This window comes from Pseudomonas sp. CFBP2511, assembly GCF_030209255.1.
Lineage (GTDB): Bacteria > Pseudomonadota > Gammaproteobacteria > Pseudomonadales > Pseudomonadaceae > Aquipseudomonas > Aquipseudomonas avellanae.
Window position 1 is genome coordinate 340887 of record NZ_JARVSI010000028.1, and the last position, 56005, is coordinate 396891.

The 56005-nt window shown below is 59.5% G+C and carries 57 protein-coding genes, 4 tRNA genes and 1 riboswitch (2 of these 62 only partly in view); of the genes, 22 read left to right on the forward strand and 39 right to left on the reverse strand.

What is annotated here, in order from left to right; translation table 11 throughout:
* Window positions 1-28 carry the end of a recombinase family protein gene (locus QRN38_RS24310; protein ID WP_057418627.1) on the forward strand. Its footprint begins 599 nt before the window's first position, so 28 of the gene's 627 nt are visible here — the last part of the coding sequence; its start codon lies beyond the left edge, outside the window; the stop codon is at window positions 26-28.
* Here the strand turns inward: QRN38_RS24310 and QRN38_RS24315 are convergent.
* Together QRN38_RS24315 and QRN38_RS24320 are read right to left on the reverse strand one after the other, a co-directional pair.
* The gene (locus QRN38_RS24315) at window positions 25-876 is read right to left on the reverse strand and encodes a DUF6602 domain-containing protein (RefSeq protein ID WP_057418628.1); all 852 of its coding nucleotides are present in this window, start codon (window positions 874-876) and stop codon (window positions 25-27) included. The two genes, QRN38_RS24310 and QRN38_RS24315, sit on opposite strands and share 4 nt — an antisense overlap.
* A gap of 110 nt (window positions 877-986) precedes the next feature.
* A tRNA-Arg gene (locus tag QRN38_RS24320) sits at window positions 987-1063 on the reverse strand.
* Between the two features lie 316 nt (window positions 1064-1379).
* Here QRN38_RS24320 and QRN38_RS24325 point away from each other — a divergent pair.
* The 3 genes from QRN38_RS24325 (at window position 1380) to QRN38_RS24335 (ending at window position 2602) form a co-directional block, all read left to right on the forward strand.
* Window positions 1380-1619: a hypothetical protein gene (locus QRN38_RS24325; RefSeq protein WP_010204340.1), complete on the forward strand. Its 240-nt coding sequence runs from the start codon at window positions 1380-1382 to the stop codon at window positions 1617-1619.
* Window positions 1620-1661: 42 nt separating this feature from the next.
* Window positions 1662-1847 carry a PA3371 family protein gene (locus tag QRN38_RS24330; RefSeq protein ID WP_044391089.1) on the forward strand — a complete coding sequence of 62 codons (186 nt, stop codon included), beginning with the start codon at window positions 1662-1664 and terminating at the stop codon, window positions 1845-1847.
* 428 nt (window positions 1848-2275) lie between these two features.
* The gene (locus QRN38_RS24335) at window positions 2276-2602 is read left to right on the forward strand and encodes an Arc family DNA-binding protein (RefSeq protein WP_002554423.1); all 327 of its coding nucleotides are present in this window, start codon (window positions 2276-2278) and stop codon (window positions 2600-2602) included.
* 216 nt (window positions 2603-2818) lie between these two features.
* On the opposite strand, the gene mgtE is transcribed toward QRN38_RS24335, so the two are convergent.
* Window positions 2819-4261: a magnesium transporter gene (mgtE, locus tag QRN38_RS24340; protein WP_005767763.1), complete on the reverse strand. Its 1443-nt coding sequence runs from the start codon at window positions 4259-4261 to the stop codon at window positions 2819-2821.
* Window positions 4262-4584: 323 nt separating this feature from the next.
* On the opposite strand from mgtE, the gene bamE reads away from it, so the two are divergent.
* Window positions 4585-5076, forward strand: coding sequence for an outer membrane protein assembly factor BamE domain-containing protein (bamE, locus tag QRN38_RS24345; RefSeq protein ID WP_057418629.1), 492 nt, complete (start codon window positions 4585-4587; stop codon window positions 5074-5076).
* A 43-nt stretch (window positions 5077-5119) separates the two neighbouring features.
* Here bamE and QRN38_RS24350 read toward each other — a convergent pair.
* From QRN38_RS24350 to ltaE, 7 genes are all read right to left on the reverse strand, one after another.
* Window positions 5120-5196: transfer RNA gene (locus QRN38_RS24350), tRNA-Arg, on the reverse strand.
* 87 nt (window positions 5197-5283) lie between these two features.
* Window positions 5284-5360 (reverse strand) — tRNA-Arg (locus QRN38_RS24355).
* Between the two features lie 109 nt (window positions 5361-5469).
* A tRNA-Ser gene (locus QRN38_RS24360) sits at window positions 5470-5560 on the reverse strand.
* Window positions 5561-5622: 62 nt separating this feature from the next.
* Window positions 5623-5811, reverse strand: a complete 189-nt coding sequence (gene csrA / locus QRN38_RS24365; RefSeq protein WP_002554426.1) for a carbon storage regulator CsrA — start codon at window positions 5809-5811, stop codon at window positions 5623-5625.
* 171 nt (window positions 5812-5982) lie between these two features.
* Window positions 5983-7215: an aspartate kinase gene (locus QRN38_RS24370; RefSeq protein WP_057418630.1), complete on the reverse strand. Its 1233-nt coding sequence runs from the start codon at window positions 7213-7215 to the stop codon at window positions 5983-5985.
* A 90-nt stretch (window positions 7216-7305) separates the two neighbouring features.
* A complete protein-coding gene (gene alaS, locus QRN38_RS24375) occupies window positions 7306-9930 on the reverse strand; it encodes an alanine--tRNA ligase (protein WP_054069490.1) in 2625 nt (874 codons plus the stop codon).
* 144 nt (window positions 9931-10074) lie between these two features.
* Complete coding sequence (gene ltaE, locus QRN38_RS24380; protein ID WP_057418643.1) at window positions 10075-11079, reverse strand: low-specificity L-threonine aldolase; 1005 nt, start codon at window positions 11077-11079, stop codon at window positions 10075-10077.
* Window positions 11080-11291: 212 nt separating this feature from the next.
* Window positions 11292-11458, forward strand: a riboswitch (FMN riboswitch).
* A gap of 128 nt (window positions 11459-11586) precedes the next feature.
* Here ltaE and QRN38_RS24385 point away from each other — a divergent pair.
* Window positions 11587-12099 (forward strand): 6,7-dimethyl-8-ribityllumazine synthase, encoded by a 513-nt coding sequence (locus QRN38_RS24385; protein ID WP_005616613.1) that lies wholly within the window; start codon window positions 11587-11589, stop codon window positions 12097-12099.
* 138 nt (window positions 12100-12237) lie between these two features.
* Here the strand turns inward: QRN38_RS24385 and astE are convergent, their stop codons facing one another.
* The 14 genes from astE to acs all read right to left on the reverse strand — a co-directional run bounded on the left by astE (window position 12238) and on the right by acs (window position 27988).
* Entirely contained in the window at window positions 12238-13245 is a 1008-nt protein-coding gene (gene astE / locus QRN38_RS24390; protein WP_057418631.1) for a succinylglutamate desuccinylase, read from the reverse strand.
* A gap of 11 nt (window positions 13246-13256) precedes the next feature.
* Window positions 13257-13544, reverse strand: a complete 288-nt coding sequence (locus QRN38_RS24395; RefSeq protein WP_005767754.1) for a hypothetical protein — start codon at window positions 13542-13544, stop codon at window positions 13257-13259.
* Window positions 13545-13605: 61 nt separating this feature from the next.
* Window positions 13606-14952 carry an N-succinylarginine dihydrolase gene (astB, locus tag QRN38_RS24400; protein WP_057418632.1) on the reverse strand — a complete coding sequence of 449 codons (1347 nt, stop codon included), beginning with the start codon at window positions 14950-14952 and terminating at the stop codon, window positions 13606-13608.
* A gap of 99 nt (window positions 14953-15051) precedes the next feature.
* Entirely contained in the window at window positions 15052-16521 is a 1470-nt protein-coding gene (gene astD, locus QRN38_RS24405) for a succinylglutamate-semialdehyde dehydrogenase (RefSeq protein ID WP_162491800.1), read from the reverse strand.
* Window positions 16518-17543 carry an arginine N-succinyltransferase gene (gene astA, locus QRN38_RS24410; protein ID WP_057418634.1) on the reverse strand — a complete coding sequence of 342 codons (1026 nt, stop codon included), beginning with the start codon at window positions 17541-17543 and terminating at the stop codon, window positions 16518-16520. Before astA ends, astD begins: the two co-directional genes overlap by 4 nt.
* A gap of 63 nt (window positions 17544-17606) precedes the next feature.
* The gene (gene aruF, locus QRN38_RS24415; RefSeq protein ID WP_005616608.1) at window positions 17607-18638 is read right to left on the reverse strand and encodes an arginine/ornithine succinyltransferase subunit alpha; all 1032 of its coding nucleotides are present in this window, start codon (window positions 18636-18638) and stop codon (window positions 17607-17609) included.
* Between the two features lie 133 nt (window positions 18639-18771).
* On the reverse strand, window positions 18772-19989 hold the full coding sequence (locus QRN38_RS24420; RefSeq protein ID WP_007245076.1) for an aspartate aminotransferase family protein: 1218 nt from the start codon (window positions 19987-19989) through the stop codon (window positions 18772-18774).
* A gap of 235 nt (window positions 19990-20224) precedes the next feature.
* Window positions 20225-21217, reverse strand: a complete 993-nt coding sequence (argR, locus tag QRN38_RS24425; protein WP_057418635.1) for a transcriptional regulator ArgR — start codon at window positions 21215-21217, stop codon at window positions 20225-20227.
* A gap of 135 nt (window positions 21218-21352) precedes the next feature.
* The gene (locus QRN38_RS24430; protein ID WP_011103716.1) at window positions 21353-22117 is read right to left on the reverse strand and encodes an ABC transporter ATP-binding protein; all 765 of its coding nucleotides are present in this window, start codon (window positions 22115-22117) and stop codon (window positions 21353-21355) included.
* 22 nt (window positions 22118-22139) lie between these two features.
* On the reverse strand, window positions 22140-23252 hold the full coding sequence (locus tag QRN38_RS24435; protein ID WP_005767739.1) for a succinylglutamate desuccinylase/aspartoacylase family protein: 1113 nt from the start codon (window positions 23250-23252) through the stop codon (window positions 22140-22142).
* Between the two features lies 1 nt (window position 23253).
* Window positions 23254-23952, reverse strand: a complete 699-nt coding sequence (locus tag QRN38_RS24440) for an ABC transporter permease (protein ID WP_007245079.1) — start codon at window positions 23950-23952, stop codon at window positions 23254-23256.
* Window positions 23949-24638: an ABC transporter permease gene (locus QRN38_RS24445; RefSeq protein ID WP_005740602.1), complete on the reverse strand. Its 690-nt coding sequence runs from the start codon at window positions 24636-24638 to the stop codon at window positions 23949-23951. The genes QRN38_RS24440 and QRN38_RS24445 overlap by 4 nt, the downstream gene beginning before the upstream one ends.
* 84 nt (window positions 24639-24722) lie before the next feature.
* Window positions 24723-25499 (reverse strand): L-arginine-binding protein AotJ, encoded by a 777-nt coding sequence (gene aotJ / locus QRN38_RS24450; RefSeq protein ID WP_005767735.1) that lies wholly within the window; start codon window positions 25497-25499, stop codon window positions 24723-24725.
* Window positions 25500-26032: 533 nt separating this feature from the next.
* The gene (gene acs / locus QRN38_RS24455) at window positions 26033-27988 is read right to left on the reverse strand and encodes an acetate--CoA ligase (RefSeq protein WP_007245081.1); all 1956 of its coding nucleotides are present in this window, start codon (window positions 27986-27988) and stop codon (window positions 26033-26035) included.
* Between the two features lie 356 nt (window positions 27989-28344).
* Between acs and QRN38_RS24460 the strand changes: the two genes are divergently transcribed.
* Window positions 28345-28611 carry a DUF2790 domain-containing protein gene (locus QRN38_RS24460; protein ID WP_005740605.1) on the forward strand — a complete coding sequence of 89 codons (267 nt, stop codon included), beginning with the start codon at window positions 28345-28347 and terminating at the stop codon, window positions 28609-28611.
* A 96-nt stretch (window positions 28612-28707) separates the two neighbouring features.
* Here the strand turns inward: QRN38_RS24460 and QRN38_RS24465 are convergent, their stop codons facing one another.
* A complete protein-coding gene (locus QRN38_RS24465; RefSeq protein WP_057418636.1) occupies window positions 28708-30273 on the reverse strand; it encodes a sigma-54-dependent transcriptional regulator in 1566 nt (521 codons plus the stop codon).
* 274 nt (window positions 30274-30547) lie between these two features.
* Here QRN38_RS24465 and phhA point away from each other — a divergent pair, with 274 nt between their 5' ends.
* The 4 genes from phhA (at window position 30548) to QRN38_RS24485 (ending at window position 33704) form a co-directional block, all read left to right on the forward strand.
* Window positions 30548-31345 (forward strand): phenylalanine 4-monooxygenase, encoded by a 798-nt coding sequence (gene phhA, locus QRN38_RS24470; protein WP_057418637.1) that lies wholly within the window; start codon window positions 30548-30550, stop codon window positions 31343-31345.
* Window positions 31346-31379: 34 nt separating this feature from the next.
* Window positions 31380-31736, forward strand: a complete 357-nt coding sequence (locus QRN38_RS24475) for a 4a-hydroxytetrahydrobiopterin dehydratase (RefSeq protein ID WP_005616592.1) — start codon at window positions 31380-31382, stop codon at window positions 31734-31736.
* A gap of 451 nt (window positions 31737-32187) precedes the next feature.
* Window positions 32188-32367: a hypothetical protein gene (locus tag QRN38_RS24480; RefSeq protein ID WP_032607107.1), complete on the forward strand. Its 180-nt coding sequence runs from the start codon at window positions 32188-32190 to the stop codon at window positions 32365-32367.
* A 137-nt stretch (window positions 32368-32504) separates the two neighbouring features.
* A complete protein-coding gene (locus QRN38_RS24485) occupies window positions 32505-33704 on the forward strand; it encodes an MFS transporter (RefSeq protein WP_044391139.1) in 1200 nt (399 codons plus the stop codon).
* Window positions 33705-33892: 188 nt separating this feature from the next.
* Here the strand turns inward: QRN38_RS24485 and arfB are convergent, their stop codons facing one another.
* The 8 genes from arfB to QRN38_RS24525 form a co-directional block, all read right to left on the reverse strand.
* Window positions 33893-34306 carry an alternative ribosome rescue aminoacyl-tRNA hydrolase ArfB gene (arfB, locus tag QRN38_RS24490; protein WP_005767723.1) on the reverse strand — a complete coding sequence of 138 codons (414 nt, stop codon included), beginning with the start codon at window positions 34304-34306 and terminating at the stop codon, window positions 33893-33895.
* 31 nt (window positions 34307-34337) lie between these two features.
* Complete coding sequence (locus QRN38_RS24495) at window positions 34338-35747, reverse strand: amino acid permease (RefSeq protein WP_057418638.1); 1410 nt, start codon at window positions 35745-35747, stop codon at window positions 34338-34340.
* A 271-nt stretch (window positions 35748-36018) separates the two neighbouring features.
* Window positions 36019-37245 carry a 23S rRNA pseudouridine(2605) synthase RluB gene (rluB, locus tag QRN38_RS24500; RefSeq protein WP_005740614.1) on the reverse strand — a complete coding sequence of 409 codons (1227 nt, stop codon included), beginning with the start codon at window positions 37243-37245 and terminating at the stop codon, window positions 36019-36021.
* A 184-nt stretch (window positions 37246-37429) separates the two neighbouring features.
* The gene (locus QRN38_RS24505; RefSeq protein WP_005767716.1) at window positions 37430-37621 is read right to left on the reverse strand and encodes a DUF1289 domain-containing protein; all 192 of its coding nucleotides are present in this window, start codon (window positions 37619-37621) and stop codon (window positions 37430-37432) included.
* Window positions 37622-37793: 172 nt separating this feature from the next.
* A complete protein-coding gene (scpB, locus tag QRN38_RS24510) occupies window positions 37794-38567 on the reverse strand; it encodes an SMC-Scp complex subunit ScpB (protein ID WP_057418640.1) in 774 nt (257 codons plus the stop codon).
* A gap of 15 nt (window positions 38568-38582) precedes the next feature.
* Window positions 38583-39401, reverse strand: a complete 819-nt coding sequence (locus tag QRN38_RS24515; RefSeq protein ID WP_004396554.1) for a segregation and condensation protein A — start codon at window positions 39399-39401, stop codon at window positions 38583-38585.
* The gene (locus QRN38_RS24520; RefSeq protein ID WP_004396553.1) at window positions 39401-40030 is read right to left on the reverse strand and encodes an L-threonylcarbamoyladenylate synthase; all 630 of its coding nucleotides are present in this window, start codon (window positions 40028-40030) and stop codon (window positions 39401-39403) included. The genes QRN38_RS24515 and QRN38_RS24520 overlap by 1 nt, the downstream gene beginning before the upstream one ends.
* A 13-nt stretch (window positions 40031-40043) precedes the next feature.
* Window positions 40044-40907, reverse strand: a complete 864-nt coding sequence (locus tag QRN38_RS24525; protein ID WP_005767709.1) for a PHP domain-containing protein — start codon at window positions 40905-40907, stop codon at window positions 40044-40046.
* 65 nt (window positions 40908-40972) lie between these two features.
* Here QRN38_RS24525 and QRN38_RS24530 point away from each other — a divergent pair, with 65 nt between their 5' ends.
* From QRN38_RS24530 to QRN38_RS24555, 6 genes are all read left to right on the forward strand, one after another.
* A complete protein-coding gene (locus QRN38_RS24530; RefSeq protein ID WP_004396551.1) occupies window positions 40973-41569 on the forward strand; it encodes a septation protein A in 597 nt (198 codons plus the stop codon).
* A gap of 1 nt (window position 41570) precedes the next feature.
* Window positions 41571-41870 carry a YciI family protein gene (locus tag QRN38_RS24535; protein ID WP_285362764.1) on the forward strand — a complete coding sequence of 100 codons (300 nt, stop codon included), beginning with the start codon at window positions 41571-41573 and terminating at the stop codon, window positions 41868-41870.
* A gap of 144 nt (window positions 41871-42014) precedes the next feature.
* Window positions 42015-42428: an SH3 domain-containing protein gene (locus QRN38_RS24540; protein ID WP_057418641.1), complete on the forward strand. Its 414-nt coding sequence runs from the start codon at window positions 42015-42017 to the stop codon at window positions 42426-42428.
* A 7-nt stretch (window positions 42429-42435) separates the two neighbouring features.
* Entirely contained in the window at window positions 42436-43113 is a 678-nt protein-coding gene (locus tag QRN38_RS24545; RefSeq protein ID WP_004396544.1) for a response regulator transcription factor, read from the forward strand.
* Between the two features lie 178 nt (window positions 43114-43291).
* The gene (locus QRN38_RS24550) at window positions 43292-43756 is read left to right on the forward strand and encodes a Spy/CpxP family protein refolding chaperone (RefSeq protein WP_057418642.1); all 465 of its coding nucleotides are present in this window, start codon (window positions 43292-43294) and stop codon (window positions 43754-43756) included.
* A gap of 86 nt (window positions 43757-43842) precedes the next feature.
* The gene (locus tag QRN38_RS24555) at window positions 43843-45195 is read left to right on the forward strand and encodes a sensor histidine kinase (RefSeq protein WP_044391147.1); all 1353 of its coding nucleotides are present in this window, start codon (window positions 43843-43845) and stop codon (window positions 45193-45195) included.
* Between the two features lie 13 nt (window positions 45196-45208).
* Here QRN38_RS24555 and QRN38_RS24560 read toward each other — a convergent pair whose 3' ends face one another.
* Window positions 45209-45769 carry a nitroreductase family protein gene (locus QRN38_RS24560; protein ID WP_005616576.1) on the reverse strand — a complete coding sequence of 187 codons (561 nt, stop codon included), beginning with the start codon at window positions 45767-45769 and terminating at the stop codon, window positions 45209-45211.
* Window positions 45770-45943: 174 nt separating this feature from the next.
* Between QRN38_RS24560 and QRN38_RS24565 the strand changes: the two genes are divergently transcribed.
* Together QRN38_RS24565 and QRN38_RS24570 are read left to right on the forward strand one after the other, a co-directional pair.
* Window positions 45944-47398 (forward strand): TrkH family potassium uptake protein, encoded by a 1455-nt coding sequence (locus QRN38_RS24565; protein ID WP_005767693.1) that lies wholly within the window; start codon window positions 45944-45946, stop codon window positions 47396-47398.
* Window positions 47399-48395: 997 nt separating this feature from the next.
* Entirely contained in the window at window positions 48396-48707 is a 312-nt protein-coding gene (locus tag QRN38_RS24570; RefSeq protein WP_005767692.1) for an Mpo1-like protein, read from the forward strand.
* Window positions 48708-48722: 15 nt separating this feature from the next.
* On the opposite strand, the gene QRN38_RS24575 is transcribed toward QRN38_RS24570, so the two are convergent.
* The 4 genes from QRN38_RS24575 to QRN38_RS24590 form a co-directional block, all read right to left on the reverse strand.
* Entirely contained in the window at window positions 48723-49544 is an 822-nt protein-coding gene (locus QRN38_RS24575) for a UDP-2,3-diacylglucosamine diphosphatase (RefSeq protein WP_057418160.1), read from the reverse strand.
* A gap of 92 nt (window positions 49545-49636) precedes the next feature.
* Window positions 49637-49939 carry an Rdx family protein gene (locus tag QRN38_RS24580; RefSeq protein ID WP_057418161.1) on the reverse strand — a complete coding sequence of 101 codons (303 nt, stop codon included), beginning with the start codon at window positions 49937-49939 and terminating at the stop codon, window positions 49637-49639.
* Between the two features lie 51 nt (window positions 49940-49990).
* Window positions 49991-50803, reverse strand: a complete 813-nt coding sequence (locus QRN38_RS24585) for an ABC transporter ATP-binding protein (protein ID WP_057418162.1) — start codon at window positions 50801-50803, stop codon at window positions 49991-49993.
* A 2-nt stretch (window positions 50804-50805) separates the two neighbouring features.
* The gene (locus QRN38_RS24590; RefSeq protein ID WP_005767688.1) at window positions 50806-51663 is read right to left on the reverse strand and encodes an ABC transporter permease; all 858 of its coding nucleotides are present in this window, start codon (window positions 51661-51663) and stop codon (window positions 50806-50808) included.
* A gap of 258 nt (window positions 51664-51921) precedes the next feature.
* Between QRN38_RS24590 and QRN38_RS24595 the strand changes: the two genes are divergently transcribed.
* Complete coding sequence (locus QRN38_RS24595) at window positions 51922-53010, forward strand: LLM class flavin-dependent oxidoreductase (protein ID WP_007245099.1); 1089 nt, start codon at window positions 51922-51924, stop codon at window positions 53008-53010.
* Between the two features lie 61 nt (window positions 53011-53071).
* Here QRN38_RS24595 and QRN38_RS24600 read toward each other — a convergent pair whose 3' ends face one another.
* Window positions 53072-53977, reverse strand: coding sequence for a LysR family transcriptional regulator (locus QRN38_RS24600; protein WP_005767686.1), 906 nt, complete (start codon window positions 53975-53977; stop codon window positions 53072-53074).
* Between the two features lie 219 nt (window positions 53978-54196).
* Between QRN38_RS24600 and QRN38_RS24605 the strand changes: the two genes are divergently transcribed.
* On the forward strand, window positions 54197-54811 hold the full coding sequence (locus tag QRN38_RS24605; protein ID WP_057418163.1) for a cysteine dioxygenase family protein: 615 nt from the start codon (window positions 54197-54199) through the stop codon (window positions 54809-54811).
* Window positions 54808-56005 carry the 5' portion of a rhodanese homology domain-containing protein gene (locus QRN38_RS24610; protein ID WP_057418164.1) on the forward strand. 386 nt of this gene lie beyond the right edge of the window, so the window shows 1198 of its 1584 coding nt (coding positions 1-1198); the start codon lies at window positions 54808-54810; the stop codon falls past the right edge of the window. Before QRN38_RS24605 ends, QRN38_RS24610 begins: the two co-directional genes overlap by 4 nt.

Here is a 56005-nt window from a genome sequence, read left to right on the forward strand (position 1 = left end):
AACGCAGTTGTTTCCAGAGCGTCTTTAGCTTGAGATCTGAACATATTCTGGATGGGCAAATGCGTTCAGTTGCTCGCCCAGGATGTAAGTTGAGTAAGGCAATACCGCGGTCGTGCGCCCTCGGTGGCAAGCATTTACCAGCTCATTTAACAGAAACTGAAAATCTCCTCCGGGATGGTTGAAAAACGCAACTTGACTGGCTCCCACGGCACTGCGAAGCAATGCACCTTTAGCGTCAGCGAAGAGCATTATCCCCTCCGTAAGCGAGATGACCACATTTGGAGAAAGGTGAGGGGCTGCCTCTGCGCACATAGCAGCATAATTCTTACCGAGGGTTGCGCGACTCACCCCGTATGATTGACAGAGAACGAAGCAGAATGGCTGATCGTAGCGGTTCCGCTCGGGGTCGAAGGCTTCAGAATCAGCACCCTGCATAACCATTGCGCTGCCGAAGTGCCTAAAACACGTCGCGTCTTTCGATGCGCGCTGCAGTGTTTTGACCCGTCTAATTTTGAGGACTGAATCTCGCAACTCCTTGGTTCCCAGCGTGCTCTTGATTTCGCCAACAGCAATCACCCCTTCGCACGGGATATAAGTCGCTTCCGGCGAGCCGCCAAAAGAGAAAACAGGACAATTATCTCTTTCGTGGATCACCACATCTGCTTGATTCGAAGTACCACCAAAAGAATCGATAACGCAGCCTGTTGCCACGCTAGCTGCCGCAGGCAGAAGCGTTTGAAGCTTCATTCGAACGGAATGCTCGCGGGCCCCACCCACCAAGCCGGGCGCAGTTGCGTTGCCAGCCCGAGCGAAGCTATCTACTAGATCTTGAGCAAGATAACCAAGGAACTGAGACACATTAAAAGAATCATCCATGAAGATTGCCTCTCGATCAGCTGCGCGGGGTTGAGAAGACTTGCTGCTGCCACCCTGCTGTCACAAGCATCGAAGCTTTTAACAAGAATGGCTGCAGACCTTGAATTATATGGTGTCCCAGGCGGGGTTCGAACCTGCAACCTTCCCCTTAGGAGGGGGATGCTCTATCCAATTGAGCTACTGAGACACTGCGTGCCAGCACACCGATCGGTGCCAGCGATGACGGCGTGCATCTTAGCGGCATGCACCGCTTTTGTCATGTCGTCATTGCCCTCCAGGGCTGTAGCCGATGTCGCTACGAAACACAGCTGAATAAACCAATCATGCATTTTGCAATCCTCCAAAAAGCCACCATTGCAAAACGCACTGAAGACCACTTTTTTTCGATTTATAAACCATTGATTTTAATAGTTTTTTTATCTATTTCAGCTTGGCATGCAGACTGCATTATCACTATCTGTGAACACATCTCATCCCAAACGGTCGGGCACAGGTACTGGAAAATGAACAAGACTCTCTCAGCGTTGAATGCGGCAGCTCTGGTGGCTCTGGTGGCATTTCATTTCCAGGATTCCGGTGCCAAGGACACGCAGGTCACTGCGCCTGCTCCTGTCCACCACCAGATCAGCCATGCGCCTCAGTTGGCAATCATGACTGACCGTGTTGCCAGTGCAGCGGTGTTGGCAACTGACGATGATGCTTCCGTACAGATGCCTCGCGCCGAGCAGCGTTGGGTTTTCTGAGACCGTTTGAATCACCCACTTACGAGTTACGAGAGTGTAGCCATGTCAAAATCCGCGTTGTCATTTCTGGTCCTGGCGATCATGGCTGTGATCGTCGATCTGTTGCTGCCTGTTCATGCGCAGGCCTTCAGTATCGCTTTCAATATCGCTACGGGCGTGTTCGCCAGCCTTTTCGTCGTCGCGCTATTCCTTGGCCGTCGCTTCAAGTTCGACCCGGTGCTGCGTTAAGCTCCATAGCCTCCCCTTCAAGCAAACCGGCGACAGCGCTCGACTACACCTCTTAACCTCTGAAATCCTGCCTTGCCCCCCTCCCCGCCAACCCTTTGTCGGCTGGCTTCGTCTGCGCTGAATTCCGACCTAATCTCAGAGTCAAATGGCCATGATGGCAAAAAGCAGCTCGGTGGCGATTCCTTTTATCTGCGGGCAAACGCAATGACTTTGCAAATTTGCTCGCATTTCTGATAATTGGTGCTGGCCAAACGCCTTTATCTGAGTCAATATTTGTCACAGAATTGACGCCAAGGACTCGACGTTTTACTGCATTATGTTGGCTCCTTGGATCCCCGGTTGAACATTTGGCCAAAACGATTGTCTGACGAAGACAATCTTGCGGCCACTTGCTAGAACCGCTTCCCCTGAACTAACCGGTTAAATATATGAGCCCTATGAAACAGGCTACTTATTCCAGCCGCACGGCTGACAAGTTCGTCGTTCGCCTACCAGACGGCATGCGTAATCGCGTGCAGGAAGTAGCCAAGAATCATCACCGCAGCATGAACTCGGAAATCATTGCCCGCCTCGAACAAAGCCTGATTCAGGAAGGTGCACTTGGCGATGAGCCAAGCCTGCGTCTGGATAGTCCTGAGCTGTCCTTGCACGAACGCGAGCTGCTGCAACGTTTTCGCCAGCTTTCACATCGTCAACAGAATGCTCTCGTTTCGCTGATCGCCCATGACACGGAACTTGCTTCCGAAGAGTCCTGAGACTCAGCGCAAATGACCAAGGCCAGCGAAAGCTGGCCTTTTTTGTTGTAGTATTTTTCTTAGTTGACCGTCGGCATCACTAACAACGCACCCGCAACACAGCACCTTTTTTCGAGACACTGCGCAAACATAACGCTCCGACATAACGCGTCGACATAAAAAAACCGCCTGGCCATGGCGGTTTTTTATTGCAGCGTCTTTGCTGGAACAGAACTTCTAGAGCAGGAAGATCGTCGCCAGCCCGAGAAAGATGAAGAACCCGCCGCTGTCAGTCATCGCCGTAATCATGACGCTCGCACCCATTGCGGGGTCGCGACCCAGACGCGCAAGCGCCATAGGGATGGATACGCCCATCAAGGCGGCCAGCAGCAGGTTGAGCGTCATGGCTGCCGTCATGACCACGCCAAGTGACCAGCTGCCATACAACAGGTAAGCGACAACCCCGATAACCCCACCCCACAGCAGGCCGTTGATCAGGCCCACAGCCAGCTCCTTGCGCAGCAGCCGGGACGTATTGCCGGTGTTGACCTGATCCAGCGCCATTGCGCGCACGATCATGGTGATGGTCTGGTTACCCGAGTTGCCGCCAATGCCGGCGACGATGGGCATCAGCGCAGCGAGCGCCACCAGCTTCTCGATGGAGCCTTCAAACAGGCCAATTACCCGCGAAGCGAGGAATGCAGTGACCAGGTTGACCGCCAGCCACGCCCAGCGGTTGCGCAGCGAGCGCCATACCGAAGCGAAGATATCTTCCTCTTCTCGCAGACCCGCCATGTTGAGGACTTCGTTTTCGCTCTCTTCACGAATCAGGTCGACGATTTCATCGATGGTCAGACGACCAATCAATTTGCCGTTTTTGTCCACCACCGGCGTGGAGATAAGGTCGTAACGCTCGAAAGCCTGCGCGGCATCGTACGCATCGTCCTCAGGGTGAAAACTGACCGGGTCGTTGGCCATGACTTCGCCAACCTGCTTCTCCGGATCATTGACCAGCAGTCGCTTGATCGGCAACACGCCCTTGAGAACGCCCTCGGAGTCGACCACGAATAATTTGTCGGTATGACCAGGCAGCTCTTTGAGCCTGCGCAGGTAGCGCAATACAACTTCAAGGCTGACATCCTCGCGGATCGTCACCATCTCGAAGTCCATCAACGCACCAACCTGGTCCTCGTCATAGGACAAGGCAGACCGGACACGCTCGCGCTGCTGAGAGTCCAGCGCTTCCATCAGTTCATGAACAACGTCGCGGGGCAATTCGGGAGCAAGGTCGGCCAGTTCGTCGGCGTCCATGTCCCGTGCCGCCGCGAGCAACTCATGATCGTCCATGTCGGCGATCAGGGTTTCACGAACGGAATCGGATACTTCAAGCAGAATGTCGCCGTCGCGATCGGCCTTGACCAACTGCCAGACAGTCAGGCGATCTTCCAGAGGAAGGGCTTCGAGAATATAAGCGACGTCGGCGGAGTGAAGGTCTTCGAGCTTGCGCTGCAGCTCGACAAGGTTCTGCCGGTGAACCAGGTTTTCTACGCGGTCTTGATTCTGACCCTCCTGACGGTGGGTCAGGTCTTCAACAATACGCTGGCGCTGCAGCAGATCGACGACCTGAGCCAGGCGATCCTGCAAGCTTTCCTGCGTTTTTTTTACTTCTCTTTCGGTCATAGGCGAGCTCCACTCCCAGCAGCGGGGCACGCCGGGAGATCAATCAGTTAATTCATGATTGTTGAAAAACATTATTAAGTAACGACTGGGTAAGTCCATGGAGGTGTTCCACAAGCCCCGGCGGAGCTGACGGGCGCAATGATACACCGCTTTGAGCCAAGCGCATGCGAGAAATTCAGCTTATAACAATCGTTTGCAGCGCAAAGCTGCACAGCCACGTGAGCCGCCAGAGACGCTGCGTCACATTCAGCCAATAAAACGCGCTCGCCCCGGCTAAAGACCACCGCTAGGCTCTCACCACACCCGTCACGGAGGACCTGGCCATGCGCGCCGCCATTCATCTAACCCTTTGCAACGCCCTGCTCTGCCTGCCCCTGCACGCAATCGCCAGCAGTGTTCAGCGCTGCGAGGACGCATCAGGAAAGATCATGTTCACGACGCTGGGTTGCCCGGCAGGTCACAGCACTCGCCTGCAGAGCGCCTTCAATGCGCCACCCGGAACCCAAGTCGATTTGCTTCCTTCTGCAAGCAGCCGGGAGCCTGCGCGTCAAAGATCATCAGGCCAGGAACTGGTCGTGGTCGGCACCCGCGATGATGGCTGCGGCAACCGCTTGAGCGCCGAACAGCGCCGAGCGGCCATCATCAACCAGCGGACCCCTCCCGGTATGACGCAACGCGATGTGGAAAGCCTGTTGGGGCGTCCGGACAAAGTCAGCAACCGCAATGGCGAATTGCGTTACGTGTATAACAAGAAGAAAGGCCGCAGCAGTAGCGTGACATTTGATGAGCACGGGTGCGTTAAAGGAAAACGCTAGAAAGCAAAAAGCCCACATCTTTCGATGTGGGCTTTTCGTTGTATGGTGCACTCGACAGGATTCGAACCTGTGACCGCTCGGTTCGTAGCCGAGTACTCTATCCAGCTGAGCTACGAGTGCATTGGTACTTTTAGACCAGATCACCTCTGGTTGAAGCCAGTTATCGGAAATTCTGTAATTGCTTACAGCGCTTCAAACAACTTTAAATGGTGCACTCGACAGGATTCGAACCTGTGACCGCTCGGTTCGTAGCCGAGTACTCTATCCAGCTGAGCTACGAGTGCATGTGTTGGTGCCGCGCATTATAGATCGTCAGATTGTTTTGTCAATCACTTTTTCTAGTAAATTCAACAACTTACCGATCAAGCCCAATCTGACGCGCTACATAAATAATGGCGGAGAACGGGGGATTCGAACCCCCGACACCCTTTTGAGGTGTACTCCCTTAGCAGGGGAGCGCCTTCGGCCACTCGGCCAGCTCTCCGCAACACGGGGCGTATAATAACCACCCTTTTCCCCGTTTGCAAACCAAAAATTCAATAAAAATTAATGGCTTGGTTCTTCGTCCTTCTCTTTCTTGATCCGCAGGTAAATCTCTTCACGGTGAACCGCGACTTCTTTGGGCGCATTGACACCAATACGCACCTGATTACCCTTCACTCCGAGCACGGTTACGGTGATTTCACCATCACCAATGATCAGGCTTTCTGCGCACCGACGAGTCAGAATCAGCATACTTTTCTCCTTACGCCTTTATTAAGGGACCACGGTCTGCAACCGGTAGGCAAAGGTCGCTGGCGAAAAGCCATGACCGTTAACCTGTGTATCGACTAACGCAAAGAAAACAACAGCCTTTCTGCGCAGTACCCGAAAGACGCGGTCAGCCCGCGCCCTTCGAAGACAGAGTCATTCACCCTGCCGAGGAGCATCCAGCTCGAACGCGGTGTGCAATGCGCGCACAGCCAACTCCAGGTACTTCTCTTCGATGACCACAGAGACCTTGATCTCCGATGTGGAGATCATCTGGATATTGATGCTCTCCTTGGCCAGTGCTTCAAACATGCGACTGGCGACACCCGCGTGCGAGCGCATGCCGACGCCGACGATGGACACCTTGGCAATCTTGGTATCGCCGGAAACTTCACGGGCACTGATTTCACGCGCGGTCGTCTCAAGCACCTGCAAGGCCGACTGATAGTCGTTGCGATGGATCGTGAAGGTGAAATCGGTGGTGTTATCGTGCGAAACGTTCTGCACGATCATGTCCACTTCGATATTGGCCGCGCTGATCGGGCCGAGAATCTTGAACGCCACGCCGGGGGTGTCTGGCACACCACGGATGGTCAGCTTGGCTTCATCGCGGTTGAAGGCGATGCCGGAAATGATCGGCTGTTCCATGGATTCCTCTTCATCGATTGTAATAAGGGTGCCCGGCCCCTCTTTGAAGCTGTGCAGGACGCGCAGCGGGACGTTGTATTTGCCGGCGAACTCGACCGCGCGGATCTGCAACACCTTGGAACCGAGGCTGGCCATTTCCAGCATCTCTTCAAAGGTGATCTTGTCCAGACGCTGAGCCTGCGACACCACACGTGGGTCGGTGGTGTACACACCATCGACGTCGGTGTAGATCTGGCACTCGTCAGCCTTCAGCGCAGCCGCCAGGGCCACTCCGGTGGTGTCAGAGCCGCCACGCCCAAGCGTGGTGATATTGCCGTGCTCATCGACACCCTGGAAACCGGCAACCACCACCACCCGACCGGCTTTCAGGTCGGAACGGATCTTCTGGTCATCGATTTGCAGGATGCGCGCCTTGTTGTGCGCGCTGTCAGTGAGAATGCGCACCTGGTTGCCGGTGTAGGACACCGCAGGCACGCCGCGCTTCATCAGCGCCATCGCCAGCAGCGCAATGGTCACTTGCTCGCCCGTGGAGACGATCACGTCCAGTTCACGGGGAACCGGCTGATCACTGATCTGCCTGGCCAGCTCGATCAAACGATTTGTTTCACCGCTCATGGCTGACAGCACGACCACCAGGTCGTCGCCCGCCTCACGGAATTTCTTGACCTTGTCGGCCACCTGCTCGATGCGCTCTACAGAGCCCACGGAGGTGCCGCCAAATTTCTGTACGATCAAAGCCATCTCAAAGCCGCCTCAGAACCCGTTAAGAGCACCTATTAACATTCAAACCTTACATGGCCTGCCGGCAAGCGACAGGCCTGCAGATTCGACTCAGATACCCTGCTCTACAAAAGGAACGGCCAGTGCCAGCGCTGAATCCAGCGCAGTTGCATCGACACCACCGCCTTGAGCCATATCAGGACGACCACCGCCTTTACCGCCTACTGCGGTTGCCGCCTGTTTCATCAAATCACCGGCTTTGAGTTGGCCAGTCAGGTCCTTGGTCACGCCTGCGACCAAGACAACCTTGTCTTCATGAACACTGCCGAGCAGGATCACTGCGCGGCCGAGCTTGTTCTTCAACTGGTCGACAAGCGCCAACAGCGCCTTGCCGTCCTGGCCATCCAGGCGCGTAGCCAGAACCTTGACCCCTTTGACATCCAGCGCGGCCGACGACAGGTCGTCACCGGCGGCGCTGGCTGCCTTGGCTTGCAGTTGTTCCAGTTGTTTTTCCAGCAGACGGTTGCGCTCAAGCACCGCCGTCAGCTTGTCCAGCAGGTTGTCGCGATTGCCTTTGACCAGCGTCGCGGCTTCCTTGAGTTGATCTTCAGCCGAGTTCAGCCAGGCCAGCGCAGCCGCGCCGGTCACCGCTTCGATACGGCGCACGCCTGCGGCAACGCCGCCTTCACTGACAATCTTGAACAGCGAGATGTCGCCGGTGCGGCTGGCGTGAATACCGCCGCACAGTTCGACGGAGAACTCGCCGCCCATGCTCAGGACACGAACGCTGTCACCGTACTTCTCGCCGAACAGCGCCATGGCGCCTTTCTTTTTCGCGGTATCGATGTCGGTTTCTTCGGTGACCACCGGCGTGTTCTTGCGAATTTCGGCGTTGACGATGTCTTCCAGTGCACGCAGTTGCTCAGGCTTGATCGACTCGAAGTGGCTGAAGTCAAAGCGTAGACGCTGACTGTCGACCAGCGAGCCCTTCTGCTGCACGTGCTCGCCCAGCACTTGACGCAATGCGGCGTGCAGCAAGTGAGTGGCCGAATGGTTCAGTTTGGTTGCATCACGAACTTCATCGGCCACCTGTGTTTCAACCTGTACGCCGACGCTCAGGCTGCCGGACGCCACAACACCGTGGTGCAGGAATGCCCCGCCGGTCTTGGTGGTGTCACTGACGTCGAAGCGCGCATCAACAGCCAGCAGGAAGCCGCTGTCGCCGATCTGGCCACCTGATTCGGCATAGAACGGGGTGGTGTCGAGAATCACCACGCCCTCTTCGCCTTCGTTCAGGTGAGTCACCGACTGCCCGTCTTTATAGAGGGCAACGACGCTGGCGCTGCCGGTGGTCGCGGAGTAACCGGTGAATTGGGTGGCCACATCGACCTTGACCAGACTGTTGTAGTCCATGCCGAACGAGCTGGCCGAACGTGCACGCACGCGCTGGGCTTCCATCTCGCGCTCAAAGCCTTCTTCGTCCAGCGTCAGGTTACGCTCACGGGCGATGTCACCTGTCAGGTCCATCGGGAAACCGTAGGTGTCATACAACTTGAACACGATTTCGCCGGGAACCACGGTGCCTTTGAGCTCGGCCAGATCCTGCTCGATGATCTTCAAGCCTTGTTCCAGAGTCTTGGCGAACTGCTCTTCTTCGCCTCTGAGGACGCGTTCGATGTGCGACTGCTGTTGCACCAGTTCAGGGAATGCCGAACCCATCTCGGCGACCAGCGCGGCGACGATCTGGTAGAAGAAGCTGCCCTTGGCACCGAGCTTGTTACCGTGACGGCAGGCGCGACGAATGATGCGGCGCAGCACATAGCCACGGCCTTCGCTGGAAGGCAGTACGCCATCGGCGATCAGGAAGCCGCAAGAACGAATGTGGTCAGCCACGACTTTCAGCGAAGCCTGGTTGTCGTTGCTGCAACCGATGGCATTGGCCGATGCGGTAAGCAGGCTCTGAAACAGGTCGATTTCGTAGTTGGAATGCACGTGCTGCAGAACGGCACTGACCCGCTCAAGGCCCATGCCGGTATCGACCGACGGCGCTGGCAGCGGGTGCAGCACGCCATCAGCGGTACGGTTGAACTGCATGAAAACGTTGTTCCAGATTTCAATGTAACGGTCGCCGTCCTCTTCTGGCGAGCCTGGCGGGCCACCCCAGATGTCCGCGCCGTGGTCGAAGAAAATCTCGCTGCATGGGCCACACGGGCCGGTGTCGCCCATGGTCCAGAAGTTGTCGGAGGCGTAAGGCGCGCCTTTGTTGTCACCGATGCGAACCATGCGTTCGGCCGGGACGCCGATCTCTTTGGTCCAGATATCGTAGGCTTCGTCGTCGGTCGCGTAGACGGTGACCCAGAGTTTTTCCTTGGGCAGGTTCAGCCACTTCTCGGAAGTCAGGAAGGTCCAGGCGTAGGTAATGGCATCACGCTTGAAATAGTCACCAAAGCTGAAGTTACCCAGCATTTCGAAAAAAGTGTGGTGACGAGCGGTATAGCCGACGTTTTCCAGGTCGTTGTGCTTGCCACCGGCACGCACGCATTTCTGACTGGTCACGGCGCGGGTGTAGGCGCGTTTTTCCTGGCCCAGGAAGCAATCCTTGAACTGGTTCATGCCTGCGTTGGTGAACAGCAGGGTTGGGTCATTGCCCGGAATCAAGGAGCTTGAAGGGACACGGGTGTGGCCTTGCTCTTCGAAGAAGCCAAGGAAGGCTTCACGGATTTCTGCGCTTTTCATAGGTTCTTCCACGGAGACTGCGGCCAGAGGCAAGTGCAAAACGTCAAATGACGTAGCGACGGCAAAGGGCCGCATTATATAGGCGTTGCGCCCTCGGTACAGTGTGTTTGTGCGATAGAGACAAGTAACTGGATTATCGGCATGTCATGGATGTTCAAAGGCTGCGAATGCCGCGATCACTTGCTCTGCCTGAGCACGCGAAACATTCAGGTGAGTGACCATGCGCAGCCGCGACGCGGCGGTGAGCACGATGCCACGCTCGGCGCAGAATGCCTTGAGCGCTGCGGCGCGATCACCGATCTGCACATAGACCATGTTGGTCTGCACAGGCTCGACACTGTAACCCAGCCCGCTCAAGCCCTCGGCCAGAAACGCCGCATTGGCGTGATCGTCGGCCAGCCGCTGGACCTGATGATCCAGCGCATAGAGCCCGGCAGCGGCCAGCCCGCCTGCCTGACGCATGCCCCCGCCGAGCATCTTGCGCAGACGCCGCGCCTTGACCATCAGCGGCTGCGAGCCGCACAGCACCGAGCCAATGGGGGCGCCCAGGCCTTTGGACAGGCAGATGGAGACTGAATCGAAGTGCCGGGTGATCTCCCGGGCATCAACGCCCAGCTTGACCGCCGCGTTGTACAGCCGCGCGCCGTCGAGGTGCAGCGCGAGGCCTTTTTCCAGGGTCAGCTTGCGCGCGGCGGCCAGGTACTCAAGCGGCAGCACCTTGCCCTGCATAGTGTTTTCCAGGGCCAGCAGGCGTGTGCGGGCAAAGTGGAAGTCGTCCGGCTTGATGGTGTCGAGCACCTGTTGCAGGCTCAGCGAACCGTCCGCCTGCACGTCCAGCGGCTGAGGCTGAATCGAGCCCAGTACCGCCGCTCCACCCCCTTCGTATTTATAGGTGTGGGCCTGCTGACCGACGATGTATTCATCGCCCCGCTCACAGTGCGCCATCAACGCCAGCAGATTGCTCATGGTGCCGGAGGGCACGAACAAGGCGGCGTCGAACCCGAGGCGCTCGGCGAGCGTGGCCTCGAGCAGATTGACCGCAGGGTCTTCACCGTAGACATCATCGCCCACCGGCGCATGTGCCATGGCGTCAAGCATGCCTGCGGTGGGCAGAGTCACTGTGTCGCTGCGCAGATCGATGACCGTCACGAAAAAGCTCCCTGAAATTGAAGATCGATAATGCATGCAACCTTTGGCTTGCAACAAGGCATTACTGAGGCTGCGGTACATGATAATCAAGCGCTGTCGCTCTCGATACTCCGCGTCCTTATAAGAAAAAGGCAGGTGCACTGTACGAAAGTGTCCATGCATGATCGAACAAACTGTGATAAAAATCCCGCACTGGACACGTAATGTGCCGGTAACGTTCTCAGGGCGGGGTGCAACTCCCCACCGGCGGTAATGGCGCGCAATGCGTCTAGCCCGCGAGCGCTTGGGGGTTTCAGCTTTGGCTGACGACCTGCAAGGTCAGCAGACCCGGTGTGATTCCGGGGCCGACGGTCATAGTCCGGATGAAGAGAGAGCGGGATTGGTGTCTGCAAGAACGTCTGCAAAACCTCATCATGAACGACATCGTTCAGGAGGCTTTCCTACGCGACTTGAATCCCTTTCGATCCAAAATGCCCTGTTTTTTTCATTAAACAGGAGTCAGAACACGTGCAACCTACTGCAATCGACAGCAAAAGCAAAAGCCATCCGAACGAACGCGTCGCTTTCATCCAGGCCTGCTGGCATAAGGATATCGTCGATCAGAGCCGTAAAGGTTTTGTCGCCGAAATGGCCAAACAGGGTTATGCCGAAAGTGACATCGACATCTTTGAAGTCGGCGGCGCCTTCGAAATCCCGCTGCATGCAAAACTGCTCGCCAATACCGGCCGCTACGCCGGCATCGTCGGCGCTGCACTGGTGGTGGACGGTGGTATCTATCGCCACGAATTCGTTGCGCAGTCAGTGGTCAGCGCATTGATGCAGGTCCAGCTGGAAACCGAAGTACCGGTTTTCTCCGTGGTCCTGACGCCGCATCACTTCCATGCGGGTGAAGAGCACCAGAAGTTCTTCTTCGATCACTTCTCGCACAAAGGCGAAGAAGCGGCCAAGACCTGCGCGGATACCTTGAACAAGGTGCGCAGCCTGCGTCGTCTGGATGCGCAGCAGAAAGCTGCCTGCTGAAACGCGAAACATCGGCACGAGAGGCGTTCGTCAGTACGACTCTCGTTGCGCAGTCTCTGCGTCGCAAATGCAAAGAGGACGCGCAGCGTCCTTAACGGCATGCCGACGCGGAGCGTCGCACGATAGTTGAGATTATCGTCAACCAAGCCCATCCGCATCAGCCGGCACAATCACAATGCCCGCCCGCAGGCCATTTTTGACCTTGGGGTTGGGGAAGATGATTCTTGCGCCCTCTTCTTTCACCACCCAGCGTGAATCACTCACGTCTTCGGCCAGCACGTAGCCTTTTTCCAGCTCGGAGAAGTTCTCCACGTCATCCGCCAGGTTGAAGGTGAACGCATCGCTGCGCTTGATCACTTCACGTGCGACGCTGAACAGTTGCAGCCCCTCAAGACGCTCATCCGGCTGGGGTTCGCTGCCTTCAATGATCTGCTCCAGACGCAAACGCAATGGCGCGAGATTAACGTGCCGGTTCTGTCCAAACGGGCGGGCCTTGCCCAGTTCCAGTGTAAAAGCCTCGGCCCCGAGCTGTTCGTAGGTGTAGGCGCTGAACACTATGGAGGGTTTGTTCTGCAGCAGCACTGCACTGATGCCCGCCGCGCGCAGCCGGGCCAGTTCAAAGCGTGAGTGCTGACGGCCCTCTTTCCACGGATACAGCGCAAACTGCTCGATCTTTGAGCCGCGAATGGCAGTGTGCAGGTCGTAATGCAGCCGATAGCGGTCCGGCAGGCTGAAAAAGCTGGCAGCCAGCCGCTCCAGTTCACAAGCGCGCAGGGCTTCCGCGCCACCGCTTTGTTCGTGCCGGCCATTGAACAGCCGGTTGACGTCCTGCTCGACATAACGCGCACCCAGCCGCATGGCAGCAGGGTTGCCAAACAGGAACAGAATACGTGCGCGCGGTTTGAGGTCGCCACGCGCGATGCTGCGGATCAGTTCATCAAGCAGCTCGATGGGCGCTGTCTCGTTACCATGAATACCGGCAGACAGCAGCAGGTCAGTGCCATTGTCACGAGCCTGTGGCGGGCGGACTTCCAGAGCCCCCTCAGCCAGCCAGCGCATCCGCACGCCTTCGACGGTCAGTTGAGTCTTTTCCGCTGGTTCACGTCTAGCCAGGGTCAGTTCAAGCAGTTTGCCGAGGGCGAGCATGGCGCGCTTCCTTAGTGGTTGCAGTCAGGGCCGTGAACGTGACCGTCTTCTTCGGCACCGACGTCGGCCGGTTCCATTTCCAGTTGCAGGCTGACCAGATTGGTCGCCAGCGGGCGCAGCAGCAGATTGGCGTATTCGGCATCGTCTTCTTCGACGTCCACGCCGATCAGCAACTGGCCACGGCCGTCTTGCTGAATCCACAGCTCCTTGCCCTGCCAGATGATGGCAACGCGGGTGCAGGAGGTTTCCAGCTGGGTGCCATCAGTGTCTTCAAGGATCAGTTGCAGGGCGTCGCTCATGTCGAAATGCTCTCTATAAAGGAAGTCGTGCGCCGGCCAATGGTCCGGCGCGCAAGGTGTTTCAATTCAGTTGAAACGGATAAACGGCGCCCAGTTTAAGGATTTGCGTCAGTTCATCCAATGCCGTGCGGCATTCAGTCAGTAATCGGGGGTCGGCCAGATCGTTTTCGCTCATGCGATCACGGTAGTGCCTGTCGACCCATTGCGTCAGCGTTTCATACAACGGCGCGGTCATGATCACGCCGGGGTTTACTGCAGCCAGCTCGGTTTCATTGAGCGCCACGCGCAGGCGCAGGCACGCCGGGCCGCCACCGTTCTGCATGCTCTGCTTGAGGTCGAAGACCTTGACCTCGGCGACCGGGCCGGCATCGGCAATGAGCCGTTGCAAGTAGCCCCAGACGTTGGCATTGGCCTGGCATTCCTGTGGCACGATCAGCAGCATCGAGCCATCCGGACGCGACAGCAACTGGCTGTTGAACAGATATGAGCGCACCGCATCCTGAACCGAGACCTCGGCGCGTGGCACGCAAACAGCCTGCAGCTGGCCGCCGGCCCGGCTGAGTTTGTAGCGCAGCTCGCCCAGCATCTGTTCGGTGTGGAGAAAGGCGTCCTCGTGATAGAACAGCACTTCACCGTTGCCGACCGCGATCACATCGTTATGAAACACGCCTTGATCGATCACCGCCGGGTTCTGCTGCCCGTACACAACGCACTCATCGCTCAGACCATGCAAGCGCGCCACCGCTCGTGAAGCTTCCAGCGTCTGCCGCGCCGGGTACTTCTGCGGTGCTGCGTAGCGGGTATCGAAAGCGCTGCGGCCAAACACAAAAAACTCTACCCCGGCCTGACCGTAGTCCTGACAGAAACGCGTGTGGTTGGCCGCGCCTTCATCGCCGAACTGCGCCACTGGTGGCAAGGCCGGGTGATGAGCGAAGTGCTTCGCGTCGGCAAACATGGCCCCCAGCACGCGGCTGGTGGTCGGATGCTCGATGCTGCGATGGTATTTGCAGTTGAGGTTGGCCGCCGTGAAATGCACACGGCCATCAGCGGTATCGGCGCTGGGGCTGACCGTCGCCGCATTGGCCACCCACATGCTCGACGCCGAGCAACTGGCAACCAGCAACGGCATGTCCTGACGGGCAGCCTTTTCGATCACTTGCTCATCGCTGCCGGTAAAACCCAACTGACGCAAACCAGCAACATCAGGACGTTCCTGAGGTGCCAGCACGCCCTGGGTAAAACCCATGTCCATCAGCGCCTTCATTTTTGCCAGGCCCTGCAGCGCCGCTTCACGCGGGTTCGAGCACTGCTGGCTATTACTCTGAGAGGCGACGTTACCGTAGGACAACCCGCCGTAGTTGTGGGTTGGCCCGACCAGACCGTCAAAATTCACTTCACAGGACTTCATCGGCAAGGCTCCGTGGATCTGTTTTTATAAGCATTCTTTCTTTACGCGCATGCTTTACCTTTACGCGCATGCTTTACGCACATTCTCTAGGCAAGGCACTCAGCTCAGCCGCACACCCGGGGTCAACGTCGCGGGCAGAGTCAGGCTGCCGGTCTCCAGCGACGCCACCGGATAGGCGCAGTAATCGGCCGCGTAATAGGCGCTCGCGCGGTGATTGCCCGATGCCCCGACGCCACCGAACGGCGCACTGCTGGCGGCCCCGGTCAATTGCTTGTTCCAGTTGACGATGCCGGCGCGGCTTTGCAGCCAGAACTGCTGATAACGCGCTTCGGAGTCCGAGAGCAGGCCCGCCGCCAGACCGTATTGAGTGGCGTTGGCCTCGGCGATCGCCGCATCAAAACCGGCGTAGCGGACCACCTGCAACAGCGGGCCGAACAGCTCTTCATCGGGCCTGTTTGCGACTGCGCTGACATCGACAATACCGGGCGTCAGCAGCGCCGCGCCGGGTTGCGGCTGACGCATTTCCAGCAAGGTCACCGCGCCATTGGCGAGCAGATGACGCTGCGCGTCGAGCAACGCCCGCGCGGCCTCAAGCGAAATCACAGAGCCCATGAACGGAGACGGCTGCTGATCGAACGCCCCCACCTCAATAGTCGCGCTGACGGCAACCAGCCGCGCCAGCAACGCATCTCCCCAGTCGCCCTCAGGCACCAGCAGACGACGCGCACAGGTGCAGCGCTGGCCTGCGGAGATAAACGCTGACTGAATGATGGTGTAAACCGCCGCGTCGATGTCCTGGACCTGATCGACCACCAACGGATTGTTACCGCCCATTTCCAGGGCGAGAATCTTGTCCGGTCGCCCGGCGAACTGCTGATGCAGCGCGTTGCCAGTGCGGCTCGACCCGGTGAAGAACAGGCCATCGATACCCGGATTCGCCGCCAGGGCGATACCGGTTTCGCGTCCACCTTGCAGCAGGTTGAGGACACCGGCAGGCAAGCCGGCTTCGATCCAGCATTTGACGGTCAGTTCGGCGACTTTCGGCGTCAGCTCGCTCGGTTTGAACAGCACCGTATTGCCTGCCAGCAAGGCCGGGACGATATGGCCGTTAGGCAGGTGGCCCGGAAAGTTGTACGGCCCGAATACGGCAACCACACCGTGCGGCTTGTGGCGCAACACAGCGGTAGCATCGCCCAGCGGAGCGCTTTTCTCGCCGGTTCTTTCGCGATAGCTCTGCACTGAAATGGCGATCTTGTTGACCATGCTGGTCACCTCGGTCGCCGATTCCCACAACGGTTTGCCGGTTTCTTCACCGATGCAATTCGCCAGTTCGTCCGCGTGCTGCTTGAGGCTGGCCGCAAAGGCTTCCAGCACGGCGATGCGCTGATCAAGTGAAAGCAGCGCCCAGGCAGGAAACGCCTGGCGCGCGGCGTGTACGGCGTGATCCACCTGTTCAGCGGTCGCACCTTGCCCGGACCACAACACGTGCTGGGTCACCGGGTTCAACGAATGGAACAGCTCGCCCTGCCCGGCTTGCCAGGCACCTGCGATATACAGAGTACTCATCAAACGCCCTCCCGCGCGGCGGACAACGGCACTGCGCGCACGTTGTCGCCAGCATTCATACGCAGCCGCTTGGCGGTTTGCGGCGCGACCACCAGCGTACCGGCAGCAAACCGCGCAGCGCCTACGGTCACGCGGCAGTCTTCGCGCTTGCGGTTGTAAATCAGGAATTGTGGTGCGTCGTCGCCCGGCGTGCCGATGGCCAGCACCAGGGCCTGGCTGTCCTTGACCGCGCGAATCTTGCCGGTCTCGCACTCGATGGCCGGACCCGCATCGAAAATATCGACGTAGCCCTGATACGAAAAACCCTCGCCCTTGAGCATGGTCAGCGCAGGCTCGGTGTCAGCGTGCACGCGACCGATCACATTGCGTGCGTCTTCGGACAGAAAGCAACTGTACAGCGGAAACTTGGGCATCAACTCGGCGATGAACGCCTTGTTACCCACACCGGTCAAGTAATCGGCCTGGCTGAATTCCATCTTGAAGAAGTGCCGCCCCAGGCTCTCCCAGAACGGCGAACGGCCATTCTCGTCGGACATGCCGCGCATCTCGGCAATGATCTTGCTACCAAACAGTTTCGGAAATTCAGCAATGAACAGCATGCGCGCCTTGGACAGCAGGCGACCGTTGAGGCCGCTGCGCGAATCGCTGTGCAGGAACAGCGAGCACAATTCGGAATTACCAGTCAGGTCGTTGGCCAGAAACAGCGTGGGGATTTCCCGGTAGATGTTCAGTTCCTGGGAGGCGCTGACCGTCAGCCCGACCCGGTAGTTGTACCACGGCTCACGCAGGCCGACCGCGCCAGCGATGGCGGAAATGCCCACCACTTTGCCGTCGTCGTCTTCGAGCACGAACAGGTAGTCGGCGTCGCCGCGCTCGGCTTCTCCGCGAAAGGTCTTTTCAGCCCAGCCAACCCGATGGGCCAGGCGTTGCTCGTTGGCAGGCAAGGTGGTCAGACCGGCGCCGGTGCTGCGCGCCAGCTCGATCAACGCGGGCAGGTCGCTGCTGCGTACGGGACGAACGATCATGTTATCTCCTCAGCGGCTCATCGAGAGCCTTGAAACGGGCTAATCCGCAATCGAACGTCCGGCTCAGACCGCGACGATGCGCACACTGGCACCTTCACCCACACCCAGCGCGTCGGCGGCCTGCAGGCTCAGCACCACCGGCCGGCCGGGTGCCCAGTCGAGTTCCAGCAACACCGCGCGGTAATCCTGCAGCAGACCATTGGCAACCAGATACAGACGCCCGCCCTTGCCCACGTCGCTGCTGTGCGCTGTCTCGACCTTGACCGGTACCAGACGGCTCTGCGCGATGGAGCGGATGCCGGACACTTTGGCGTGCAGGGTCGGGCCACCGTCGAAGATGTCGATGTAATGATCGGTTTCAAAACCTTCGCGCATCAGGATGTCGAAGGTGATCTGCGCACGCGGATGCACCTGGCCCATAGCCTCTTGCGCAGCGTCGGGCAGCAATGGCACGTAGATCGGGTAATGCGGCATCAGCTCGGCGAGGAACGTCCGGCTTTTCAGCCCGCACAGACGCTCGGCAGCGGCATAGTTGAGGTCGAAGAAGTTGCGCCCGATGGCGTCCCAGAACGGCGAATCGCCCTGCTCGTCGCTGTAACCGACGATTTCGGTGACCACTGAATCAGCGAAGCGCTCGGGGTGGCTGGCGACAAACAGCAGACGGCCACGCGAGTTGAGCTCCGACCAGGACGTGCCCACCAGCTCCGGGACCACGTAGAAGCTGGTCAGCAGGCTGTTGCCAGTCAGGTCGTGGCACTGGGAGAGCACGTGGATCTTGTTGTGGATTTTCAGTTCGCGAGAGGCATGTACGAAGGTTTCGTTGCGAAAGCTGTAGAACGGCTCGGAGTAGCCCGCCGAGGCGACGATGCCCGAGCAGCCCACCAGCTTGCCGCTCTCGCTGTCTTCGAGGACGAAGAAGTAGGTTTCTTCACCGTTGAAGCTGACCTCGGCGGCGAATGAGGCCTCCGACGAGCCGATCTTGTCGGTCAGGCGGCCAGCATCGTCGGGCAAGGACGTGACACCGATAGGGCTGTCGGCGGCGAGGCGTTGAACCTCGGCCAGATCAGCCATTTGCGCAGGGCGCATCACCAGCATGGTGCCACTCCTTGTAGATCGACCGGCCTCTGCGGCCGGCACTGATAAGTGCGCCAGGCGGCATCAGGCCGCAGGGCACAGGAAAGTGTCCGGTGCTTGCCGATCGGGCAAGCACCGGAATACAGCGGATGGATCAGGACGTCAGCTTGGCAATGGCGCGCTCGAAGCGGTTCAAGCCTTCTTCGATGTCTGCGTCTTCGATCACCAGGCTTGGCGCGAAACGAATCACGTCGGGGCCGGCCTGCAGAATCATCAGATCCTGGGCTTCGGCGGCGTTGAAGATGTCCTTGGCTTTGCCTTTCCAGGCATCGGACAGCACGCAACCGATCAGCAAACCCAAGCCGCGCACTTCGGTGAACACACCATATTGCTGGCCAATGCTTTCCAGGCGGGTCTTGAATTGTTGATGCTTGCGTTGCACGCCAGCCAGCACTTGAGGGGTGTTGATGACATCGATCACCGCCTCGCCCACCGCGCAGGCCAGCGGGTTGCCGCCGTACGTGGTGCCGTGCACACCGACTGCGAAGTGCTTGGCGAGCTTTTCAGTGGTCAGCATGGCCGCCAGCGGGAAACCGCCGCCAATGCTTTTGGCGCTGGAAAGGATGTCCGGGGTCACGCCGTAATGCATGTACGCAAACAGATGGCCACTACGGCCCATGCCGCTCTGCACTTCGTCGAATACCAGCAGCGCGTTGTGCTCGTCACACAGTTTGCGTGCGCCTTGCAGGTAGTCGAGCTCGCCCGGCAAAACACCGCCTTCGCCCTGAATAGGCTCCAGCACCACGGCGCAGGTCTTGTCGGTCACAGCCGCTTTCAAGGCTTCAAGGTCGTTGTAAGGCACGTGGCTGATGCCGGTGATTTTCGGCCCGAAACCATCGGAGTATTTCGGCTGGCCGCCGACGCTCACGGTGAACAGGGTACGGCCGTGGAAGCTGTTTACCGCCGCGATGATTTCGTACTTCTCGGGGCCGTACAGGTCGTGCGCCACACGGCGCGCCAGCTTGAAGGCAGCTTCGTTGGCTTCGGCGCCCGAGTTACAGAAGAACACGCGCTCGGCGAAGGTCGAGTCCACCAGTTTTTTCGCCAGACGCAGGGTCGGCTCGTTGGTGAACACGTTGGACACATGCCAGAGGTTATTGGCCTGCTCGGTCAAGGCACCGACCAGCGCCGGGTGGCAGTGGCCCAATACGTTGACGGCGATCCCGCCCGAGAAGTCCACCAGTTCGCGCCCCGCCTGATCCCAGACGCGGGAGCCCGCACCACGCACAGGAATGAACCCGGCCGGGGCGTAATTGGGGACCATTACCTGGTCGAAATCGGCGCGTTGCACCGCAGCATGCTCAACGGACATCGGAGTCTCCTGATGAGGAACGCCTGCCTGAAACTGGCGAGCGATGGAAAGATTGTAAGGACTGAATGGTGTTCGGCCTTGCCGCCAGGCGACAACTTGTTACAGCGCAAAACCGGGTTTTTTCAAGGTTTTCGGCAATGCGACATATTGCGTCACAAAGGCGCAGTTTAAACAGATTGAGCGCGGGTGTCTGGACCCGCGCTACCCAGGCAACGCATCCGTTGTGGCAACGAGATCAACCGCGCTCGGCAGGCACCGGCGAAAGCTCGAACGGGCTGCTGCTGCGTCGCTGGTTGCGGTCTTCACGCGGCGTGGCGCCGAAGAAGTTGCGGTAGGCGCTGGAGAAGTGCGGCCCCGACGAGAATCCGCAGGACAGGCCGATCTGAATGATCGATTTGCTGGTCTGCATCAGCATCTGGCGGGCCTTGTTCAGGCGCAGTTCCAGGTAGTACTGACTGGGCACACGATTGAGGTATTGCTTGAAGATGCGCTCCAGTTGGCGGCGTGACACGCACACGTGCTGGGCGATTTCGTCGGTGGTCAGTGGCTCTTCAATGTTGGCTTCCATCAACAGCACCGCCTGGGTCAGCTTCGGATGGCTGGAACCCAGACGGTTCTGCAGCGGAATGCGCTGACGCTCGCCGCCTTCGCGAATGCGCTCGACCACCAGTTCTTCGGAAACCGCCCCGGCCAGTTCCGCGCCATGATCGCGGGACAACACCGCCAGCAACAGGTCGAGCACCGACATACCGCCACAGGCGGTCAAGCGGTCGCGATCCCAGTCAAACAGATGGCTGGTGGCGATGACTTTCGGGAAACGCTCGGCGAAATCGTCCTGCCAGCGCCAGTGCACGGCGGCGCGATAGCCATCCAGCAGGCCCAATTGCGCAAGCGGGTAAACGCCCGCCGACAGCCCGCCAATCGAACAACCGGCACGCACCAGTTGCTTGAGCGCGCTGCCCAGCGCAGGTGCCACGACCGCAGGTGGTTCATCGGCCAGCAAAAACAGCTTCTGCAACCCTTCCAGCCGCCCGGTCCACGGCTCGCCCGGCAATTGCCAGCCGCCGGCAACCGCTGCGGGCTCGGCAAGCTCGGCCTGCAGAAACGACAATTCGTAGACCACTTCAGGGTGCACGCGCTGGGCAACACGCAAAGCTTCCTCGGCAAGTGCCAGGGTCATGGCTTTGGTGCCAGGCCAGACGAGGAAACCTATTCGATGGGCAGTCATTGGGACATCCGATACGTATTGCCGCAAAAGCCAAGCCTTGAAACAAGGCTCGATCTGGAACATCCAGGTCATGTCACGCGTCGCGCAGCATGCCCTGTTCTGCTGTAAAAAGGCATCGCCATGCGATGCCGATCGTCACTTGAGGCTGCCGGACAAAAACTGCTGCAAGCGCTCGGTCTGCGGATTGGCCAGCACTTCGCGTGGGTCGCCACGCTCCAGCACCACACCCTGATGCAGAAACACCAACTGGTTGGAGACTTCCCGGGCAAAGCCCATTTCGTGAGTCACCACTACCATGGTCCGGCCTTCCTGGGCCAGGCCCTGCATAACCTTGAGCACATCGCCAACCAGCTCCGGGTCCAGCGCAGAAGTCGGCTCATCGAACAGCATCACCTCGGGCTCCATGGCCAGCGCGCGGGCAATCGCCACACGTTGCTGCTCGCCACCGGACATGTGCCCTGGGTAAGCGTCCTTGCGGTGCGCCACCCCGACCTTGGCCAAATAATACTCGGCCTTTTCCAGCGCTTCCTTTTTCGAAACGCCCAGCACGTGAACCGGCGCTTCGATGATGTTTTGCAGCGCCGTCATGTGTGACCACAGGTTGAAGTGCTGAAACACCATCGACAGCCGCGAGCGCATGCGCTGCAACTGTTTGGCATCGGCCGCCTTGAGGCCGCCGTCCTTGTTCGGCACCAGCTTCAACTCTTCGTTGTTGAGCAGGATCTTGCCGGCATGGGGCTGTTCGAGCAGGTTGATGCAGCGCAGAAAGGTGCTTTTGCCCGAGCCGCTGGAGCCGATGATACTGATGACATCGCCAGCCTTCGCGGTCAGGGAAACGCCCTTGATCACTTCGTGACTGCCATAGCGCTTGTGCAGATCCTGGACTTCCAGTTTGTTCATGCTTTGGGTTTCCACAGAACGGTCAATCACTGAGCAGACGCCCATGACGCAGCGCGGTACGCCCCGCCACTTTGGCCAGCCAGAAACCGGGTTGAGCGTAACGAAGCCGCTCGATGGCGAACAACACCCCGGCAGTATTCGCGCAAATGGTGCTGACCTGATCGGACAGCGGGTCGATGACCTCGAACAGCGGATCGCCGACTTCGACCCTGTCGCCTGCGGCGCGCAGGAACGTCACCACGCCAGGATGCGGCGCATAGAGCAATTCAGTGCCTTCGAACGGCATGCCTTCGCAGGCTTCGTGCGCAGGCTGCGGCCAGTCGCCACTGATCAGACCCTGCTCGGCCAGAAACGCCAGAATGCCCTCTGCGTGCGCTTCGGCCTGGGGCTTGCCAGTGTCGGCCTGACCACCCAGTTCGATAGTGGTTGACAGGCAGGCCAATGGAATCTGTGCCTGCGGGAAGGCCCGTGACAGACGCAACCACGGCAGCGAGCAGGCTTCATCGAACGAGCTGCCGCCGGAATCCTCGGCCAGCAGTGCCACCTGAACATTCAGGTGCGCCGACAGCGAACGCCACTGCGGCCAGTGTTGCGGCAAGGCATACATGTGCAGCGCGGCGTCGGCATCGCAATGCAGGTCAAGCACCACATCGGCGATGCAGGCGTGCCTGAGCAAAATGCGCTGCATGCCCTGCAACTCGGATTGCGCTGCGGGCAGGCTTTCCAGCGCAGTGGTCATCGCCTGACGAATCAAATGGATATTGGCACGCGGGTCATCGCCCAGCTGACCTTCCAGCAATTGGGCGACCGGCTCGCTCAGCTCGGTGAAGTCGCGGTTGAAGTTCTTGCCGCTGCCGAACTCGAAACGCCCCTGGTGCGCGCCTTGCAGCAGCTGCCCCAGGCCCAGCGGGTTGGCGACCGGCACCAGTTCGATGACGCCCTTCAGCGCGCCCTGCTGTTCCAGCTGGGTCAGGCGTTTTTTCAGCTCCCAGGCGGTGCGCATGCCAGGCAGCTCGTCAGCGTGCAGGCTGGCCTGAATGTAGGCTTTGCGCTCACCGGTGCCGAAGCGAAAGACACTGAGCGTGCGTTCGGTGCCGAGGGTGCTCCACGGCAATACATGATCGATTCTTTGCATTTCAGACCTTCCGTGGGGCGAGATAGCCCAGCCAGCGGCGTTCGGCGATCTTGAACAGCCGCACCAGAATGAATGTCAGGCATAGATAGAAAACGCCTGCGGTGACGTAGGCCTCGAAAGGCAGGTAGAACTGTGCGTTGACGGTGCGTGCCGCGCCGGTGATGTCGATCAGGGTGACGATAGAGGCCAGACTGGTGGTCTGCAGCATCATGATCACCTCGTTGCTGTACTGCGGCAGTGCCCGGCGCAAGGCCGACGGCAGCAGAATGCGCCGATACATTTTCACCTTCGACATGCCCATGGCCCGCGCCGCCTCGATTTCGCCGGCCGGCGTGGCCTTGAGGCTGCCGGCAATGATCTCGGCCGTGTAGGCGCTGGTATTGATAGCGAAGGCCAGGCAGGCGCAGAAGGTTGCGCTGGACAGCCACGGCCACAAAAAGCTCTCGCGCACCGCCGCAAACTGAGCCAGGCCGTAGTAGATCAGAAACAACTGCACCAGCATCGGCGTGCCGCGAATCACGTAGGTGTACAGCCAGGCCGGCATGTTCACCCACGGGTTTTTCGAGACCCGCATCAGGCCCAGAGGCAGCGCCGCGAGCAGCCCGAAAGCGAGGGAGATCGCCAGCAATTTGAGGGTGGTCAGCAGACCGCCAAAGTACAGCGGCAGGCTGTCCCAGATCACGTTGTAGTCGAAGATCATAGGTCAGCCGCCCTGACGCCTACCGAGTAGCGTTTTTCCAGATAACGCAAAGCGAGCAGCGAAACACTGGTGATCACCAGGTACATCGCCGCAACCGCCAGGAAGAAGGTAAAGGGTTCGCGGGTGGCATCGGCCGCCTGCTTGGCCTTGAACATCATGTCTTGCAGGCCGACCACGGAAATCAGCGCGGTGGCCTTGGTCAGTACCAGCCAGTTGTTGGTGAAACCGGGTATCGCCAGACGAATCATCTGCGGCACCAGAATGCGGAAGAACACCTTGCCGCTGCTCAGGCCATACGCCATGCCCGCCTCGGCCTGCCCTTTGGGGATGGCCATGAACGCGCCACGAAAGGTTTCCGAGAGGTAGGCCCCGAAGATGAAGCCCAGCGTGCAGATGCCTGCCAGCAATGGATCAAGGTCGATGTAGTCATCGAAACCCAAGAGCGGTGCCACGCGGTTGAGCAGGTCCTGACCGCCGTAGAAAATCAGCAGGATCAGCACCAGATCGGGAATGCCGCGCACCACGGTGCTGTACAGATCGCCCAGCCAGGCAATCCAGCGCACCGGCGACAGACGCAGCGCCACGCCGATCAGACCGAGAACGATCGCCAGAGCCATCGACGACAGGGCCAGCTGCAACGTCAGCCAGGCACCTTCGAGGATGACAGCCCCGTAACCTTTCAACATGATGTGCGGTCCTCAAGCGTGGAATAAAAATGGCGCAACCCAGGCAATTCTGTTTGCGCCATTGATCAGAGTCGGTACGAAGACTTACTTGCCGTAGATATCGAAGTCGAAATACTTGTCCTGAATGGCCTTGTACTTGCCGTTGGCGCGGATCGCGGCAATGGCAGCATTGAGGCGATCGAGGTTGGCCTTGTCACCCTTGCGCACGGCGATGCCGATGCCGTCGCCGAAGTAATCCGGGTCAGTGAACGCCGGGCCCACAAAGGCAAAGCCCTTGCCGGAGTCGGTTTTCAGGAAGCCATCCTGCAGCAGCGTGGCGTCAGCGATGGTGCCGTCCAGACGACCCGCACCGATGTCCAGGTAGATTTCGTTCTGCGAACCGTACGGGGTCACTTCAACGCCTTTAGGGGCGAGGACTTCACGGGCGAAACGCTCGTGGATCGAACCGCGCTGTACGCCGATCTTCTTGCCTTTGAGCTCGGCAAGGCTGTCGCTGACGGTCACGCCGTCCTTCATCACCAGGCGCGCCGGGGAATTATAATACTTGCCGGTGAAATCCACGGACTTCTTGCGGTCGTCGGTGATCGACATCGACGACAGGATCGCGTCGATCTTGCGTACTTTGAGCGCCGGGATCAGGCCGTCGAACTCTTGCTCGACCCACGTGCACTTGGCTTTCATTTCTTCACACAGTGCATTGCCGATGTCGTAGTCGAAACCGACGATGCTGCCGTCCGGTGCCTTGGACGCGAACGGAGGATACGCCGCTTCGATACCGATTTTCAGTGGTTTTTCGTCAGCGAATGTCGGCTGGGCAAGCACGGACAACGCCAGCGCGCCAATAAGCATGAGCTTTTTCATTTTCAGAACTCCATCGGTAAAGCACGACAAGTGGCAGAGTGAGCAGGTGCCCACTGTGCGAAAGGACAATCTCGGGGGAGAGCGACGCCTGATGCGTGACACCGGATTGGCGGGTCATCGGCCTTCGGCGAATGAGGGGCATTTTAACGACAGGCTCGAAGTCGATATTTCTTCAATGCGACAACTAGTTACAGAAGCGCCTGAAAAGCCACTCTACGCTATTGACGGAGCATATTTCTACTGATCCATCAGATCAGGCCTAACCTGTGACTACAGCAAAAAGCGCGCCCATTATTGGCAAAGCCTTCTAATCCGGCAAGCCCAGCGTTACACATGACGGGTGAAACGCACTGACGCGTCGCGCCTTCCTACAAAAAAACCCGCAACGTCCCACAACGAAGCACGGCCCTGCAACAACGTGTAATCCCGTAACAACCCGATATATATCCCGTTTCATCACCAGCCATCAGCACCGAAAACAAAAACGCCCCGCCCGGCTTGCACCGGACGGGGCGCCTTCACTCATCGATCGGTCAGGCCGCGCTCATGCTCTTGTGCGTTTCGATCAGGTGCTGCACCACGCCTGGATCGGCCAGGGTGGAGATATCGCCCAGCGCGTCGTACTCAGCGGTGGCGATCTTGCGCAGGATGCGGCGCATGATCTTGCCCGAACGGGTTTTCGGCAGGCCGGGTGCCCACTGGATGAAGTCCGGCGAGGCAATCGGGCCGATTTCCTTGCGCACCCAGTTGCGCAGTTCGGTGCGCAGCGCATCGCTCGGCTCTTCGCCAGCATTGAGGGTAACGTAGACGTAAATGCCCTGCCCTTTCAGATCGTGCGGTACGCCGACCACGGCGGCTTCCGCGACTTTAGGGTGTGCAACCATCGCGCTCTCGATTTCAGCCGTGCCCATCCGGTGGCCGGATACGTTGAGCACATCGTCCACGCGCCCGGTGATCCAGTAGTAGCCGTCTTCATCGCGACGGGCACCGTCACCGGTGAAATACATGCCCCGGAAGGTCTTGAAGTAGGTGTCGACAAAACGGTCATGGTCGCCGTACAGGGTGCGCGACTGACCCGGCCAGGAATCGAGAATCACCAGATTGCCCTCGGCCGCGCCCTCGATGAGGTTACCCAGATTGTCCACCAGTGCCGGAATCACGCCGAAGAACGGCCGTGTGGCCGAGCCCGGTTTCAGCGCTGTTGCACCTGGCAGCGGGCTGATCAGGATGCCGCCGGTTTCGGTCTGCCACCAGGTGTCGACAATCGGGCAGTTCTGCTTGCCGACGGTGTTGTAGTACCAGCCCCAGGCTTCCGGATTGATCGGCTCGCCCACCGAACCCAACAGGCGCAGGCTGGAACCGTCCGCGCCTTCGACGGACTTGGTGCCTTCAGCCATCATGGCGCGAATCGCGGTGGGCGCGGTGTAAAGGATGTTGACCTTGTGCTTGTCGATGATCTTCGACACGCGAGTGATGTCCGGGTAGTTCGGCACACCTTCAAACAGCAGCGTGGTCGCGCCATTGGCCAGCGGGCCATAGACGATGTAACTGTGCCCGGTGACCCAGCCAACATCGGCCGTGCACCAGTAGATTTCGCCCGGCTTGTAGTCGAACACGCGCTCGTGGGTGAGCGCGGCGTAGAGCAGGTAGCCCGCCGTGGTGTGCAGCACGCCTTTGGGTTTGCCGGTCGAGCCCGAGGTGTAAAGGATAAACAGCGATTCTTCCGCGCCCATCTCTTTGGGTGCGCAGGTGCTGGACGCCACTTCAAGCAGCGCGTGATACCAGATGTCGCGGTGGCGGTTCCACTCGATCTCGCCGCCGGTGCGCTTGCAGACGATCACCTTCTGCACGCTGCTGGTTTCCGGGTTGGTCAGGGCGCGGTCGACGTTGGCCTTGAGCGCGGTTTTTTTACCGCCACGCAGGCCTTCGTCGGCCGTGATCACCACCTTGGAGCTGCAATCGATGATGCGCCCCGCCAGTGCTTCCGGCGAGAAACCGCCGAACACCACCGAGTGAATCGCACCGATCCGGGCGCACGCCAGCATGGCGACCACAGCCTCGGGGATCATTGGCATATAGATGGTGACAACGTCGCCACGGTGCACGTCCTGGCCGCGCAGGGCGTTGGCGAATTTGCAGACTTCTTCGTGCAGCTCGCGGTAGGTGATTTCGCGGTGCTCGGAAGGGTCGTCGCCTTCCCAGATGATGGCGATGGTGTCGCCGCGCTCGGCCAGGTGACGGTCCAGGCAGTTGTAGGCAACGTTCAACGTGCCATCGGCAAACCATTTGATGTCGACGCGATGGTCGTCGAACGAGGTCTGCTTGACCACGCTAAACGGCTTGATCCAGTCGAGGCGCTGCGCCTGCTCACGCCAGAAACCATCCGGGTTGACCACCGACTGCTGGTACATGGCCTTGTAGGTCGCCTCATCCGTCAGCGTAGTCGCTGCGACTTCTGGGCGGACGGGGTACAGGGAAGCTGCACTCATCTTGGTTACCTCGGTGGATAGTTGTTGTTTTATGCACCCGTTGTATCCCGCCCTACCCGGGGGAGCCATTCGACATTGGTATTACCGGGCGGGGCCGGAGCTTCAAGCTAGCCAGCTGCAAGCTTGCGGCTTGCAGCTAATAACTTGGAGCTGCCCTCAGGATTATTACCGTTTTGATGAAAGCGCTTATCCAAAGTCTTTATATATGTCGCATCACGACGCGCCTAGAATCCATTTGGCCAACAAGGCAAACATCCGCTGCCCCCACGCAGCTCGCTTCAACTATCAGACAGCGCTTGCACATAACGTCGAAAAACGTGATGCGGCCGCTCTCACGCTCAAAAAGGTAAAACACAATGAAAGCTTTATTAGTGGCATTGGCACTTTGCGGTGTCAGCAGCCTGGCCATGGCCGAAGAATCGCAAACCAAAGTGGCTGCTCAACAAGCGCGTGTCGAGCAGTACACCTACGGCACTCACCTGGACATCGCCCGGGTCATTTCCATCAGCCAGATCCCCAGCGTCTGCGAAGTGGTGCCGGCACGCATGGTCTACGAAGACTCGCAGGGCGCGCGGCACACCATGAGTTATCAGGTGATGGGCAACGGCTGCAGCAACGGTTGATTGTCCGTGCCGCTGTCACGCAGGTACGACGCCTCGCAGCTTCAACGGCGAGGCGCTAGCCGTGCGTTGATTGCCGGGTGTTGGACTGACCATTTGTTAATCCGTTTTTGCCTCCTTGCTTATTTGATAGTCGCGTAACTTGTTGGCAATGGTTGTATGCGATACACCCAGGCGTTTACCTAACTGACGACTGCTGGGGTATTGCGCATATAACTGCTCCAGAACCGACCGTTCAAAACGGCCGACAATCGCGTCCAGCCCGCCCTCCAGCGACACCTCGCTCAAGCCTTGGCGCACGCCGTAATCGGGCAATCGAATATGCTCGGCCTGCACCTTGCCGCCGTCACACAGCGAAACGGCCTGAAACAATACGTTTTCCAGTTGCCGGACATTGCCGGGCCAATGGTATTGACTCAAACGCTTGAGCGCCGCAGGCGTCATGCGTGGCAACGCGCAGCCAATCTGTCGGCTGGCGTGATCGAGAAAGTGCTCCACCAGCGGCTCAAGGCCGTCCAGACAATCGCGCAGCGGCGGGATGTGCAGCGACAGCACATTGAGGCGATGGTAGAGGTCCTGACGGAATTCGCCTCTGGCGCACAGCTGCGAGAGGTCGACCTGCGTCGAACACATCACCCGCACATCGAGAAACATGTCTTCGTCACTGCCGACCCGGCGAAAGCTGCCGTCCTGAATGAAGCGCAGCAGCTTGGCCTGCATGCGCGCACTCAGCTCACCTACGCCATCCAGAAACAACGTGCCGCCCGCCGTCAACTCCACCAGCCCCAGCCGACCTTCAACCCGCGCACCCTCGAACGCGCCGGGCTCGTAGCCGAACAGTTCGATTTCGGCCATGGACTCCGAGAGCCCGGCACAATTGAGGGCCATCAAGGGTGACTGGCCGCGCGGGCTGGCGAGGTGGCAGGCGCGGGCCAGCAGCTCCTTGCCGGTGCCGGTTTCGCCTTCGATCAGCAACGGCGCGTCCAGCGGTGCCATGCGCCGTGCTTCGCGGACCACCGCAGCCATGACCTTCGAGCTCTGAAAGATACTGTCGAAACCGCGCAATTCCTGCTTGCGCACATGATAGATACGCTCGCCGACCCGGTCCGCGCGGTGCAGGGTCAGCACGGCGCCGGCCATGGCCTCGCTGTCGTCGTGTTCGGACTGCAGCGGCGCGATGTCGGCGAGAAACACGTCACCGCGCACCTTGACCCGCAGGCCGTTGATGCGCGACTGACTGGAACGCACCAGCGCGGGCAGATCGAAGTCCTCGGCATACCGCGACAACGCAATCCCCGGCACTTCATCGACCCGCACCCCCAGCAACTGCGCAGCGGCGCGGTTGGCGGCAACGATGGCGCCGGCCATGTCGATGGACAACACCGGAAAATCCAGCGCGCCGAGCAAGGCATTGAGTTCCATGTGCCGCCGCTCGCTGGGCATCAACCCGACGCGCTTGACGCCGAACACGCCGGTGATCGCCTCGAATTTCGGACGCAACGCCTGAAACTGCAGGTTGATCAGGTTCGGGCAAAACAGATAGATCGCGTCACCGTGCTCGCCGCCCACTTCACCGCGAGCCACGTTGACGCCATAGGCGACCAGCAGATCGAGGATGTCACGAAGAATGCCGATGCGGTTCTGGCAGTGGACCTTGATGCGCATGAGTGGTCTGTTCCTGTGAACGTCATTGGTTTTTAAGCGGCAAGTTTTTTTGAACATGACAAACTTTGCCGTCAACAATACGTTACACAACGGCATTGCGCGAGTTAGCCCGGCGCTTGATTCGAGGCCGAAATAAAGATTTCGTAAAGTTTTCGTTACGGAATGGCGAGCTAACGGCGGATGCCTGCAGTTCTCGTCCACTGACTGCCCCGCAAAACCGGGTTATTGCTGTCGTCAGGCGCTATAAAAACAACAGTCTTTCGAGGAGATCAGCATGGCCCAGACGCACTACGTGGCACGCGAACCGGACGCTTCGGGCTTCATTGACTATCCGGCGGTCGAGCATGCGGTATGGAACACGCTGATCACTCGGCAGATGAAGATCATCGAAGGCCGCGCCTGCCAGGAATATCTGGACGGCATCGAGCAGTTGGCCCTGCCCCACGATCGCATTCCGCAGTTGGGCGACATCAACAAGGTGCTCGGTGCGACCACCGGCTGGCAGGTTGAAAGGGTGCCAGCGCTGATCCCCTTTCAGACATTTTTCGAGCTGCTGGCCAGCAAGCGTTTTCCGGTGGCGACGTTTATTCGCACCGAGCAAGAACTGGATTACCTGCAGGAACCGGACATTTTTCACGAGATATTCGGTCACTGCCCGCTGCTGACCAACCCTTGGTTCGCCGAATTTACCCACACTTACGGCAAACTTGGCCTCAGCGCGAACAAGGAACAACGGGTTTACCTCGCCCGGCTGTACTGGATGACCATTGAATTCGGCCTGGTCGACACACCACACGGGCGGAGAATCTACGGCGGTGGCATTCTTTCTTCGCCCAAGGAGGCGGTATACAGCCTGTCGTCGGCCCCCGAACATCAGCCGTTCGACCCGCTTGAAGCAATGCGTACGCCGTACCGCATCGATATTCTGCAGCCACTGTATTTTGTCCTGCCTGACCTCAAGCGTCTGTTCGATCTGGCCGGCGAGGACATCATGGCGATGGTCGAACACGGTATGCAGATGGGCTTGCACGCGCCCAAGTTTCCCCCTAAAACCAAAAGCCACGCGGCCTGACTGCGGCCAGGCATCTGAAAAGGACACCCTGTTTATGAGCACATTGAATCAAGCCCACTGCGAAGCCTGCAGCGCCGGCGCCCCGCAAGTCAGTGAAGCCGAACTGCCGGAACTGCTCAGGCAGATCCCGGACTGGAACATCGAAGTACGCGACAGCGTGATGCAGCTGGAAAAAGTGTTTCTGTTCAAGAATTTCAAATTCGCCCTGGCGTTCACCAATGCGGTGGGCGAAATTGCCGAGGCCGAAGGCCATCATCCTGGCCTGCTGACCGAGTGGGGCAAAGTAACCGTTACCTGGTGGAGCCACTCGATCAAAGGGCTGCACCGCAACGATTTCATCATGGCGGCGCGCACCGATGAAGTAGCGGCAAAGGCCGAAGGTCGCAAATAAAAAACCGGGGAAACGGGCCGCGTTTGCGGGGCGTCGCAATGAACAATAACGCGGTCCGCTGCCTCGCAAGGCGAGGTCCAAAGACAGTAAAAAGCCGATTTTGTTTCGCAGAATGACCATTGAGGGTAAAAAAATATCCTGATTGTCATTTTCAGTGGGGTATCCTGCGCAGGCTTTTTAAAAAGCACGGTTCTATCTGCAACCCCTTGCGAGGAGCGACGACGATGCATGAAATCCCTAACTTCCCACCAGGCCAACAGGAACCACAGCAGTCGACTCTGGCTCAACAAGAGTTGGGGCAACCTGTCGCAATGAAAGCAGCACCCTCGGCTCAAGACAGCCAGAAAGCCGGAAGCAAAGACTGAAGGCGATTGTTTTCAGGCGTATCGAAAAACGGTCTTGCCGATTTTCAATACGCCTGGAAAACCAGCAACAGGCAGACACAGACGTTATGAGTGACTTCAGCGAAACCCAGGCCAATGCCCTGATCGGCACTGCCGAGAAAATGATCGAAATCTGGTCACGTCTCAGCCCGGAAAAACAAAGCGCCCTGCTCGCCCGCTTCGGCACCCAGGAAAACGCACTTGCCGCCCTTGTGACAACCCAGCTTGTAGCCCCAGCGAACAAATAGCCCTTCTTTCGCCGTTTATTTCAATCTGTTGCACCTGCATCGCCAGATGCGTCGGTATGATGAGCACTTCGAGAGCTTGCTAAGGGTTTTCCCTGCCCGCTCGAAAGCCACGCCTGCACAGAACGAAAGCCTGCCCCATGCCCCAGACACAGCACACCACGCCGCAAACGCCGATGGCTGTCACCCTGACCGTCGTCTCCATCGTCATGTTCACGTTCATCGGCTACCTGAATATCGGTATTCCGCTCGCCGTCCTGCCCGGTTATGTCCACAGCGACCTGGGCTTCGGCGCGGTGATCGCAGGCCTGGTGATCAGCGTGCAGTATCTGGCGACGCTGATCAGCCGGCCGTGGGCGAGCCGCATCATCGACAATCTGGGCAGCAAGAAAGCCGTACAGATCGGCCTGACCGGCTGCGGGCTGAGCGGTGTGTTCATGCTGGTGCCGGTCTGGCTGGACGCCTGGCCAATGGCGAGCCTGGTAATTCTGCTGATTGGCCGGGTGATCCTCGGCAGCGCGGAAAGCCTGGTAGGCTCCGGCTCGATTGGCTGGGGTATCGGCCGGGTCGGCGCGCAGAACACTGCCAAGGTGATTTCCTGGAACGGCATCGCCAGCTATGGCGCACTGGCCATCGGCGCACCACTGGGCGTGTGGATGGTCGACTCACTCGGATTGTGGACAGTGGGCGTGAGCATCATGCTGCTGTGCGCGCTGGGCCTGTACCTGACCTGGCACAAGGAAGCCGCGCCGATTGTGCACGGTGAACGACTGCCGTTCATGCATGTGCTGGGGCGGGTGTTTCCGCACGGCATGGGCCTGGCGCTGGGCGGTATCGGTTTCGGCACCATCGCAACCTTCATTACCCTGTATTACGCGAGCAATCACTGGCCGAACGCAGCGCTGTGCCTGACCCTGTTTGGTGGCAGTTTTATCGCTGCACGCCTGTTGTTCGGCAACCTGATCAACCGCCTGGGCGGCTTTCGGGTGGCGATTGTCTGCCTGTCGGTAGAGACGCTGGGGCTACTATTGCTGTGGATGGCGCCGACGCCCGGCCTGGCGCTGGCCGGTGCAGCCTTGACTGGCTTCGGCTTCTCGCTGGTGTTCCCGGCGCTGGGCGTCGAAGCGGTGAATCTGGTCCCGGCCTCCAGTCGCGGGGCGGCGGTGGGCGCTTATTCACTGTTCATCGACCTGTCATTGGGCATCACCGGCCCACTGGCAGGCGCGATTGCCGCCGGCTTTGGCTTTGTCTCGATCTTTCTGTTCGCGGCGCTGGCGTCACTTACCGGGCTGGGGCTGAGCGTTTACCTGTACAAGCAGGCGCAGGCGTTGCGCCAGTGATGATCGGTTCTGGTCATAGTTTCCGCACTTTAGCGTGGTAACGCTCTGCGTCGCAAAGAGGACGCGGAGCGTCCAGAAAGGCATGCGACGCGGAGCGCCGCACGATAGTTACGATTATGGTTCCCGCGCTCCAGCGTGGTAATGCCGTTCTGGACGCTCTGCGTCCGATCTTGAAGGGCCAGTCGTACTCAAAAATCCACTTTCCCGCGCCCGGCCTTGATCGAGCCGCGCTTGCTCTTGGACTCCAGCCTTCGGGTCTTGGACCCCAAAGTCGGTCGTGTGGGGCGGCGTTTCTTTTCGACTTTGGCGGCATTGACGATCAGCTCGCTCAGGCGCAGTAACGCATCGGCGCGGTTCTGCTCCTGGGTGCGGTACTGCTGGGCCTTGAGCACGATCACGCCATCGCTGGTAATCCGGCTGTCATTCAGCGCCAGCAACCGCTCTTTATAGAACGGCGGCAACGACGAGGCGTTGATGTCGAACCGCAAGTGCATGGCGCTGGAGACCTTGTTGACGTTCTGCCCACCCGCACCCTGTGCGCGAATGGCAGTCAACTCGATCTCGGCGTCCGGCAAATGAACATTGTTGGAAATCACCAGCATCGGGGCATCTTCTTTTCTGCAACAGGCACGGTTATTTGCCAGTCTCGGCATTCACGACAACGCTACGCCTGTTTTTGGCTCGGTAACACACCCACATCACCGCCAGCCAGACCGGTATCGCGTAAACCGAGATCTGGATACCGGGGATCATCAGCATGATGCAGAGAATGAACACCACAAACGCCAGGCAAACGTAGTTGCCATACGGATACCACAGCGCCTTGAACAGCGGCACCTGCCCGGTGCGATTCATGTGCTGGCGGAATTTCAGGTGCGAGTAGCTGATCATTGCCCAGTTGATGACCAGCGTGGCCACCACCAGTGACATCAGCAACTCCAGCGCCTGTTGCGGCACGAAGTAGTTGAGCAGCACGGCCACCAGCGTCACGGCGGCGGACGCGAAAATCGCCTTGACCGGCACGCCACGTTTATCGACCTGCGCCAGCAGCTTGGGCGCATCGCCCTGCTCGGCCATGCCCACCAGCATGCGGCTGTTGCAATAGGTGCCGCTGTTGTAGACCGACAGCGCTGCGGTCAGTACCACAAAATTGAGGATATGCGCCGCCGCATCGCTGCCGAGCATCGAGAACACCTGCACAAACGGGCTGCCGCTGTAGGAATCACCCGAGGCATTGAGGCTGGCCAGCAGGCTGTCCCACGGCGTCAGCGACAACAGCACCACCAGCGCGCCGATGTAGAAAATCAGGATGCGGTAGATGACCTGATTGATCGCCTTGGGGATCACTGTCTTCGGCTGTTCGGCCTCGGCAGCGGTAAAACCGAGCATTTCCAGGCCGCCGAACGAGAACATGATGATCGCCAACGCCATCACCAAACCGCTGACGCCATTGGGGAAGAATCCGCCATGCTCCCAGAGGTTGCTGACCGATGCCTGCGGGCCACCGCTGCCGCTGACCAGCATGTAGCTGCCCAGCGCGATCATGCCGATGATCGCCACCACCTTGATGATCGCAAACCAGAACTCGGTCTCGCCGAACACCTTGACGTTGGTCAGGTTGATGGCGTTGATCAACACGAAGAAAACCGCTGCCGACACCCAGCTCGGGATGTGCGGCAACCAGTAGTGAATGTATTTGCCGACCGCGGTCAGCTCCGACATACCCACCAGGATGTACAGCAGCCAGCAGTTCCAGCCCGACAGAAACCCGGCGAAACCGCCCCAGTAGTTGTGCGCAAAATGGCTGAACGACCCGGCCACCGGCTCTTCGACAATCATCTCGCCGAGCTGGCGCATGATCATGAAGGCGATGAAGCCACAGATCGCATAACCGAGAATCATCGAAGGCCCGGCTGATTTCAGCACGCCCGCCGACCCGAGAAACAAGCCCGTGCCGATTGCGCCGCCCAGAGCGATCAGCTGGATATGCCGATTCTTCAGACCACGTTTCAATTCGCCCGAGGGTGCAGTTGTTTCACTCATTCGATAGCCACCTGATTGTTCTTGTTCTGTGACAGAAAAGGACCTGACGCGCTCGTGACGCGGCAGAATTGCAGCACTCCGAGCGAGTGGCCCTGAGTGTTGAACAGCAGTGATTCACAGAAAAAAGCGCAGCATTGTACACCTGCATACAGGTCGAGACTCAAAACAGGGAAATGGATGCCAAAGGGCTGTGTGACAACGTTTTTCACACGGCCAGAAACAACAACGCCAGCCTCATGGACTGGCGTTGCTGCTTATTCACACCACGTCATCACTCAGGCTTGCGACGACCGAAGCCAGGGCGCTGGCCCGAGCCTGCCGGTGGACCGCGACGCTTGCCTGACGGCGCATCATCGTTCACCAGCTTGATGCCGACACGCTTGGGCCCAGGCTTGGCCGGACGCTTGTTCATGTCGCTCGGACGCTCGGCGACCGGTGTGCCACGGCTGTTGTCAGCCGGACGCGGTGCACGCGAACCGGGCTTGCCCGAGTCCTTGCGCGCAGGACGCTGAGTAGAGTCGCCGCCACGCGGACGATCACGCTCGCTGCCGGTGATCTGCGGCTGACGCGGCGTACGATCGCCGGTCGCCGGAGCGCCAGCCGCAGGACGCAGCGTACGAACAACGCGCTCGCCTTTGCCCAGCGGGCGCGAGGATTGACGTTGCAGACGCTCCATCTTGTCCTTGGTCTTGGCGTTCATCTGCGGCTGAGCCACAGGTTGCAGACCGACTTCGGCAGACAGAATGTCGACTTCGTACTGGCTCATTTCGCGCCAGCGGCCCATCGGCAGGTCGGAGTTGAGGAACACCGGCCCGTAACGCACACGCTTCAGACGGCTGACCACCAGCCCCTGGGATTCCCACAGGCGACGTACTTCGCGGTTACGGCCTTCCATCACCACGCAGTGGTACCAGTGGTTGAAGCCTTCGCCGCCCGGCGCCTGCTTGATGTCGGTAAAACGGGCAGGCCCGTCTTCGAGGATCACGCCGTTCTTGAGGCGCAGCAGCATGTCGTCATCGACTTCGCCACGCACACGAACCGCGTATTCCCGGTCCATTTCGAACGAGGGGTGCATCAGGCGGTTGGCGAGTTCACCGTCGGTGGTGAACATCAGCAGCCCGGTGGTGTTGATGTCGAGACGACCGATGTTGATCCAGCGACCTTCTTTAGGACGCGGCAGACGATCGAACACGGTCGGACGGCCTTCCGGGTCGTCACGGGTGCAGATTTCGCCATCGGGCTTGTTGTACATGATGACGCGACGGACTGTTTCAGCCGCTTCTTCGCGCTTGATGACGCGACCATCGACACTGATGGCGTCATGCAGGTCAACGCGCTGACCGAGGGTCGCGTCCTTGCCATTGACCTTGATACGGCCCTGGGTAATCCAGGCCTCTACGTCACGGCGTGAACCCACGCCAATGCGCGCCAGAACCTTCTGCAGCTTTTCGCCTGCGGGTCCGATTTCCTGGCTGTCCTGCTTGTCTTTTTCACTCATCTGGGCACCTCCCGGTGTGTCGAATCAGGGCTGACCGAGAACCGGTGAGACCTGTGCCCGGCGCGCTGTGGATAGCGGCAAGGCGAAATACTTGATAGCCCGGGCGACCACTGATCGCCGAGGGTCGGCCATCATACGCCTCTGCGCTGATTTACGCATCCAGCGTCAGAGACAAATGCCGGCGTCACTTCTTCTTTTTGCGACCGGCGGTCTTGAGCTTCGCCAGCCGCTTGGCGGACTCGTCAAGCACCGTGCGTTTGTCGTCCTTGTCGAGCTTCTTCCAGGCCTTGATTTCACGCTTGCTGCGACCGCAACCCAGGCAAATGTCATCATCGAATTTGCACAGGCTGATGCAGGGGTTCTTGGTCGAACTCATGGGCAGCGGATCTCTTGGCGGGTGGTAACAGATGTGACCGTGGCGTGGCGGATGAATTCGACCGAAGTGCGCTGGGCATTGTGCACGATAGTTCTGATTATCGTTCCGCACGCTCTGGCATGGGAAAGCGTCCAGAAAAGCGCTACCACGCGGAGCGTGGGAGCAATAATCATCAGGCCCCGGAGCCTTTCTCCTCATCGCCTTCCTCAGGCTCAGGCTCCGCGCGCAGCAGGTCGTCGAAGTCGGTCTTGAGGCCTTGTTCCATCGAGTCCAGTTCGACCAACAAGGTGCGGAAGCTGGTTTCGTCGCGAGGGGCTTCGGGTTCTGCGTTAGGGTCGAGGCTGGCGTCGGCCAGGGCTTGCAGGTGCGCAGGCACCGGGGCGTCTTCGAAATCCAGGACGGGCTCGGTTTCCATCTCGCGCAGGTCAGCCAGCGGCGGCAGTTCGTCGAGGCTTTTGAGGTTGAAGTGGTCCAGAAACCCCTTGGTGGTGGCAAACATCGCCGGTTTGCCAGGCACGTCGCGGTAACCCACCACGCGGATCCACTCGCGCTCCAGCAAGGTCTTGACGATGTGGCTGTTCACCGCAACGCCGCGCACGTCTTCGATTTCGCCACGGGTGATCGGCTGGCGATAAGCAATCAAGGCCAGGGTTTCCAGCATGGCGCGGGAGTAACGCTGCGGCCGCTCTTCCCACAGCCGTCCGACCCAGGGTGAAAACCGGTCACGAATCTGCAGGCGATAACCCGAAGCGACTTCCTTGAGTTCAAACGCACGCCCCTCGCAGGATTTGCGCAGCACTTCCAGCGCCTTCTTGAACACCGGTGGCTCGGGACGCTCGCCTTCTTCAAACAGCTCGTAAAGCCGCTCCAGAGTCTGCGGTTTTCCGGAGGCCAGCAGAAACGCTTCAAGCAACGGGGCCAGTTCGCGGGGTTCGTTGAGGTTCATGGGTGTGTTCTTGCTCTACTCGGCTCGCGCCCGGACATGGATCGCCGCAAAGGGCTCGTTTTGGACCAGCTCGACAAGGGATTCCTTGACCAGCTCAAGCACAGCCATAAATGTCACGACCACACCCAGACGCCCTTCTTCTGCGGTAAACAGCTCGGCAAACGGCACGAAACCGCCGCCCTTGAGACGTTCCAGGACGTCGCTCATGCGCTCGCGCGTCGACAACGCCTCGCGGCTGACCTGATGGCTTTCGAACATGTCGCCGCGGTGCAGCACTTCGGCCATGGACATCAGCACCTCTTCAAGGCTGACGTCCGGCAACAGCTTGCGCGCACGAGCTTCAGGGGCGTCGAGTTTCGGCACGATGACGTCGCGGCCGACCCGTTTCAGGCCGTCGATCCCTTCGGCGGCGGCCTTGAAACGCTCGTATTCCTGCAGGCGGCGAATCAGTTCGGCACGTGGGTCGCCCTCCTCCTCTTCGATTTCCGCCGAGCGCGGCAGAAGCATGCGCGACTTGATCTCGGCCAGCATCGCGGCCATCACCAGGTATTCAGCCGCTAGCTCCAGGCGCACGGTTTTCATCAACTCGACGTAGCCCATGTACTGCTTGGTGATTTCGGCCACCGGGATGTCGAGGATGTCGATGTTCTGTTTGCGAATCAGGTACAGCAGCAGGTCGAGCGGTCCCTCGAACGCTTCGAGAAAAACCTCGAGCGCATCCGGCGGAATGTACAGGTCCAGCGGCATCTGCGTGACCGCACGCCCGTAGACCAGCGCGAACGGCAATTCCTGCTGGGCATCGGCCTGACTGTCTGCGGCCTCGACGACAGTCATTAAGCGCGGTCACCGAACGGGGTTGGGTCACCACAACCGACACGAACGATCTGCGGCTCGCCCTCGGACAGGTTGATCACGGTGGACGCCGAAATACCGCCGATCCCGCCATCGATGATCAGGTCCACGTGATGTTCGAGAATCTGGCGCATTTCGTAGGGATCGCTGAGCGGCACGGTGTCACCCGGCATGATCAGGCTGACGCTCATCAGCGGTTCGCCCAGTTGCTCCAGCAACGCCTGGGCGATGGGGTGGCTCGGCACACGCAGGCCGATGGTGCGGCGCTTGGGGTGCAAAATCAGGCGCGGCACTTCTCGGGTGGCGTTGAGAATAAAGGTGTAAGGCCCTGGCGTGTGCGCCTTGAGCGCGCGGAACGCGCCGGTGTCGACCTTGGCAAACAGCCCCAGTTGCGACAGGTCGCAGCACATCAGGGTGAAGTTGTGTTTGTCGTCCAGCTGGCGCAGGCGGCGGATACGCTCGATGGCGCTCTTGTCGCCGATCTGGCAACCCAGCGCGTAGGAGGAATCTGTCGGGTAGACCACCAGCCCGCCGGCTTTTATGATTTCCGCGGCCTGTTTGATCAGGCGCGGCTGCGGGTTTTCCGGATGGACCTGGAAAAATTGACTCACGGTAACTTCCTGTTCAGACGGCGGCAGTAGGCTGTTCATGTTTGAATCTGCACCATAAAGGCGGTAGATCCTCAGGCACCGGACGGTAAGTGCCGATCTCGCCCCAGTTGCCGGGACCGTGGAAGTCGCTGCCGGCCGAAACCAACAGACCGAACTCGCGGGCAAGGATGGCCAGGGTGCCGACCTGATCGGCAGGTTGCATGCCATTGACCACTTCGATGGCATGCCCACCGGCCTGGACGAAATCGCCGACCAGTTTACGCCGTTTACTGCGGGTAAAGTCATAATGCGAAGGATGCGCGAGGCTGACCCATGCGCCCGAGGCACGCAACGTGGCCACGGTGTCTTCCAGCGTCGGCCAGTGCTGCTTGACATCGCCCAGCTTGCCCGCCCCCAGCCATTTGCGAAACGCTTCGGCGCGATCCTTGACGAAACCGGCGCGCACCATGAAGTCGGCGAAGTGCGGACGCGCGGGCGCATTGCCGCTGTCACCCAGCGCCTGCTGGATGGCCCGGGCACCTTCCAGCGCGCCAGGCATACCTTTGATCGCCAATTTACGGCTGATTTCTTCAGCGCGCAGCCAGCGTCCTTCATGCAGACGGGCGATGGCTTCGGTCAATGCCGGGGCCTGGGTGTCGAACCCGTAGCCCAGTACATGAATGGTCGCGCCACCCCAGGTGCAGGACAGCTCGACCCCGTTGACCAGCTGCATGCCCAGTGAATGCGCCGCTGTACGGGCCTCTTCAAGCCCTTCGAGGGTGTCGTGGTCGGTCAGCGAAAGGACGCGCACGCCGTATTCATGAGCACGGGCAACCAGCGCCGTGGGCGAGAGTGCCCCGTCGGAGGCGGTGCTGTGGCAATGCAGGTCAACATTCATAGTGGTGCTTTCGTGTTCATTGATGTTTGTTATTATGCCGCCACATCCTGCTTCTGGCTGCCATTGTGAAACAATTCATCGACTTCATCCCGCTGCTCCTGTTTTTCATTGTCTACAAAACCGAGCCGCGTGCCGTGGATATCCTCGGCAACAGTTACACGTTCGGTGGCATATTCAGCGCAACGGCCATGCTCATCATCAGTTCGGTGGTGGTCTACGGCATTCTTTACATCAAACAGCGCAAGCTGGAAAAGAGCCAATGGCTGACGCTGGTCGCCTGCCTGGTGTTCGGCAGCCTGACGCTGGCTTTTCACAGCGAAACCTTCCTGAAGTGGAAGGCCCCGGTGGTCAACTGGCTGTTTGCCGTGGCCTTTGCCGGCAGTCACTTCATCGGCGACCGCCCGCTTATCCAGCGCATCATGGGCCATGCCCTGACCTTGCCGGCGGCCATCTGGACCCGGCTGAATATCGCCTGGATCATCTTCTTCCTGTTCTGCGGCGCGGCCAACCTGTACGTGGCGTTCACTTATCAGGAATTCTGGGTCGACTTCAAAGTGTTCGGCAGTCTGGGCATGACCCTGATTTTCCTGGTCGGCCAGGGGATCTACCTGTCGCGCCACCTGCACGACACCACACCCAACACGCCCAAATCCGAGGACTGACATGCTCTACGCAATCATCGCCACTGACGTCGAAAACTCGCTGGAAAAGCGCTTGAGTGTACGCCCTGCACACCTTGAACGCCTGAACACGCTCAAGGATGCCGGCCGCTTGGTACTGGCCGGCCCAAACCCGGCGGTCGAGAGCAACGATCCGGGCGCTGCCGGTTTCAGCGGCAGCCTGGTTGTCGCCGAGTTCGAATCCTTGAGCGCAGCGAAAACCTGGGCAGAAGCCGACCCGTACGTCTCAGCTGGCGTCTACGCCAACGTCGTAGTCAAGCCGTTCAAGCAAGTCCTGCCCTGATCCCCCCTGCAAAAGCCTTGCACCGCTCTGTTTGCATTGAAGCAGAGCGGTGTCGCTTGCGCCGCCCTTGCTCATATTTCCCGACGCCCTGCCGATAACCTGCTCAATGTGCGAATTTATACGGTTCGGTAAAAGGGAATTCAGATGCGTTCAGGTACGTGGTGTCTGTGGGCGGTGTTGATGGCGACGGGTGTGCCGGCAAACGCCGAGACGGTTAATGAAACCGGTGCAGTTCAGCCTTTGCACCTGCCTACCCCCGCCAACCAGATTGCCGACCTGCAGTTGCGCCTCAAAGACAGCGAGCGTCAGCGCGGCGAGCTGACACAACAGTTGCAGAACGCCAACCCGGAGCGCGACACCGCGCTGTTGACGCGCTTGCGCCAAGAGAACCAAAAGCTCAAGTTGCAGCTCAAAGAAGCATTGTCGGCCGCACCTGCGCGCGTGCTGACCGAGCAACAACAATGGTTCGTCGCGGGCGGTGGCGTTGCGATGTTCGCCCTTCTCTGCGGTATATTGATCAGCGGTTGGCGTAGGCAACGTCGGCAGTGGCTAAATTGAGTGAGTCATGAGCGAGCTGTTACTAATTGATGATGATCAGGAGCTGTGCGAACTGCTGTGCAGTTGGCTGAGCCAGGAAGGTTTTCAGGTGCGCGCCTGTCACGACGGGACCAGCGCCCGTCAGGCTCTGGCCGAGGCCGCTCCGGCTGCTGTGGTGCTGGATGTGATGCTGCCTGACGGCAGCGGCCTGGAACTGCTCAAGCAATTGCGCGCCGACCATCCCGACCTGCCCGTGGTCATGCTTTCGGCACGCGGCGAGCCGCTGGACCGCATTCTGGGCCTTGAACTGGGCGCTGACGATTACCTGGCAAAACCCTGCGACCCCCGCGAACTCACCGCCCGGCTGCGCGCCGTGTTGCGCCGCAGCCACCCGGTCGCGTCGTCCACGCAACTCGAGCTGGGCGACCTGACGTTCAGCCCGATGCGCGGCGTGGTGAGTGTCGACGAGAAAGAACTGACCCTGACGGTGTCCGAGAGCCGTTTGCTCGAAGCGCTGATGCGCCAGCCCGGCGAACCGCTGGACAAGCAGGAACTGGCGCAGCTGGCACTGGGCCGCAAGCTGACCTTGTACGATCGCAGCCTGGACATGCACGTCAGCAACCTGCGCAAAAAAATCGGCCCGCACCCCGACGGCCGCCCGCGCATCGTCGCCCTGCGCAGCCGCGGGTATTATTATGCTCTTTGAGCAGCGGCAAGCTGCAAGCTGCAAGCTGCAAGTAAAAGCAAAGCGCTTCTGGCTTGCAGCTGACAACTTGTACCTACCCCCTTACACAAGCTTTACCAAGCGCTGACCGCGCTTGACCTTGATCTCCCTAAACTGGGCTCATCGGCATCGAGCCGCACTAGAGACAAGGAGATACACCATGCGCAAGACCCTGATCGCTTTGATGTTCGCCACTGCCCTGCCAACTATCGCAATGGCCGCTCCGCCAGCACCTCCCGCCGGTGCCCCTGATGCAGACGCACCCGGCATGCACATGCAGCGTGGTGACCGAGGCCCTGGTATGCACCGTGGCCCAGGCCCGCTCAAAGAGCTGGACCTGACCCGCGAACAGCGTCAGCAGATCGACCGCTTGATGCGCGAGCAGATGCATGAGCGCCGCGAGATCACTCAGAACTACCTGGAAAAAATGCCGGCTGCCGATCAAAAGGCAATGCGCGACGAGATCGAAGCCAAACGCTCCAAGACCGACAGCGAAGTTCGCGCACTGCTCAAGCCTGATCAGCAGAAGCAGTTCGACGAAATCAAAAAGAAAGAAGACGAGCGCCGCGCCGAATGGGCAGAATTCAAAGCCTGGAAAGCGGCAAAAACAGCCAAGGCACAATAACCGTCAGGCCATATGGCCCGATGAGTTGAAACCAACCCGGCATGCACACGCATGCCGGGCTTTTTTACTGAGATCGAGGGAATCCTGTGCGCTCATTGTTCTGGCGAATCCTGGCCAGCTTCTGGCTGGCCATCGCTCTGGTTGCAGGGCTGTCGGTACTGCTGGGGCATATGCTCGACCAGGATGCGTGGATCCTCAACCGCCACCCGGTGCTCAACTCGTTGCCAGAAAACTGGACACAGCGCTTCGAGGAAAACGGTGCCGACAGCGCTCAGGATTTTCTACAGGACATCAAACGGCGTAACCGCATCGATGTTCAGGTGCTCAGCGACAGCGGCGAACCGGTCATACGCGGCACCTTCCCGCCACGCGCTGCCGCGTTTGAAGCCCGTCAGCAGGAAGACGCCGACGAAAACGGCCGCAAACTGCCCTGGCGCCGGTTGGCCACCGAATACAGCAGCCCGAAGACCGGCGAAACCTACCTGTTCATCTACCGCATCCCGCACCCGGAACTTGACGCCTGGCATCGCCAGAGCCTGATGTGGCCGCTGAGTGCGCTGGGTATCGCGCTGGTGGTTCTGACCCTGTTCAGCCTGTTTGTGACACTCTCGATCACCCGCCCGCTGAGCCGTCTGCGCGGTGCCGTGCATGATCTGGGGCAGACCAGTTATCAACAGCACAGTCTCGGCCAACTGGCCAACCGCCGCGACGAATTCGGCGTGCTGGCCACCGATTTCAACCGCATGGGCGCGCGCCTGCAAAGCCTGATCGGTAGTCAGCGTCAGCTGTTGCGCGATGTGTCACACGAGTTGCGTTCGCCACTGGCCAGGCTGCGCATTGCTCTGGCACTGGCTGAACGCGCAGAACCTGCCGAGCGTGAAAAGCTTTGGCCGCGTCTGGGCCGTGAATGTGACCGACTGGAAGCGCTGATTAGCGAGATTCTGGCGTTGGCGCGTCTGGACGCAGATTTCGGCGGGCCTGAGCCAGTCGATCTGAACGAGCTGTTGCACCGACTGAAAAACGACACGCACCTGGACGGTGCCGAACAGCATATTCAGGTCGAGGTGCAGCACGATCTGCACCTGCAAGGCTGGCCGGACATGATCGAGCGGGCGCTGGACAACCTGCTGCGCAACGCCCTGCGCTTCAACCCGGCCGGGCAGCGGATAGACTTGCAAGCGATTCAGGTCGGCGATCGAGTCAGCCTGAGCGTTCGCGACCACGGCCCAGGCGTTGCCGACGAGCACCTGGCGCAATTGGGCGAACCGTTTTACCGTGCCCCCGGCCAGAGCACGCCGGGCCACGGCCTGGGGTTGGCGATTGCCAAACGCGCCGCCGAGCGGCACGGCGGCAACCTGATACTGGGCAATCATCCGGACGGCGGGTTCATTGCCACCCTTGACCTGCCAAGAGAGCCGATCAGCCCTTCATCGGTTTAGGCCTGCCAATACGTTAGCCCTGCCACTCACTGACAAACTCGCCAACGTCGACCTTCGGGGCCTCGCGCGGCGGGTTCAAGGGCGTCCCAAGGTACAGAAAGCCAATCACCTCTTCGCCCGCGGCAAGCCCGAAGCCTTGGGCAACCTGCGGCGCATAGGACAAATCCCCGGTGCGCCAGACCGCACCGACACCTAGCGCATACGCTGCCAGCAGCACGCCGTGGGCGGCGCATCCCGCGGTGATCAGTTGCTCTTTGCGGGGGACTTTGAAGTGATCCTGCAGGCAGGCAATCACCACCACGACCAGCGGCGCACGCAACGGGCCGAGACGGGCCTTTTCCAGCGCCTGCGGGGTGACTTCGTTGCCGCTCTGTTGCAGCGCTTCAACCAGCAAATCGCCCATGCGCTCGCGGGCCGATCCTTCGACGGTCAGGAAGCGGTACGGCTTGAGCTGGCCATGATCCGGCGAGCGCAGGGCTGCGCCGAACATGATTTCTCGCTGCGCAGCGTCCGGGGCCGGGTCGACCAGCCGTGGAACCGATACTCGATTGAGCAAAACCTCAAGCGCCTGCATGGGCTGTCTCCTTGAAAAAATGATCGGGCATTCTAGAGCCTGTTTACCGTCAATAACGAGTGCGGTGGACAATTCCTTACCCGGCCTGTCGAACCTTGCCGCGGATTGCGCTGGTTTACATGCCTTGAAGCGCAGGTAGAATGGCGCCTTTCCTGATACCAGCCAGAGCCATCCATGTCGTTGCCGACCTTTCGCATTATCGGTTTCATTATCGGCATCTTCCTGATCACCCTGGCTGTGGCCATGATCGTGCCGATGGCCACGCTGGTCATCTACGACCGCTTCGAAGACCTGCGCTCGTTTCTGTGGGCCAGCGCCATCACCTTTATCGCAGGCCTTGCGCTGGTGGTGCCCGGACGCCCCGACAACGTCCAGTTACGCCCTCGTGACATGTACATGCTCACGGTTTCCAGCTGGATCGTGGTGTGCATCTTCGCTGCCCTGCCCTTTCTACTGACCCAGCACATCAGCTACACCGACTCCTTCTTTGAAAGCATGTCGGGCATCACCGCCACCGGTTCGACTGTGCTCAGCCATCTGGACAGCATGTCGCCGGGTATTCTGATCTGGCGTTCGATGCTCCACTGGCTGGGCGGTATCGGTTTCATCGGTATGGCCGTGGCGATTCTGCCGTTGCTGCGCATCGGCGGCATGCGCCTGTTTCAGACCGAATCGTCGGACCGCTCGGAAAAGGTCATGCCCCGCTCGCACATGGTGGCCAAGTTCATCGTGCTGGCCTACGTCGGCTTTACCGCGCTGGGCAGCCTGGCGTTCTGGGCGGCGGGCATGAGCCTGTTCGATGCGATCAACCACGCGATGTCGGCGATTTCCACGGGCGGTTTCTCCACTTCCGACCTGTCGCTGGCCAAGTGGCCGCAGCCTGCGGTGCACTGGGTGGCGATTGTGGTGATGATTCTCGGTAGCCTGCCGTTCACGCTGTATGTCGCCACGCTGCGCGGCAACCGCAAGGCGTTGATCAAGGATGAACAGGTGCAGGGATTGATCGGCCTGTTGCTGATCACCTGGTTGGTGATGACGGTGTGGTACGCCAACACCACTGACTTGCCGTGGACCGAAGCGCTGCGCCATGTGGCGCTGAACGTGACGTCGGTGGTAACCACTACGGGTTTTGCACTGGGTGACTACAGCCTGTGGGGCAATTTCTCGCTCATGCTGTTCTTTTATCTGGGTTTTATCGGTGGCTGTTCCGGTTCGACGGCAGGCGGGGTAAAGATTTTCCGCTTTCAGGTCGCTTACATTCTGCTCAAGACCAACCTTAATCAGTTGATTCACCCACGCGCGGTGATGAAGCAGAAATACAACGGGCATCGACTGGACGACGAAATCGTTCGCTCGATTCTGACCTTTTCGTTCTTTTTCACGATCACCATCTGCCTGATTGCGTTGATGCTGTCGCTGCTCGGGCTGGACTGGATGACTGCGCTGACGGGTGCGGCCAGTACGGTTTCCGGTGTCGGGCCCGGGCTGGGCGAGGTCATTGGCCCGGCGGGTAACTTCTCCACCCTGCCGGATGCTGCCAAGTGGATTCTGTCCGGCGGTATGCTGCTAGGACGTCTGGAAATCATTACTGTGCTGGTGCTGTGTGTGCCGGCGTTCTGGCGGCATTGAGGCCGGGCAGCGCTCATCGTGATACACATGTTTTGAAGAGCCCAAAAATCGGGGCTGAAACTGCAGTATCTAGCTGGCCAGAAATGTCTGTGGGAGTGAGCTTGCTCACGAAGACGGTATTTCATACGATGCATTTTCGGCGATTATGCCGGCCTTTTCGCGGACAAGTCCGCTCCCACATTCATCCTCGATTATGATTATCGTGCCGATGCTCCGCGTCGGCATGCAGTTCTGGACGCTCTGCGTCCTCTTTGTGGCGCTTCGCGTCACGCAGCGGTTTGGCGATTTCAGTTGGATATGTTCACGGCTCAGGGCACCTTTTCGCCCCTCGGCGAGTGACTTTGAAGGATTAAAGTAACCAAAATCCCAGCTCCGTTTCCGGCCCGACTTCGTCGGGTTCCTTCGCCCTGACACTGATCCGGCGGTCGCTGCAACGGGCCATCCTTGGCCCGGTGCAGCTTGCTCGGCGTCCTGCCTCGCATCCCCCGGATCAGTGCCAGGGCTCAGCCGTCACTTACGTCGCACTTCGCGTCGTCAGTGCCATCGTGATAAAAAAGCGTTTTTTCAACTATCGTGAGACGCTCCGCGTCGCATGCAGTTCTGGACGCTCTGCGTCCTCTTTGTGGCGCTTCGCGTAATACAGCGGTTTTGCGATGTCAGTAATGTTTGTTTACGGCTCAAGGCACATTTTCGCCCCTCGGCGACTCACTTAAAAGGACCAAAGTGAGCAAAGTCCCAGCTCCGTTTCCGGCCCGACTTCGTCACACTCTGCATCGTCATGCCATCGCGGTCGAAAAGCACTTCGTTGGCAGCAACTGCGAACAAGGCTTGAGATTGTTTTGCAAGGGAGATTTCTGACGTAGAGCGTCACGAACTGCATGCCAACGCGCATTGGCACGATAGTCGTAAACATGAGCACGACTCGACTACTGCACATCAGCACGCTATTCAGCTAAATTTGTGTATAACAACAAGAACCAACACGAGGGTGTGCGCTGTGGAGACCATCAAGCGTTTCTCAAGCTTTGCCGAGTTCTATCCTTTCTACCTCGCCGAGCACAGCAGCAGTACCAGTCGGCGTCTGCATTTTGTGGGCACTTCGCTGGTTATCTTTTTGCTCGCGTTTGGCGTGGGCAGCGGTCGCTGGGGGTTGTTGTGGTTGTTGCCGGTCGCGGGGTACGGTTTTGCCTGGGCGGGGCATTTTTTCTTCGAGAAAAACCGGCCGGCCACTTTCAAGCATCCGTTTTACAGTCTGCTCGGTGACTTCGTCATGTACCGCGACATGTTGCTGGGTAAGGTCCCTTTCTGACCGAGACTCGCCGGATCACGTAACCGTTTCGCTGACCGGCTCGCGAATCCCCTGCTGAGCCGCTAGCACATGCGCGTCCGCCAGGCGGAACAGTTCGATGTTGCCGTCCAGATGCTCGATCAGTGCGGTACAGGATTCGACCCAGTCGCCGCAATTGAGGTATTCCACACCGCCCACCTGGCGGATTTCCGCATGGTGAATGTGCCCACAGACCACGCCGTCCAGCCCGCGCTTGACGCATTCGTGGGCGATGGCCTCTTCGAAATCGCTGATGAAGTTCACTGCACTTTTGACCTTGTGTTTCAAGTACGCCGACAGCGACCAGTAGCCATAGCCGTATTTGGCCCGCCAGTGGTTCAACCAGCGGTTGAGGGTCAGGGTGAATTCGTAGGCCGAGTCGCCCAGAAAGGCCAGCCAGCGGTGATAGCGGGTGATCACATCGAACTGGTCACCGTGGATGACCAGAAAGCGGCGGCCATCGGCAGTTACGTGCTCGGCTTCGTCCACCAAATGGATGTTGCCCAGAATAAGCTTCGAGTAACGACGCAGGAACTCGTCATGGTTGCCGGTGACGTAAATCACTTCGGTGCCGCGCTTGCTCATGGTCAGCAAGCGCCGAATCACGTTGGTGTGCGCTTGCGGCCAGTACATGCCACCGCGCAGTTTCCAGCCGTCGATGATGTCGCCGACCAGGTACACCTTGTCCGCCTGATAACGCTTGAGAAACGCCGACAAGTGCTCGGCCTGGCAGTCGCGCGTGCCCAGGTGAACGTCAGAAATCCACAAGGTCCGCACACGTTGTTTGCGGCTGGGTGTGGCGAGCTGAGCACTGGTCATGTGACGACCTCCGGCAGGGTTTTGAAGAGAGTGGAGCATGCCGGTTAACCGAATGTGACACGTGCATGGCGATGTTGTGACAGTCGCCCGGGTTACTGAGGATTGCTGGGCGTTTGGCGGTCGTTATGACCCAGATCACGGGCCGGATCTATCTGGTCGCGCAGCCGCTGCTTGAGCACCTTGGCCTCGGGAAAGCCGCCGTCGGCCTTGCGCTCCCACAGTTGCACGCCATCGCAGGTAATGCGGAACGCACCGCCGGTGCCCGGCTGCAAGGAAACCTTGCCCAGATCATCGCTGAACGTACTCAACAGTTCCTGGGCCAGCCAGGCCGCGCGCAGCAACCACTGACATTGGATGCAATAGGTGATGATGACTTCAGGTTTTTTGGCAGACATGGACGTCTCCTCCAGAAATTCAGACGACCATGATACGCACCGCGCGCAGGTTCAACGAGCACTGGCGACGCGACGCAGTTCGCTGAACGTCGAGTCCGGGGCCGACGCTTGCGGCGCAGTGTCAGGCTCAGCCCCCTTGACGCCCAGCAACCCCAGCAGGCGACTGCGAATCAACTGAAAACCGGCCTGCCCGCTGTCACGCTGGCGCGGCAGATCGATGCGAATGTCATCGGCGATCTTGCCATCGGCCAGCACGATAACCCGATCAGCCAGCAGGATGGCCTCATCGACATCGTGGGTCACCAGCAGCACCGCAGGGGTGTGCTTGCGCCACAGGTCGATGATCAACTGGTGCATGCGGATGCGGGTCAGGGCGTCGAGCGCCGCAAAAGGCTCGTCGAGCAGCAACAGTTTCGGCTCGCGGACCAGCCCGCGCGCCAGTGCCACGCGCTGCGCCTCGCCGCCGGACAGCGTGGCCGGGAAGGCATTCAGCCGATGCGCCAGGCCGACTTCGGTCAATGCCGCGTGCGCTCGCGCCTTGGCGTCGTTGACGCGCAGGCCGAGCGCCACGTTTTTCCAGGCACTTTTCCACGGCATCAGGCGCGGCTCCTGAAACACAGCGGCACGCGCTACCGGCACGCGCAGTTCACCGCTGTCGATACCGTCCAGCCCGGCCAGCGTGCGCAGCAACGTGGTCTTGCCGGAACCGCTGGCCCCCAGCAGCGCGACAAACTCGCCTGCTGCAATGTCCAGATCGAGCCCGTCAATGACCCGTTGCTGACCAAACTGACGAACCACATTACGCAGTTGCACCGGGGCCGGAATGGTGACGGATGGCGTGTTACGCAGATCGAAAGTCGCCATGCTCAATGCCTCACGAAGGTTGGACGCCAAGCCAGCGCATAGCGCTCCAGCGTGCGAATAATGCCGTCGATCACCAGGCCAAGAACGCTGTAGATCAGCAAGCAGATAACAATCACATCCGTGCGCATGAAGTCGCGGGCATCGCTGGCCAGAAAGCCGATGCCGGCCGTGGTGTTGATCTGTTCGACGAACACCAGCGCCAGCCACGAAATACCCAGCGAATAGCGCAGCCCGACAAAAAATGACGGCAAGGAACCTGGCAGGATGACGTGCCAGATCAGCTCGCGGCGGCTCAGGCCAAGCGTGTTGGCGGCCTCGATGAGCTTGGGATCAATGTTGCGGATACCGGCAAACAGGTTCAGGTACACCGGAAAGGTCGTACCCATCACGATCAGCGCGACTTTGGTGAACTCGCCAATCCCGAACCAGAGAATGAACAGCGGCACCAGCGCCAGGGACGGAATGGTGCGCAGCATCTGCATGGGCGAATCGAGGGCGATTTCTCCGCGTCGGGAAAGACCGGTCACCAGCGCCGCGACCACGCCAATGCTCACGCCGATACTCAGGCCCAGCAATGCACGTTGCAGCGACACCCACAAATGCACGGCCAGCTCGCCCGAGACGATCATCGACCACAGCGTGCCGCCAATCTGCGACGGCGCGGCGATCACACGGACCGGCAGCAGACCGGTTTGCGAGGCCAGCTCCCAAAGCAGCAACAGCAGCAGCGGGCTGAGCAGACGCAAGACAAACCCCGGCACCTGCCAACGCTGGCGACTGTGCTCGGTGGCGCCGGCCAGCTCAGGCTTGTTGACCACCAGAAAACCGGAGTTGGCGGGGTTGAATGTTGTTTCAGACATAAAGGCATCCTTCCTCAGTGAATCGGACAGGAACACGCCCGATGCAGTTAGGAAGACCATGCTATGTGCATAAGAACATCATGTGAAATTCCATTAAGACCTAAGCTAATCGTAAAATAGCTGATCAAGAACAGATAATATAATGCATATTTTTTATAATTAACTTAGACCAAAATCGAATTTCACAGCGTCTGCCGCTTGCCTTTATGGTGCCTCTCGACAAGGTCGAACGGACCTCAACCATTGGCAGGAGTTTTCATGAGCATCGAATTCATTGGCTACATCGCCACGCAACCCGGTTCTGAAATTCACCCGCGCAGTGGCGCGACTATCCAGCCCGACTACGTGAAGACGGTGGCCAAGGCTCATGAAGACGCAGGTTTTGACCGTGCGCTGATCGCGTACCACTCCAACAGCCCGGACAGCACGCTGGTTGCAGCACATGCCGCCAGCGTGACCAGCACGTTGAAATTCCTCGTAGCCCATCGCCCTGGGTTCATCTCCCCGACCGTGGCAGCCCGGCAGTTTGCGACGCTGGACGTGTTCAATGGCGGGCGCACGGCGGTACACATCATCACCGGCGGCGACGACAAGGAACTGCGCGCCGACGGCAGTTACATCGGCAAGGACGAACGTTACGCGCGCAGCGACGAATACCTCAGCGTGGTGCGTCAGGAGTGGACCCGCGACACGCCGTTTGATCATCAGGGCACTTACTACCAGTTCGAGGGTGCGCACTCGCAGGTCAAGTCCCCGCAGTTGCCGCATATCCCGCTGTACTTTGGCGGCTCCTCGGCAGCGGCGATTGCCGTGGCCGGCAAGCATGCCGACGTCTACGCGCTGTGGGGCGAGACGTACGAGCAAGTGCGCGACGTGGTCAAACAGGTCCGCGCCGAAGCCGCCAAACACGGACGCACCCTTCGCTTCAGCCTGTCGTTGCGGCCGATTCTGGCTGAAACCGAAGAGAAGGCCTGGGCGCGCGCTGACAGTATTCTGGAAAAAGCCAAGGCATTAGCAGACAGCAACGGCTTTGTCCGCCGCGAACCGCCGAACGAAGGCTCGCGTCGCCTGTTGGCCGCGGCTGCACAGGGTTCGCGTCTGGACAAGCGCCTGTGGACGGGCATTGCCGGCCTGCTCGGCGCGCAAGGTAATTCGACGTCGCTGGTCGGCACCCCGGAGCAGGTCGCTGAAGCGTTGCTCGATTACTACGACCTTGGGATCACCACCTTCCTGATTCGTGGCTTCGACCCGCTGGAAGATGCCATCGATTACGGCAAAAAGCTGATCCCGCTGACTCGCCAGTTGGTCGCTCAGCGTGAACAGCAGGCTCGCGAACAAGTCGCCTGATTCAACGCCCTGCGGACAGGCCAGACGTGCGATTGAAGTCTGCCTGCCCGCAATGACGTGTTCAGGCTGCGGCTGAAAGCGGTTTGAGGGAACGCGCCACCAGCGCGCCAAAAGCCTCGACCGGCGCTTGCAGGTTGCCGAGAAAGCGCGGGTAAAACAGCCACAGGTCCATTACCGGTTTGAAGTCCTTGAGCGGCAACACCACCAATTGTTCGCGGTGGGCGCTGCGCTCCAGCAACGGTCTTGGTACCAGGCCCAGCCCCATGCCATCGGCCACCAGCCCGAGTTGCAGCTCAGTGCCGAAGGTTTCCAGATTGACCTTCATGCTCAGGCCCTGATCGGTCAACGTACGCTGTAAACCTGCACGAAAACCGCAGCCATCGGGGTTGAGCACCCAGCCCTGCTCGTAACAATCTGCCAGCTTGCCGGGCTTTTTCGGCACCGAGCCTTTGGCGCAGACCACCACCAGTTCCATCTTGCCGATGGACTGACCGACGATGTTGTCCGGGAATATCTTGCCTGCCGGGAACAACGCTGCCGCCGCATCCAGCTCGCCGTTTTCAATCTTGCCGATCAGGTGGCTGCCCCAGCCGGTGCTGACCTGCGCGCGCAAGTCCGGGAACTCGCCGCGCAATTGCTTGAGCGCATCGAGCAGCACCACGTCGCCGATGGTTTGCGGCACGCCCAGCCGCAGCAGGCCGCTGGGCGGTGTGTCGCTGGCCACCAGCTCGCGCAGCGAATCCATCTCGCGCAGGATGGCAAGGCACTTCTGGTAGACCTGAATACCCATCGGCGTCGGCTTGAGCGGCTTGGTGTTGCGGTCGAACAGCTCGACCCCCAGCGCCTGCTCGAAGTTCTGCACCCGGCGCGTGATGGCCGGCTGAGTCAGATCCAGCGATTCAGCGGCGTGGCTGATCGACTGACAGCGGATGACTGCAACGAACGCATCGATATCATCAATTTTCATTCGGACCGCACATAAAAAGGAGAAGAAACATAGGCAAAAAGCATAGTCCCGGCAGGCGTTCATTCATAGCCCGCCTGGCACACCGATGCTAGATTTCGCGCCTTTCGAGCACGAAGTAAAAGACGTTTTCGTTATAACCTAATCATTAAAAAATAGCATATTAAATATCTATATTATGCTTATATCAGACCATTCCCCTGACCCTGATCTGGAATGGACATGACTCAGAACCGACACCCGGAACGACTCGGGGCCTTTATCGATGCGCTGGCCGAACTGATAGGCAGCGAGCCGCACGAAGGCGATCTGTTGCGTCGCGGCGGCAAGCTGCTGGCGCAACTGGTCAGCCATGATGACTGGCTGGCGGACGAGTTCGCCCAGCCCGACCCCGCCCGCTATCAGCAATTTCTGCTGCATGCCGACCCGCAGCAGCGCTTTTCGGTGGTCAGTTTTGTCTGGGGGCCGGGGCAACGAACGCCTATTCACGACCATCGGGTCTGGGGCCTGATCGGCATGTTGCGTGGCGCCGAGCATTCACAGGGCTATGTGCGCAATAGCCAAGGGCGCTTCGAGACCAGCGGCCCGTCGATTCGTCTGCAGCCCGGCCAGGTCGAAGCGCTGTCGCCACACAGCAACGATGTCCATCAGGTCAGCAATGCCTTTGACGATCAGGTGTCGATCAGCATCCACGTGTACGGCGCCGACATCGGCACCGTGAAACGCGCCGTCTATGACCTGGACGGCAGTGAGAAACTGTTTATTTCCGGCTATTCCAACGTCGCTGCTATCACACGTGCCCACCAGGACCTGCCAACAGGGAGTTACACCCGATGACCACACCCGCCACCCGATCTTTTGCCGACGTTCGTCAGGCGTTGCTGGACCGTCAGGAACTGGCCCTGGTAGACGTGCGTGAAGAAGCGCCGTTTGCCGAGGCTCATCCGCTGTTTGCCGTGAACATCCCGCTGTCGAAACTGGAGCTGGAGGTTTTTTCGCGGATTCCACGTCGTGATACTGCTGTCACCCTCTATGACAACGGCGAAGGTCTGGCGCACATTGCGCTGCAACGCCTGCAAGCGATCGGCTACAGCGATGTGCAACTGCTCGATGGCGGTTTGCAGGGCTGGCGTGAGGCTGGCGGCGAGCTGTTCATTGATGTGAACGTGCCGAGCAAGGCGTTTGGCGAACTGGTGGAGCATCAGCGCGCCACGCCATCGCTGGCCGCCGAAGAAGTCAAAGCCCTGCTCGACAGCAACGCCGATGTAGTGGTGCTGGATGCGCGGCGTTATGACGAATACCAGACCATGAGCATCCCCGGCGGTATCAGTGTGCCGGGCGCCGAACTGGTGTTGCGGGCGCGGGAGCTGGCACCGGACCCGAACACGCGAATCATCGTCAATTGCGCCGGTCGCACGCGCAGCATCATCGGCACCCAGTCGCTGGTTAACGCAGGCCTGCCTAATCAGATCAATGCGCTGCGCAACGGCACGATTGGCTGGCTGCTGGCCGGGCAGACACTTGATCATGGCCAGAACCGGCGTTTTGCAGCGGTCAGTGAAGACACCCGCGAAACCGCCAGTGCCGATGCGCGCAAGGTCGCTGACCGGGCCCGTGTCACACGCGCCAGCCGCGCTGACCTGCAACGCTGGCAAGCCGAGACTTCGCGCACCACTTACCTGTTCGATGTACGCAACCCTGAAGAATTTGCCAAAGGCCATCTGCCCGGTGCGCGCTCGACGCCGGGTGGGCAGCTGGTGCAGGAAACCGATCATTTCGCCAGTGTGCGCGGCGCACGGATCGCGCTGGTGGACGACGACGGCGTACGCGCCAACATGTCCGCTTCCTGGCTGGCACAACTGGGCTGGGATGTGTCGGTTGTCGATAATCTACAGGCAGCAGACTTCAGCGAACAGGGCGACTGGGACGCGTCCTTCCCGATCCCGCCGCAAGTCGAGGCGATCAGCGTCGAGACGCTTGTGTTGTGGCAGTCACAGGTCGAGGTGGCGGTGCTGGATTTCACCGCCAGCG

Excerpts from the sequence above, each read along its gene's own strand:
- QRN38_RS24435 (WP_005767739.1), bottom strand. The coding sequence starts at position 23,252 with ATGCAAAGAATCGATCATGTATTGCCGTGGAGCACCCTCGGCACCGAA.
- QRN38_RS24575 (WP_057418160.1), bottom strand. The coding sequence starts at position 49,544 with ATGACCAGTGCTCAGCTCGCCACACCCAGCCGCAAACAACGTGTGCGG.
- QRN38_RS24580 (WP_057418161.1), bottom strand. The coding sequence starts at position 49,939 with ATGTCTGCCAAAAAACCTGAAGTCATCATCACCTATTGCATCCAATGT.
- QRN38_RS24525 (WP_005767709.1), bottom strand. The coding sequence starts at position 40,907 with ATGAATGTTGACCTGCATTGCCACAGCACCGCCTCCGACGGGGCACTC.
- QRN38_RS24545 (WP_004396544.1), top strand. The coding sequence starts at position 42,436 with ATGAGCGAGCTGTTACTAATTGATGATGATCAGGAGCTGTGCGAACTG.
- aruF (WP_005616608.1), bottom strand. The coding sequence starts at position 18,638 with ATGCTGGTGATGCGCCCTGCGCAAATGGCTGATCTGGCCGAGGTTCAA.
- QRN38_RS24595 (WP_007245099.1), top strand. The coding sequence starts at position 51,922 with ATGAGCATCGAATTCATTGGCTACATCGCCACGCAACCCGGTTCTGAA.
- arfB (WP_005767723.1), bottom strand. The coding sequence starts at position 34,306 with ATGCTGGTGATTTCCAACAATGTTCATTTGCCGGACGCCGAGATCGAG.
- QRN38_RS24330 (WP_044391089.1), top strand. The coding sequence starts at position 1,662 with ATGTCAAAATCCGCGTTGTCATTTCTGGTCCTGGCGATCATGGCTGTG.
- QRN38_RS24480 (WP_032607107.1), top strand. The coding sequence starts at position 32,188 with ATGAGTGACTTCAGCGAAACCCAGGCCAATGCCCTGATCGGCACTGCC.
- QRN38_RS24315 (WP_057418628.1), bottom strand. The coding sequence starts at position 876 with ATGGATGATTCTTTTAATGTGTCTCAGTTCCTTGGTTATCTTGCTCAA.
- QRN38_RS24535 (WP_285362764.1), top strand. The coding sequence starts at position 41,571 with ATGCTCTACGCAATCATCGCCACTGACGTCGAAAACTCGCTGGAAAAG.
- QRN38_RS24495 (WP_057418638.1), bottom strand. The coding sequence starts at position 35,747 with ATGAGTGAAACAACTGCACCCTCGGGCGAATTGAAACGTGGTCTGAAG.
- QRN38_RS24565 (WP_005767693.1), top strand. The coding sequence starts at position 45,944 with ATGTCGTTGCCGACCTTTCGCATTATCGGTTTCATTATCGGCATCTTC.
- rluB (WP_005740614.1), bottom strand. The coding sequence starts at position 37,245 with ATGAGTGAAAAAGACAAGCAGGACAGCCAGGAAATCGGACCCGCAGGC.
- alaS (WP_054069490.1), bottom strand. The coding sequence starts at position 9,930 with ATGAAAAGCGCAGAAATCCGTGAAGCCTTCCTTGGCTTCTTCGAAGAG.
- QRN38_RS24585 (WP_057418162.1), bottom strand. The coding sequence starts at position 50,803 with ATGGCGACTTTCGATCTGCGTAACACGCCATCCGTCACCATTCCGGCC.
- QRN38_RS24485 (WP_044391139.1), top strand. The coding sequence starts at position 32,505 with ATGCCCCAGACACAGCACACCACGCCGCAAACGCCGATGGCTGTCACC.
- QRN38_RS24600 (WP_005767686.1), bottom strand. The coding sequence starts at position 53,977 with ATGAAAATTGATGATATCGATGCGTTCGTTGCAGTCATCCGCTGTCAG.
- QRN38_RS24505 (WP_005767716.1), bottom strand. The coding sequence starts at position 37,621 with ATGAGTTCGACCAAGAACCCCTGCATCAGCCTGTGCAAATTCGATGAT.
- QRN38_RS24420 (WP_007245076.1), bottom strand. The coding sequence starts at position 19,989 with ATGTCCGTTGAGCATGCTGCGGTGCAACGCGCCGATTTCGACCAGGTA.
- QRN38_RS24560 (WP_005616576.1), bottom strand. The coding sequence starts at position 45,769 with ATGCAGGCGCTTGAGGTTTTGCTCAATCGAGTATCGGTTCCACGGCTG.
- bamE (WP_057418629.1), top strand. The coding sequence starts at position 4,585 with ATGCGCGCCGCCATTCATCTAACCCTTTGCAACGCCCTGCTCTGCCTG.
- QRN38_RS24335 (WP_002554423.1), top strand. The coding sequence starts at position 2,276 with ATGAGCCCTATGAAACAGGCTACTTATTCCAGCCGCACGGCTGACAAG.
- QRN38_RS24540 (WP_057418641.1), top strand. The coding sequence starts at position 42,015 with ATGCGTTCAGGTACGTGGTGTCTGTGGGCGGTGTTGATGGCGACGGGT.
- acs (WP_007245081.1), bottom strand. The coding sequence starts at position 27,988 with ATGAGTGCAGCTTCCCTGTACCCCGTCCGCCCAGAAGTCGCAGCGACT.
- QRN38_RS24590 (WP_005767688.1), bottom strand. The coding sequence starts at position 51,663 with ATGTCTGAAACAACATTCAACCCCGCCAACTCCGGTTTTCTGGTGGTC.
- phhA (WP_057418637.1), top strand. The coding sequence starts at position 30,548 with ATGGCCCAGACGCACTACGTGGCACGCGAACCGGACGCTTCGGGCTTC.
- astA (WP_057418634.1), bottom strand. The coding sequence starts at position 17,543 with ATGATCGTTCGTCCCGTACGCAGCAGCGACCTGCCCGCGTTGATCGAG.
- QRN38_RS24515 (WP_004396554.1), bottom strand. The coding sequence starts at position 39,401 with ATGACTGTCGTCGAGGCCGCAGACAGTCAGGCCGATGCCCAGCAGGAA.
- aotJ (WP_005767735.1), bottom strand. The coding sequence starts at position 25,499 with ATGAAAAAGCTCATGCTTATTGGCGCGCTGGCGTTGTCCGTGCTTGCC.
- QRN38_RS24475 (WP_005616592.1), top strand. The coding sequence starts at position 31,380 with ATGAGCACATTGAATCAAGCCCACTGCGAAGCCTGCAGCGCCGGCGCC.
- QRN38_RS24440 (WP_007245079.1), bottom strand. The coding sequence starts at position 23,952 with ATGATCTTCGACTACAACGTGATCTGGGACAGCCTGCCGCTGTACTTT.
- argR (WP_057418635.1), bottom strand. The coding sequence starts at position 21,217 with ATGACTGCCCATCGAATAGGTTTCCTCGTCTGGCCTGGCACCAAAGCC.
- QRN38_RS24460 (WP_005740605.1), top strand. The coding sequence starts at position 28,345 with ATGAAAGCTTTATTAGTGGCATTGGCACTTTGCGGTGTCAGCAGCCTG.
- astB (WP_057418632.1), bottom strand. The coding sequence starts at position 14,952 with ATGAAGTCCTGTGAAGTGAATTTTGACGGTCTGGTCGGGCCAACCCAC.
- scpB (WP_057418640.1), bottom strand. The coding sequence starts at position 38,567 with ATGAACCTCAACGAACCCCGCGAACTGGCCCCGTTGCTTGAAGCGTTT.
- QRN38_RS24465 (WP_057418636.1), bottom strand. The coding sequence starts at position 30,273 with ATGCGCATCAAGGTCCACTGCCAGAACCGCATCGGCATTCTTCGTGAC.
- QRN38_RS24605 (WP_057418163.1), top strand. The coding sequence starts at position 54,197 with ATGACTCAGAACCGACACCCGGAACGACTCGGGGCCTTTATCGATGCG.
- QRN38_RS24395 (WP_005767754.1), bottom strand. The coding sequence starts at position 13,544 with ATGAGCGACGCCCTGCAACTGATCCTTGAAGACACTGATGGCACCCAG.
- QRN38_RS24370 (WP_057418630.1), bottom strand. The coding sequence starts at position 7,215 with ATGGCTTTGATCGTACAGAAATTTGGCGGCACCTCCGTGGGCTCTGTA.
- QRN38_RS24445 (WP_005740602.1), bottom strand. The coding sequence starts at position 24,638 with ATGTTGAAAGGTTACGGGGCTGTCATCCTCGAAGGTGCCTGGCTGACG.
- csrA (WP_002554426.1), bottom strand. The coding sequence starts at position 5,811 with ATGCTGATTCTGACTCGTCGGTGCGCAGAAAGCCTGATCATTGGTGAT.
- astE (WP_057418631.1), bottom strand. The coding sequence starts at position 13,245 with ATGCTCGCCCTCGGCAAACTGCTTGAACTGACCCTGGCTAGACGTGAA.
- QRN38_RS24430 (WP_011103716.1), bottom strand. The coding sequence starts at position 22,117 with ATGAACAAACTGGAAGTCCAGGATCTGCACAAGCGCTATGGCAGTCAC.
- QRN38_RS24550 (WP_057418642.1), top strand. The coding sequence starts at position 43,292 with ATGCGCAAGACCCTGATCGCTTTGATGTTCGCCACTGCCCTGCCAACT.
- mgtE (WP_005767763.1), bottom strand. The coding sequence starts at position 4,261 with ATGACCGAAAGAGAAGTAAAAAAAACGCAGGAAAGCTTGCAGGATCGC.
- QRN38_RS24325 (WP_010204340.1), top strand. The coding sequence starts at position 1,380 with ATGAACAAGACTCTCTCAGCGTTGAATGCGGCAGCTCTGGTGGCTCTG.